Genomic DNA, 57,671 nt, shown 5'->3' with positions numbered 1-57,671 from the left:
GTGATGACACGAGCGAACCGTCCTCTCGTTGGATGGATACGGCCCGGCCCTGCTCCCGGCACCGAGTGCGGCAGACCCGGCAGGCCCGGCAGGCTCGGCAGACCCGGCGGGCCTCAAAGGCACCAAGCAGGTCTCAAGTAGGCCTCAAGTCGCCCTCGTAACACAAGAGATGACGGCACGAGAGGCCGCGCCTCCCCGAGCGCATCAGGGGACGGGCGGGCGCGTGGGCGCCGGGCAGGCAGGCTCGTACTCCTCGATCAGCCGGAGGGTGTCCCCCAGCCCCCGTACGAGCAGCGAGCCGACCGTCTCCCGGTCCAGCTCCCGCTTCGCGATCCATTCGAGGGTGACGCCCTCGACGTTGGAGAGCCAGCCGACCAGTGCCGTACGGGCCAGCGCGGGCATCTCCGTGCGGCCCCACGCGGCCTGCGCGATCGTGTCGAGCAACCGCTCGCGGACCTCGTCGCGAATGGCGAGGACCTGCGCGTCGAAGCCGACGCCGCCGGTGACGATGGCGCGGTAGGCCGCCTGGTGGTGCTCGGCGTAGCGCAGGTAGCCGTCGATGGTGCGCTGGACGCGTTCCACGGGCGGCAGGTCGTGGGTGCTGCCTGCGCGCTGGACCAGGCCGGCCACCGCGTCCTCGATGATCGCGAGGTAGTAGCCGCGCTTGTTCTTGAAGTAGTAGTAGATCAGGCCTTTCGCGACACCGGCCTGGCGGGCGATGTCGTCCACGGACAGGGCGTCGTACGAGGTGTCGGCGAACAGCTTCCTTCCGATGGCGATCAGTTCGGCGCGGCGCGCCTGCGAGCGCTCGGTGGCGCGGGCGGCCGGTGGGGCACCTGGTCCGCGCTGTTGACTATTATTCAAATTGGGCCCTAGTCTCCAACTGCCACGGGTTTTCCGCAGTATGGCAGAGGACGCCACCTGCGGCTTCGCCCCGTAGCCGCTCCACATCAGCACTTCCCTTGCGCGCTCGCACGTGTCCACGGCCGCGCTGAAGCGGCCGTTCCATCGCTGCCCCGGGGAGGAAGCAGTGAGCAAGAAGAAGCGGCCGTTGCCACAGGGACGGACCTCCTGGAAGAAGACCGCGGTGACGGCGATCCCCGCGGTACTCGCGGTCGGCGCCATGGCATCCGTAATGGCCGAAGGCGCGCTCGCCGCGTCGTTCGCCGTCTCGGGCACCAACTTCCAGGTCACCTCGGGGAAGCTGACCAGCCAGGGACTGGCCTCTTACGTGCACACCGACCGCGACGTGAGCGGCAAGGGCCACCCCGTCGCGCTGCTCGGCCTGGGCAAGGCCGTCCTGAGCGACATCTGCCAGGCGGCCGAGGTCAAAACGCCTCTGGGCACCGTGGTGTTCAAGCTGACCGCGGGCGGCGACGCCGGTCAGGTCACCGCCGACAACCTCGTCATCGACGGCGAGGATTTGGTGGGCGACGCGCGCTTCGGCACGGCGCAGATCGGGCGCGACGCCTCCACTCTCGACCAGGTGCCCGGCGTCCAAGGAGAGAAGGGCAAGTTCGGACTCCAGGCAGGGAACGTCGAGGTTGCCGGGGTCCGGTCGCACGCCTGGTCCGCCACCGGTGGCAACTTCCGCCTCAAAGGCCTTCGGCTGGACGTGAGCCTGGGCGGCAAGAAGTGCTTCTGACCACCAAAGAGCCGGCCGCCAGGCTGCCGTGGCCCAAGCAGCGCGCGGCGTTCCGCGCCTGGCGGCGGACCCGGCCGTTCTGGGCCGGGCTGCTGCTCGTACTGGGCGGCGCCGAACTCCTGCTCGTACCGCTGTCGCCGCTGACCGTACTGATCAGCCTGGGCCTGGGCGGGCTGGCCGCGATCGGCATCGGGCTCGCGCTGATCGTGGCCGGGCTGTTCCTGTGGCTGCGCCCGGCCGCGCACCACTACGTGAGCCTGCATGCACTGATCCTGTCCGTCCTGTCCTTCGCGGCAACCAACCTGGGCGGGTTCCTGGTGGGAATGGGACTGGGGATCGCGGGCAGTGCGATGGGATTCGGGTGGACGCCACTACGGGAGGAAGACGACGAGGACTCCGCGGACTCCGGTGAAGAGACCCACGCGAACCCCGGTGAAGAGACCTCCGAGGTTTCCGGCGAAGGGGGCTCCGAGGGCTCCGGTGGAGTTGACACGCGAGCCGACGGGGGCAGATCCGGCGGCGAGGGCGACGGCAGCCGGAGCAAGGCACTCGCCGTGGCGCTGCCGATCGTACTGATCACAGCCATCGGGGCGCCCGCCGAACCCGCCCACGCCGCCGGCGTTCCCGCACAGCCCACCCCGCCGACCGTGACCACCACCATGTTCGCGCCGAAGGGCTTCACGCTGGCCGGGGTCACCCAGGTACAGACGGTCAACGGCCCGGTCAAGGCGATGGTCCTCCGTATGAAGGCCGCCTCGCTCACGGACTATCGGCTCACCACCCGCGACGCCGGAGGGCCTCAACTCAGCCTCGGCGCACGCAACTTGGACCTCAGCGGGAACGTCACGCTCTACCTGACCAAGTTCAGTGGCTGCCTGGAAGGGCTGATCTGCCTGACCTTCACCCCCGACACGCTGCCGGTGCCGCCGGTCGTGCCGCCCTTCGTCTTCATGACCGACGTGGACGCCGAACAGGCCCTGGTCACCTCCGACCTGATCGTCGCGGACGGGCTGACGCTGGACGCCGGTGCGGGAACGGCAACGGGAACGGCATGATCGGGCTGCCGGCCGCGCTGTTCTGGGCGTACGCCATCGGATCGACGTTCGCGCTCTCCGCCGCCCGGCAACTGCAGTTCCTCGAACGCCGCGCCGCCGACCGGACCGGGCTGCCCAAGCTGCTCGCACCGCGCCTGGTCAGCCGTGCCGCGAACCCGTACCTGTGCCTGACCCTGCTGTACGCCGCTGTGCTGCTGGTACCGACGGGCCTGTTCCTGATGTGGCAGAACCCGTCCTGGTCGACGATGCACCTCGCCGGCGGACACCGCGGAGTCTGGGCCGGCTTCCCCCTGCTCTACGCGGGCGGCGCCGTGACCGCCACCCTCCTCGGCTTCCTGCTCGCCCAGGCACTGTGCCTGGTCGGCGCGGCCTACTGGGCGTACCTGAACTGTGTCTGCGGCTACTTCCTGCTCTTCGGAACCCTCATACACGGCTGGGACGGCCAGGGCTACCGCCGCTTCCTCACCACAGACAGCGCCGCGCTGCGTGCCTGGCCCGGGGACAGCCTGGTCAACAGCGTCCTGCGCTTCCTGACCTCAGGCACCTTCCTCGCACTCCTCGTCCTCGGTGCCGCCGTCATCGGGACCATGCTGCTGGCCGAGATCGGCTGGCTGGCGGAGGGCTGGCTGCTGCCCGGCGGCGCACAGGACTTGAAGGTCCCGCGCGTCCTCGCCGTCGCCATCGCGGGCGCGGGCCTCTACGGTCTGCCGCTGCTCGGCGCGCTCCTGGCGAGCACGCTGATCCGGTTCTTCGGCTTCCTCGTCGGCCTGGCGGTCTTCGCCCCCGTCGCAGGCGCGCTCCTGCTGCCGCGCCGCTCCCCCGTACGGTGGCTGTACGGGCTGGTGGGCCTGCCGAAGGGGCATTGGCGGGCGACGGCAGACCTGCTGCCGGAGGTACGGACGTCGCCACCGCCCTGACGCAACCGCGCCCCACTCCGCTTTCCCCCTCACCAGGACTGTGCTTCCCCCTCTCCGGGGCTTTACTGCCCTGCTCCCTACGAGCACCATCGGCGTACGGGACGGGGACGGAAGCAGCAACGGAGAGGTGCCGCGTGGTCAACCCTTGGCTGGCGATGGAGTCGGGAGCCGACCCGGTGGAACGCACCCGCACGGTGCGGCGCGCCCACGAGGAGTTCGTGGCCGGCGGGCCGGTGGCGCAACCGGTACGCCGGGTGGTGGCCGACTCCTGGCGCCGGTCGGCGTCCTGGCACGCGACGCTCGACGGGCCGGCGCCGATCGACCTCGACGAGCCGGAACTGCGCGCCTACCGCGACGCGCACCCGCTAGCCCGCGCCATGCCGGTCTTCAGGGAACTGCTGGGCTCCATCGCCCACGACGGCGCCCACGTCCTCGCCGTCTGCGACCCGCAGGGCCGGATGCTGTGGGTCGAAGGGCACGCCGGTGTACGCCGGCACGCGGAGCGTATGAACTTCGTCCCCGGCGCCCGCTGGGACGAACGGCACGCCGGTACGAACGCCCCCGGCACCGCGCTGGCCGCCGACCACGCCGTACAGATCTTCGCGACCGAGCACTACAACAAACACGTCCAGCAGTGGACCTGCGCGGCCGCTCCCCTGCACGACCCGCGGACGGGCCGGCTGCTGGGAGCCGTGGACATCACGGGCGGCGACCACCTCGCCAGTCCGCACAGCCTGGCCCTCGTCCAGGCCACCGCCCGCGCCGCCGAAGCCCACTTGGCCGCGTACGCCTCGTCCCCGGAGCCGCCGGACCCGGCCGCCCACCTGAACGCCCTGGGCCGGGACGAAGCACTGCTGGTCACGGACGGCCGCACGCTGCGGCTCGGGCGGCGGCACAGCGAGATCGCGTTACTGCTGGCCCGGCACCCGGAAGGCCTGACAGGCGACCGGCTCGCCACACTCCTGTACGGGGAGCGCGAGGTACGCCCCGTAACCCTGCGCGCCGAGATGTCCCGGCTGCGCCGGCTCACAGGACCGCTGCTCGACTCGCGTCCGTACCGTCTGACCAAGACCGTACGGACCGACCTGGACACCGTGGAATCCGCACTGTCGGCCGGCGACTTGGCCGCGGCGCTACGCGGCTACCGCGGCCCGCTCCTGCCCCTCTCCGAAGCTCCCGGCGTACAGCGCCTGCGGGCCGTCCTGGACGACCGCCTGCGACGGGCCGTCCTCACCCGGCGCGACCCGGACGCCCTGCGCCTGTGGGCCGCTACGCCGTGGGGTGATCACGACTTGCAGATCTGGGAGGCCTTGGAGGCCACCACACCCGCCGCGACCGCCCCCGGCGCATCCGCCACAACAACCCGCCTCCGCACGGCATACGGCCTCACCCCACCCCCTCTCTCCCCACACACCCCCTCCCCCACGCCCCCAGTCGCGCCCCCACCCCCACCCCCGCTCCTGTCCGCAACCTCCGTGCAACGTCCCCGCACCTAACCTGCGCACCGGCGCCCCGACGCGGGAGCGGAGGCGCGACCCGAGAACGATTGGGAGACCCCCATGGCCCGATACGCGAACCCCGGCGCCGCCGACGCCCTGATGTCCTTCCGGCCCCGCTACGACCACTGGATCGGCGGGGAATACGTACCGCCCGTCAAGGGCCAGTACTTCGAGAACCCCACCCCGGTCACCGGCCGGCCGTTCACCGAGATCGCCCGCGGCACGGCCGAGGACGTGGAACGCGCCCTCGACGCCGCCCACGCCGCCGCGCCCGCCTGGGGCCGCACCTCCCCCACCGAACGCGCCCAGATCCTCCACCGGATCGCCGATCGCATGGAGGACAACCTCCAGGCCCTCGCGGTCGCCGAGACCTGGGACAACGGCAAGCCCATCCGCGAGTCGACGGCCGCCGACCTCCCCCTCGCCATCGACCACTTCCGCTACTTCGCCGGCGCCATCCGCGCCCAGGAGGGCACTCTCTCCCAGCTCGACGACGACACCGTCGCGTACCACTTCCACGAGCCGCTCGGCGTCGTCGCCCAGATCATCCCCTGGAACTTCCCGCTCGTGATGGCCGCCTGGAAACTGGCCCCCGCCCTCGCCGCGGGCAACACCGCCGTCCTCAAACCCGCCGAACAGACCCCCGCCTCCATCCACTACTGGATGAGCCTGGTCGCCGACCTGCTGCCGCCCGGCGTCGTCAACATCGTCAACGGCTTCGGCGCGGAGGCCGGCAAGCCCCTCGCCTCCAGCCCGCGCGTCGCGAAGATCTCCTTCACCGGCGAGACCACGACCGGCCGCCTGATCATGCAGTACGCCTCGGAGAACCTGAAGCCGGTCACCCTCGAACTGGGCGGCAAGAGCCCCAACCTCTTCTTCGACGACGTCTCGGCCGCCGACGACGACTTCTACGACAAGGCCCTCGAAGGCTTCACCATGTTCGCCCTCAACCAGGGCGAAGTCTGTACCTGCCCGTCCCGCGCCCTCCTCCAGCAGGGCCACTACCAGGACTTCCTGGCCGCCGGCATCGCCCGCACCGAACAGATCGTCCAAGGCCACCCTCTGGACACCGACACCATGATCGGCGCCCAGGCCTCCAACGACCAGCTCGAAAAGATCCTCTCCTACCTCGACATCGGCCAGAAGGAAGGGGCCCGCATCCTCACCGGCGGCACCCGCGCCGAACTCGGCGGCGAACTGGAAGGCGGCTACTACGTACGCCCCACCGTCTTCGAAGGCACCAACGACATGCGCGTCTTCCAGGAGGAGATCTTCGGCCCGGTCGTCGCCGTCGCCCCCTTCACCGACTTCGACGACGCCATCACCATCGCCAACGACACCCTCTACGGCCTCGGCGCCGGCGTCTGGACCCGCGACACCAACACCGCCTACCGCGCCGGCCGCGCCATCCAGGCCGGCCGCGTCTGGACCAACTGCTACCACGCCTACCCGGCCCACGCCGCCTTCGGCGGCTACAAACAATCCGGCATCGGCCGCGAAACGCACAAGATGATGCTGGACCATTACCAGCAGACGAAGAACCTGCTGGTGTCGTATTCGCCGAAGAAGCTCGGACTCTTCTGAGCGCACGCCACAAGGCGCCTGAACTGGGCTTCGCCCGTCAGGCGCCTTCTCTCCCGCCCGCTCAGCGCGAGGGCCGGTCTGCTTCGTACCTCCCCCTTTCTTCCACCACTACCCACTCCTGACCAGTTGCTCCGGGCCAGTCACGGACCAAACCTTGCTGCTCCCCGCAGGAGCTCCTCCTCCGCTGACGCGGTCCCATTCCTGCTCGGACTGCTCGATGAGCCGGTTGGCCTGCTCCCGGACGCCATCCAGGAACTTGGCGTAGTGACGGAAGAGCACCTAAATACTCTGGCCCGCACGGCAAGCGCACTCGGCCGGGTCCACATTCGAATGCAGCCAGAACGAGACTCCGGCGTGCCGCAGGTTCAGGGGCGCTTGGCCAGGCCGGAGGCGTGCTACATCCGGATCAGGGCCAACTCGCGCGCCCGCGCCCAGGCCGTACCGTAGGCCGCGGCGTCCACGTAATCACCCGCCATGTTCCGGAACAGCCGCCCGTCCGGCACCACGCCCAAGTGTTCGGTGTGCGCTGTGAGCATGCGCACGAACTGCGGTGGAATGGGCACCGGCCGGGTCGCGGTGGCCGCGCGGCGCTTGAGCGAGTGCACCTCGCGCACCGCACCGTCGTCCGTCCGCTCCTTGCCCGAGGTGACGACGCCACCGGACAGGATCAGCAGTCCCCAGCCACTTCCGGGCAGATGGCACTGATCAAGCCGGAGGTGAATGACCTCGGCGGGCCGCATCGCCGCGTAGTACATGCACCCGAAGAACGCCTTTAGATGAAGTGCCGCGCCCGCCGCGCCCGCTCTGCTGAGCAACCGCCGCGAGCAGCCGGGCGACCTGGGCCGGATTGGGGACGGCAGCCGGGTCCACCTCCTCGCTGACCGCCGGAGCGTTCCGCCTCAGTCCGTTGAGGGGGTTCTCAGCCGAGAACCAGAAAGTCCGTCTGGGCGGCAAGCTGTCCAGCTATCTGTGGGCCACCGAGGATGACTTGGCCCTGTGCGGGCCCGAGCTGGCCCGAGTCGTCAAGGCGGCCCTGCGGACCCTGAGCGAGAGTGCCCCCGGCGCTGCATTCGCCAACGGCCGGCCCGTCGGCGCCCGTGCGGGGGCATGATGATGTCCGGCACCCTGACAACCACGCAGGCCGCCAAGCCCGGCAGCCCGTCGCCGCGCTTCACCGCACGCCCGGCCAAGGGCACCGACGAGACGAGCATGAAGGTGACATGCCCGCACTGCAGCAGTGACCTCTCCCGGCCCCGCCTCGGCCACCGCCTTCATAACGCCTGGCTGTGCACGTACTCCGAGGGCGAGGTGGCAGCGGCCGGCCTGAGCAAGTTGCACCCGCCGTGCCACGGAGATCGTGCGCAGCATGCTGAGCGGGCGGGCTCAGAACCGTACGGCGAGTCGATGGAGGGATCCGGGCCCTGACCGCGAAACAGCGGCCGAAACAGGAGGAGCGGGTCGACGTCGCCGTGGAACTGATCCTGCGCCCGGCCCGCACCGGGCTGAGCAGGGAAGCGAAATACCTCCGGCCGCGGCGTGCGGTGCTTCGGCGAGCGTATCGGCTCCTGAGATCGAGACTCGCCGACCGACACGCTCCTGGAGAGTGCCGCACCCGACGGCCACACCTTGGAGCAGCTGCGCGACGCGGCCGTGACCGAGGCGGACCGCGGCCTGGGTAACAGCGGTCGACTCGGCCTCGCCCGAACGGAACTCTTCGTCAAAGCTGCCTTCCCCTTGGCGATGGCCGAACAGATCGCCCTGCAGCGTCTTCGGCGGCGGACCGGTGCTGCGGGCCATGCTGTCCCGACGACACGGCATCCTCCAGGCGAACGGGATCGTCCGCGCCGGGCGAAGGGGCGAAGGGCTCCTAAATGTGAACCAGGCGGGGACACCGGTGCCGACGGTCGACAGTCAACCTCGCAGCGTCACCTACGCCGTGGTCCGCCACCCCTACGGCAATGGCCGGCCCCGTCCCGGAGACCGAAGTGAGCTTCAAGACTTCCTCCAGAAATTGGGCGATCCTGCGCGAAAAGTCGATGCCCTCCACAGGAGGGGTTCGACGATGGCGGAGGTACCGACGGAGCAAGGTGGGCCGATCCTCGTCATCCGCGACGGCTGGGACCAGGTGAGGGAAGTGCGCGATTCTCTCGACCGGATCAGTCGGAGAATCGCGGCCTGGGCGGACCGGTACGAGGAGCAGGCGGAGCAGTCGACCGAGTGCTGACACCTGGTCGCGTCAGTCCTCGGAAGCAAGCATCTTGAGCATCTTCTCCGCTCGCGCGTAGTAGACCGTGAGCACCTCCACACCGAGGGTGTCTTCCCGGATCTCCATGCACACGGCTCGCGCCTTCTCACCGTCGCACCGGGCGATCAGAGCCTCCGCCAAGTCGACGCGGAGGTCGAGGACTTCGGGGGACCTCAGGCCGTACTGCCGTCCGAAGTCGGGGAGGCGTTCGGTGAGCAGGTCGACCGCCTTGCCCGGATCCTCCGTGAGCAGGCGCCGGACCTCGTGATGGAGATCCTTGACGTCGCCCCGCGGACGGAACGTCTGTGGTGTGGAGGAGGGTTCGACGGCGAAGAGGATGCGGGGCTCCTCGGGAGCGAAGAGCGCGCGAAACGGCCGGGTCGGATCGCACGGCAGAAGCTCCACCGGAGCAGGGTCGCCCGGGGCAGGCAGATAGGCACGCAGGACACGGTTGACCTCGTCGGCAGTGGCCGGGCGATGCGCGGGATCCACCGCGAGCAGCTGATCGACCAGGTCCAATGCCTCATCGGGGAGTCCGACGGTGAGGGCGCCCAACGAAGGGTGGGTGCCTTGGCCCAGCCTCCGGCGTTCCCAGAGATCCTGCTCGTCGAGGAGGACGCTGCGGCCCGTGAGCATCTCGTACAGCAGGCAGCCGAGGTTGTAGAGATCCGACCGAGCGGTGATCTCCCCGCCCTGGAACTGCTCGGGAGACATGTAGAGCAGGCTGCCGGGGGTGCCACCCGTTCTCGTCAGTCGGGTGTCATCCACGGCTCCCGACACGCGAGCGATACCGAAGTCCAGCAGTTTCGTGTAACCCTCCTCGGAGATCATCACATTCGACGGTTTCACATCACGGTGCACGATGCCCTCGCGATGCGCCTCCGCGAGGACATTGCAGAGAGGCACGACGACGCTGGCGGCGACGGGAAGTTCAAGTACACCGCACTCGTCGATCAGTTCCTCCACGGACATACCGGAGACGAACTCCATCACGAGATAGAAGTTCCCGTCGTCCTCACCGCAGTCATGCACCGCCGGCACGCCGACGTGTGTGAACCGCGCGGTGACTCCGGCCTCCTGCAGGAAACGCCTGAGCATCTCGCTGCGATGCTCAGGTGTGGCGACCACGTCGGGAGTCAGGAACTTCACCGCCACCCGCCGACTGAGCAACTGGTCGTATGCCTGCCAGACCATCCCCATGCCCCCGGCCCCCAAAGGGCTGTCCAGTCGGTAGCGGGTGTTCAGGACTCGGCCCGCGCGGATCTCGAACCTGCCGGCACCGTTTGCCCACGCCATCTCATCTCCGTCTGTCGTCGATCGGGTCGACCAGCCCCGCCGCCAGTGCCTCGGCCAATTGGCGGGCGACACTGCGGCCCTGGTCGACGACTGCGGCCAGGGACTCCTCGAACCGGGCGATGTCCCGGAACGCCTGGCCGATCCTGTGCTGTTCCTCCCGTGACCGCACCGGGAGAAAGAGACGTCCTGTGTCTAGGCGGCTCCGGCGGCTGGTGGTGACCGCGGGGGCGCCGAAGCGTCCGGTGCCCTGCCCACCGGGCATCGTCATTGTCCCGGCCAGGAACCATGGGTCCAGGGAGGCCCGTTCGGGACGCAGGACGGTGACGCCCTGCCCGGCTACGGCGCCGTGCTCCCGCGGGTCGGCGGGACGCGCGCTCTCCGGTGCGGCGGCGAAGACCAGGACGTCCCCCTCGCGAAGCCGCTCGCTCTCGGCCGCGTAGGTGTGACCGCTCGGCCCGGCACGGGACAGCCCGTCGTCCAGTGTGAGCAGGGGCACCCGCACCGTCGTCCCGTCGGCCGTGTCCTGGGCTGTGGAACCCCGCCACGTCCGAAGAGCACCGGACCGGATGAGGTCATCCAGCGAGACACGGGGCGAGGCATCGCCCTCAGACGGACCGGTTGGCGGCATGGGCGTCTCCCGTACGGCGGGAAGCGCGTTCGGCAGTCCGTTCAGCAACCGTAGCCACCCAGCACGGTCCTCCTCCAAGCACGTCAGATCGACGGGGCCGCCTGACTCCCTGCGCACGTGCAGCGCCGGGGTGACGTCCGCGTCGTCGCCGAGAAGCACCGTAACCGGCACGCTGGCGGCGAAGTCGGCATCGAGTTCCTCTCCCGCGCGGAACCGGTGCCACACCGAAGCGACCGCCGCCCTTACGTTGTCCCAGTCCGTCGTGACGCCGGACTGCTCCGCGTCCGGGCCGACGAACAGATCCACGTCGATGAACAGCACATCCTCTGGCGGCGCCGCTGCCCGGGTGCGCTCGACGATCCAGAGGTGGGCACCCGGGGTCCTGGAGGATCCGGAGGGCAGAGCCACGACCGCCCGAAGGGTGCCGCGCCGCAGCAGCTCGGCCCGGATACGACGCCCCGAGGGCCTGGCGGCCACGCCCGCCGGCATGAGCAGGACAGCGCGGCCGCCGTCGTCGAGATGAGCCAGGGCGTGCTGAAGCCAAGCGAGTTCCGGCTCTCCCTTCGGCGGCAGGCCATGGGTCCATCGTGTGTCGTAACCGAGTTCGGCCCGGCCCCAGTCCCGCTGGCCAGAGGGAAGGTCGCACACAACGCCCTGAACACGCGAGGTGGCGTGGGCATCCCCCAGCAGGGAATCACCGGGCTTCACGGACACGACGTGTCCGTGAAGGCGCAGCCGGACGGCGGTGATCTCGGCGAGGTCGCGATCGAGGTCCTGACCGAGCAGGGCGGTTGTCCCGCTTTCCGCGGCCTGGAGGAGCAGACCGCCGGTGCCGCACGCCGGGTCGAGCACGGACACCGGCGCCTCGCCATCCGTCGAACCGACCAACGCGCACATCAACGCAGCTACCGGAGACGGTGTCACTTCGATCTGGCGTGCGTGGGCCTCCGCCCAGCGATGGAGCAATTGCTCGAACGCACCAGCGGCGCCCAGTTCGCTCCCCAGGTCCTCGATGTCGGCGCTCAGGGCGGCAGGCAGAGGAGGTGCACCGCCCTCCGCTCCTGCCTGGCGCCGGGTTGGCTCCTCGCCGAGCAGTCGGAACCCGGCCGACGCCAATATCGCGCCCGGACGGGCCGGGTCCCGCACCGCTTCCATCGCCCGCCACACCTCGTCGGCCGGCGTGATACGAACCGACCGACCGCGCCCTTCGAGCCAATTCACCACCTCCGAGAGCAAGAACTGGGGACTGCCCGCCGTACCGCCCACAGGAGTGGGAAACTCCGCGTATCTCCGGCGCCAGTTACTCACCGCCGCAGGACCGACCCCCGCGATCCGGGCGATCTCGGCTGCCGTGACCGTGGCTTCGCTCACCATCGTGCCCTCCTCACGCGAGTTCTCCGAAGAACCATAGCGTGCCACTCGTTAATAGACATCACCCGAATGAGTCCGTTGACAGGCTTCACACGAACATGCTCCCATGAGGGCATCCCATCAAGGCCGACGCCGCGGAGAACTCATGGCGACCTGGACCCCACCACCCGGAAGCACCTGGCCCACGTCCGAGAGACTGATCCGCGTGTTCGCGGGCTCCTCCTTACGCCAGGGCAGCGGCCGCTGCCCGTACAAGAAGGCCCTCAAGGCACGTACCGGATTCCGGATTCCACAGGGCCCACTGCCCGCGTACAAACCCGACCGGCGGGAGACGTTCAGCCTCGGGCCGACGGGGACCGCGCTCGACCTGATCGAGTACGGGGGTGTCCAGCCCGAGGAAGCCCTCCAGCAGGCCCTGGCGGCCACACATGAACGGCCGAAGGCCGACCCGGGGCTCGCCGCCTGGACCCGGTTCGCCGTCGATCGCTACTTGGAGGGCAGGCCGCCCGGGCTCCTACCCGTCGACTGCGCCTGGGTTGTCGTCACATCCCTGGGAAAGGCCGACACCCGCGGCGCCAAGCGCTACGAACAATGTGTCTGGGGTCGCCCTTACGTCTCCGCGGACGGGTGCATCCGCGAGTTGTGCGTGCCGGTCGCCCGATACGTGGCCTCAGCCGACCGTGCGAGACATGACATCGTCGACCCAACGGAACGCGCGGACCTGGCCGCGGCCGCCCATGTCGTCAGCCTCGGCGAGCCGTATCGGCTGCCTGCCCCTCACCGGTGGAGCCAGGGCGCCGAGCCCGCCCACGACGTCGGAGATGCCGCTCGGCGGCGTCCTGTAGAAGTAAGGATCACGGAAGTGAGCTGCCTCGACGGGCAGCGTTTCGAACTGCTCCGCGAAAGCCCCGAGGAAGTCGCGGAGCGCTACACCGCGTACGGCGCCCCAGAGCTGACCAAGGCCGTCACTGGCGGGGGGTTCCTTCCCGGCTTCGACTGCGAGGACTGCAAATACGCTCCCAGCTGCCCCGCGTTGAGCCGAATCGGCGGAATACTCGGCATCGAGGACCGGACGAAACCACGCCGCATTTGGTCGGTCACCAACGGGCGCTCCTACATGGGCCGTCCGGGGCACGACGAAGGCTGCCCGGCCCGCGAGCGCCTACGGCGTCTCCGCCTGCCGGACCCCGAGGGGCGCGCGCTCACCCCCCAAGTCATCCGGGGCCATGCGGTGCACGAGTGGATCCAGCGGCGTCATGAGACCGATCCCGGGACAGCGTGCCGGCCCGAGAACGCACCCGACGGGCGGTCGCCCTGGTCGGCCGGTCGCTGGACGGTACCGGAGGAGCAGGCAGAACTCGGTGCACGGATGATCGCCGCGCATGCCCGCCACTGCCCGTACAAGCTGTCCACGGTCCACGAAGTCATTCACGAGCGGACGCTCGTCCTGCACGACATCTCGGCCGATGTCCTCGTGCTCGCCAAGACGGACATGATCTACAGGGACGGGCCCTCCTGGGTCTACCGAGAGACGAAGACGGACGCACGGCGCAACCCGCCGCCCGAAGATGCCGACATCTTCCGCGCACGGCCCCAACTCGCGCTCGCCGTGCTGCTCAGCACCAGCCCCGTCCTCAACGACGACGCCTCCACCGCCCGTGTGGAGTTGGAGGTCCTGAGTCCGGCCGGCGCCCAGCTCACGATCATCGACCCGCTCGCCCCGGAGAATCGCAATGCCGCCCGCCGAGCCATTCACGAGCTGGCCACCGACTGGCACGCCGATGCCGACGCCCCCGCCCGCCCCGGCCGTCACTGCCGAAGCTGCGAAATGGCCGTCTGGTGCCGCCCGGCTCCGCCCGCGGACGCCGCAGCCGCCCCCACCTCCAGCGCGCCGAAAGGCTGAGATGCATCAGACTCAGGCCGTACGCCCCACACCGTGGGCGGAGTCGGAAGACATCCGCCTGCTTCGGGGCGTCGCCACCGCCATGGTTCGCCTCGCTGAGACCACCGGTACGGAGTCGCTGAGCCGCCCCTATCCCGAGGAGGCACAGCAAGCCCTAAACGACACCGTCCTGGCATGCCTCCTGCTCAAGGCCGATCCCCCCGAGAGCCTTCCCAAGCTGGTCGAGTGGGCGGCTCTCCGCCCCATCGACGGCTGGACGTTCACCCTGCCCGCCGACGCGATCCGACCGGGATCCCTGTTGCTCGACGACGCGACACGCCAGCCGACCCAGCTCTGCTACGAGTGGGCGGTCGACGCGGAGGAATCCACCGCGCTCTCGGAGCGGCCGTTCATGGGCACGGCGGCCACGCGCTGCCAGGAGGAGGAATACCCCGAGGCATATCAGGCCTTCCGCAGCCTGTTGATCCGACGCCCGGCCCTGACGTACCGCGATCTGGTCACCCTCCCCTCTGCGGACGACGGCCTTCTGGGGCCCCTCGGAGAACTGCTGCACGACATCTACCAGCCGGTTCCGGCGTCCTACCTCGACCGCAAGCGCAGGATCTACACGGCGTGCGGCCGCTGCCGCACCCTGCTGCATCCGACGACCACGGGCGGGATGTGGTGCGAACGCCGGACTTGTCAGGACCGGGACTCCGTCCGGCCAGGTCGCGAATTCCGGGCCGATGACGACGGAGGCGTCCACCTCCTGATCGGGCCGTTGCGCCAGTGGGTGGCGGCCCCCGGAATCCTGGAGGAACGGCTGGCCCGCAGGCTGGTCAAGTGCGGCGCGGACGTCGAGCTGTGGCCCGACTACGGCGCATACGGCATGCGCGTACGGCTGCCCGACGGGACCACGCTGGCGGTCGAGCACAAGGACTGGGCGAGCCCGGCCCTGCTGGGCCGCCGGGCCGCTCCACCGCTGTCCGGCCCTCCGTACGACCGGTGCGTCTGGGTGGTCCCGGCCGCCCGCCTGCGCGAACAGCCGACCTACCGCACGGTCTTCGAGCGCTACCGGCCGAGCCCGTCACCGGAACTCATCAGTGACAGAGAACTCGTCGACACCGTGCGCAAGGCTGCCGGGCCCAGGCTCTCCGGCGTCTACACCACAAGCGACGAACCGGCCGAGGGACTGTTCTGATGCGCGACCGCACATTCTGGGGCTCCCCACACGCCGACCGGGTCCGTTCCGCCTGGCCGGTGGACACGGGCCCGGCCCGTGCCCCTCGCCTCCTCCGCGTCGAGCTCGGCCTCTACCTGCTGGAACGGCTGTGCCCCGGCGAGCCGGCTATCGCGGCGTGGACCCTCCTGGGCGGCTACCCGTTCGCCCTCGCACAGGACAGGACCACGGAGCGCGAGCGGATGCTCAGGGTGGCCAGACACCTGCTGTGGCCGCTGCGGCGCCCCCGCACCTGGGAACGCGCTCTGCGGCAGTACGCCGCCTTCCCCGCCGAGGTACGCGGCTACCGGATCGTCGACATGCACGCGGCCGCCGTCCGGGAAGAGGTTTCGGTCCTGGCCGAACGCTGGCAATTGTACGAGCGAGCCCTCACCATTGCCCCTCGCTTCTACTCCCGGCCACGGCTGGCGATCGCCCGACCCGGGAAGTCGTACCGCTTTCCGCAGGGCAAGCTCATCACGTCCGTGCGCCTTCCCCGGCATCTGCCAGTAGCCACTGTTCGCCCCCAAGTCCTCGTTCCTCCCTCCAACGCGGGCAAGTCGATCGAGACGACCCTGGCCCGGCTGAAGGAGACCGCCGAGTGGATGGACCGGAAGCTGCGCGTCACGGACCCCCGCGTGTCCTGGGTCCAGCGCGTACGACGTATCGAGCTGGACGTGCTCGACTCCACACGATCTGCCTTCGGCTCGCTCGGTGAGAAGGACACGCTGTCCGTATCGGGCCTTTTCCATCTCGTGGGCATGGTTGGCGCCGGCAAAAGCACGCTGCGCGATGTACTCACCGTGGAGACCGTCCGGCAGCGGCGAAGGGTTACCGTCGTCGTGGGCGACGTCGCCGAACAACTGAGGTTGGTGGAGCTGTTCCGCCGCCTGGAACTGAAGGTCGCACCGGTATTGGGCGCGTCCACCCGGACTCGGAACGTTCAGCGCATGCACCGCAGGCTCACCGGCGCGGGCGCGGGTTCCCTGCTCAGCCACGAGGCCGAGCACTTCACCTATCTGAGCACCGCCTGCCCCCTCGACGCCCTGCGCGGCAGGGAAGCGTTGCAGCCACTCGAATTCACCGACTCCCCCTGCACCCGCCTCTATCCCGCGACTCCCCGGAGGGAGGGGCGGGCGCAGGAGGACATGCCACCGGACACCACCGAACACACCACCGCGGAGGCGCTCACCGCCGCTCCCCACCTCGATCCCGAGGACGCGGACAGTGGCCGGATGGGCACTGCGGAAGGCTGTCCGTTGTGGGGCGCCTGTCCTCGTCATCGTGGCGCCCGCGACCTGGTTGACGCCGACGTCTGGGTGGCCAACCCCGCGAGTCTCGTCTACGGGCTGACGCCCCGGCACCAGAACCGGGAGCGAGCCCGGTTCCTGGAGGTCGCCTGCGTCCGCAGCGATCTGATCATCGTGGACGAGGCCGACCGCGTACAGATGCAGCTGGACACGATGTTCGTCCCCTCGGCGACCTTGGTCGGACGCTCCCCGGATTCATGGCTGGACGAACTCCAGACCCACACCACCGATGAGTTCGCGCGGTACGGACGCCTTCAGCTGTCCGACGCGGACGTGGACCGCTGGTCCTCCTCCCTGACCGCCTCGATCGCCGCCACCAACAGGCTGTACTCGATGCTGATGCGTCATCCCAGCCTCCAACGATGGATCAGGGACGACTACTTCAGCTCATGGACACTGCAGCAGAAACTGCTCGACGAATGGTTCCGAAAGCCATCCTCCCCCGACGCTCCGGACCAGGACGACGAGCCCGACATCGACTTCGAGGAGGAGGCCCCTGACGAGACCGACCTCGACGAGGACCCGGACGACGATTCCGGTGCGGAATCCGAGGCCGTTGGGGAGCCTGAGGACCCGCTCGACGCCAGACGCGCCGTCGTCACGGAGGTGCTGGACGCCTTCCGCGACGACCCACTCGGCGGAGAGCGGACGGACGACCCCGAACTCACCGACCTGGTCGCCCTCGCCCGCGCGCTCCTCCACACCCTGGACGAGGAAACCACCCGCCTCCAAGCCGGCGCCACGCTCAGCCGACTGTCAGGGCTCGCTCCCGGATCCGACGCGGACATGCGCCGCAGGACCCTGTGTTTCGAATTCACCCTGTTGGTCTGCGTCCTGCAGCAGCGCCTCGATGTCCTCACGGAGCTGTGGCCGACAGTGGAGGCCGCGCTCAACCTGGAATCGACCGACAACCAGCTCGCCCGTCGGCCGCCGCTCGACTATGGCCCGCTCCTGCCCGAGTCCCCCATGGGCAACATCCTGGGATTCCAGCTTCTCACCGAGAACCTGGAGGCCACGAGAGACCCCGCCGGAGCCGAACTCCGGTTCTTTCGCTGCACCGGGGTGGGTCGCGCCCTGCTCACCGGGCTGCACCGGGTCACCGCGCTCGACGACGGCCCGACCGCTCACGTACTCCTCATGTCCGGTACCAGTTGGGCCGGTACGGCGGCGGGGGCGCATGTGCTGGCGCCGGTCAGGGCCATTCTGAAGATCTCGCCCAAGGAGCAGGCCGCACTGCTCCGGACCACTTTCCGCAAGGTCTTCGTCCCCGGACAGGACGGGAGGCCCCTCCACCTCTCCGGCACCCGCCCCGACCTGCGCCCCAAGGTCCTGGAGCTGATGCTCGAGGGACTTGCCCGACCTCGTGAAGGTCAGTTCGAGAGCACACTTGAGGAAGAACTGAGACTGATCACGAGCGCTCGTCGGAAGCGTTTGCTTCTTCTCGTGGGCTCCTACGACGAGGCGCGCCGGGCCTTCGAGGTCCTCGACGCCATCCCCCGCTGGAAGGACAGGGTATGCAGACTCGTCCCGGACGACGCCGAGTTGGAGGTGTCCTTCGGCGGCGCCGACCCGGGTGAGCCCCTCGCATCCAGCCAGTCCAGGACGCTGCGTCGTGGTGATGTCTCCGCCTTCGGAACCATGGACGCCCAGATCCTCATCGCCCCGCTCATGTCCGTGGAACGGGGCCACAACATTCTTAACGACGCCGGCCAGGCGGCCATCGGCTCGGTGTTCTTCCTCGCCCGCCCCCATCCCCGCCCGTACGACATCGGTATCGCGGTCCAGGGCATCAACAGCTGGGCGACACGCCTGGTGGCCGACGGCGGCTTCGACGAGCTGGTGGCCTCTGCTCCCGATCTCGACACCGCGGGGCGTTCGTTCCGCCGCGAGGCACGGATCCGATGGAAGCACCTGCTGACCCGGAGGATGGCCTGGCGAGAGCTGAACGACGAGGACAAGGTCGCCTTCACCTGGGATCGGCTCGTGGTGATGTGGCAGGTCATCGGACGTCTGGTACGTGGCGGGGTCCCGGCCCGTGTGGTCTTCGTGGACTCCCGGTTCGCCGAGCGGGAGGCTGCCGGTCGAGGACCCGACGACTTCCGCACCGGTCTGCTCGCCAGCCTGCTCCACGTCCTCGCCCCGTACTTCGACGAGGACGGTCCGCACCCGCCGGCCGACCGGCATCTGGTGAAGATGCTCTACGAGCCCCTCTACCAGGCACTGGAGAACATCCCTCCGTACCGGCCGGACGCTCCGCGCCGCACCACTCGAGGAGCCGCATGACCCGCTACGACGCCATCCGCCTCGCCCGCTTCGCCCCCGCCCCAGGGGCCGCATGGACCGTCGCCTATCACACGTTGTCCCTTCCGGAATTCCATCGCAAGCGTCTCCTCGATCTGTACAGGTTGGGACTCCGGAAACCGGACACCTGTCACGGCGTGCCGGTCGGACGCCTGAACGCACTCCTTCAGGCCCTGACCCCCGAAGTGGTATCGGTGGCGAAGTGGATCGACGTCGCCCGGGACGAGCCCTGGCTCTACGCCCGCACACCGGTTCCCGGTGACGTCCTGTCCGCGTTGCTCACCACCTGGGTACAGGATCTGCGGCCAGAGCCCGAGCATCGCCTTGAGGTACGAAAGGCGATGCGCGAGCTGCGCTTCGGCGAACTGCGGTGGGAGAAGCAGGACGTTTCCATGTTGTCCAGGGCCACGACGCCGAGCGGCACCGCCGCTCCGGAGGACCGGCTCTACCAACTGCTGCCCGACGCGATCGCCGATCTGGTGCTGGGATGCCCGGACCCGTTCACCTACCCAGGTGGCTCTCTCGCTTTCCGAGGGGTGGCCCGCCGCCCCTCCGACCGGGGCGCCGAACTGCTCTCCTGGCCTCCCGATCGTTACGACGACCAAGACGGACGGAGCTGGTGGTTCTCGGCGCTTCTGACCGTGACGCTGCAGACCGTACCCTTCTCTCCGGACCTCCAGATCCACGTACGCTCCGGGGTCCGACGATGGGCGACCCGTACCGGACGGAACGGCCTGTACCTCCCGCCTCGCCGAGCAGCGTCCGTATACCTGCTCGCGGACGCCCCGTGGATCGGCGACGGCCCCCGGTCCTCCGCCCGCTTCTCCGTGGGACGCCTCGCCTATGACCGCGAGCTCGGTGCCCGTGCCTGGGAGGCCGGTGGCCCGAGCGGCATGCTCACCCGGCTGCGGCTCCGCCGGCCGCTCCCGGAACCGGGCGAGCTCCTGCGTAGCCCGGGGGACTGGCTCGACCGGACGGGCCAGGTCGCCGCCGCTGTGGTGCACAGCACGGCGATGGGCTCTCACGGTGTGAAAGCCGGGCTCATGCCAGGCGATCGTGTACCGCTCATGGAGTGGTTCGAGCAGGCTCTGCCCGAAGGGCTGGTCCGGGCGCCCGACCAGGTGCGGGCGGACCGGCACCTGCGCTCGCGACGGGGCGCCCGGAAGAGTCAGGAGGAGCCGGAGGCCCGGGATGCGGATGAGACCGCGGCGCTGCGCCGAGAAGTGGCCGGTCCTCTCGAAGGCGAGCCACTGCGGCTGGAGTTCCTCTGGCTCACCCGACCCAACCGGGACGCCGGCGTGCGAGCCCTTCGCACCGTGCTCGGACTCCCGGAAGAGGTGGATCCCGCACTGCAGGACCAGGCAGGGGACCGAGGGGAGGAGACCCTCTCTTGGCGAACTCCGGAGCTGACGGTGGAGCTGCGCCTTACCTCCGTCGGTGAGCTCGCCGACGGTCTGTCGTTCCCCGCCGACGGCCACGTACGGACCGAGGTGCTGCGCACCGCTCTCGCGGCTCGTCGTGACCAGGTTGTGCGACGGCTGCCCGAGGCGCCGGCCAAGGGCCGAGTAACCCTGGCCCTCGTCGAGATCCACCACAAGGACGCGTACTCACCTCGCTCCGCCGACCCCAAGTTCGCCCTGCGCCTGGGGTTCAGGGACGCGGGACGGGTGACGCAGTTCGTGGTGAATCCCCGGCGGGCGACCTCCAGGTTCTCCGACGCCGACACGGCCCGGGCGAAGAAGTTCGAGGCCTGCTGGACGGACGGCCTGCGCCAACTGGGCCATCGCGCCGTGCCCGATCATCGTCTCGGTCCGGTCGTCCCGGACGACATGCAGTACGCGGCCCTGTGGCTGGTGAGACGGCGGCGCGACGGACCCACGCGGCAGGCGGACCTCGTGCCGATCACCGTACGCATCCGCCCCACCGCGCCCGCCGCCGAACGGATCACCGGCTGGGACCACCGCTCCGGCACCTGGGTTTCCTACCCCGAGCTTCTGATTCGTCTGGCGGGTTCAGCCGAATTGCCCACAGCGGAGGACGACGTGGAGCCTTCCGAGTGGGACGCGGACGCGCCGTCCGAGCCGGACGGCGCGGAGGACAATGACGGCTTCGATCCGGATACCGAACCGGGCAATCGTATCGAACAGCGCCGGACCGCTTTGGCATCCACGGTCCAGGAGATCCTCTTCGGTCTGCGCGATCGCCCCACGCTTCTGCTCCTCCACGCGCAGAACACCCGGCAGCTGTGGCCTTGGCTGCAGAACGGCCACATCCAGCCGGACATGATCCAACTCCACGGTCAGCAGGCGCAACGGATCGCGCTTCAAGGCCGCGATCTCCGTGTGGTCCGAGTGCGGGACCACACCGGCACCGAAACACCCCAGTGGTGGGGGCACAGAGAGCATGCCCAGGGCGACACCGATGGGGAGGACAAGAGCTTCGGCATCCCGACCGGCCTCTGGAAGCCGCCGGGCTGTGATGAGCGGCATCGGGTGTTCGGCAGCACGAGCGAGAAGGCGGGCCCCGGCACACAGGTGTCGGTCATGGCATCGCGCTGGGCCCTGCGTCCCTACACCCGAGGCGACAAGAGCGGCATCACGATCGACACGGGCAGGCTTGCCTGGAACCCCGCCCTTCTGGAGATCACCGTTGCCGCATGCCGTCCCGACGACGACCCCGAACTGTGGGCGGCGCTCACCCATCGGCTGCGTCAGTCCCCCGGACGCGATCCTCTGTTGGCTCTGCCCCTCCCCCTCCAATTGGCCCGCAAAGCCTCCGAGTACGTCCTCCCCACCGCCCAGGAACAGCCCTCGGAGCCGGACGAAGACGACGGAGCCGTACAACTCTCCTTCGAACTCGGAGCGATCACCCCATGAACGCCCTGGATCCGCGGAACACGCCCGACCTCCACGCCATGTGGGCCGATGCCCATGTCTCCTACTCCTCCCCGACGGGCCCGGGCTCGGCCTGCCCCAGCGATCCGCTGGCCGAACAGACGGCTGCCTGGCACGCACGCCTGACGGAGACCGCGCCGAACGGCGCTCTGCTGGTCCAGAACAGCATGTTCGACGCGCTGCGGAACGCCGACACCCTGCACCTGCTCCACGTCACCTGGTCCGTGGAACAGCTCGTGCGCCACGGCACACTCCGACCGTCCGGCGGCTGCCTGGTGGGAAGCGTCTATTGCGCTCCGCTGACGCCCACGACGAAGGGCCTGCGCATGCACAACCTAGCCGACTACATCCTCACCAAGGAGGCCCCGGCCGCCGTCGCTCGTTCCCCGCTCGTCGGCCGGACCGCGACTCCGCTGGTACTGGAGATCACGCTGCCTCGTCACACCTACCGCGGCCTCACCGGCATCGATTACCTCCGGCTGGGGACGATCCACCTCCGGAATCACCTGGATCGCGAGTTTCTCCTAAGCAGGGAGGAGCGAAATCGCCTGCGCGAAGCCGTGGTGTGCCGTGTGAAGAACTCGGCGGACTTCCTGGCCCTTGCGGCAGCCATCGCCTTCACATCGGAACCGACGGAGCACAAGGCCTTCCCCCGCCTCTTCTCCGAGACCATTTCCCGGCTGCCCGTTCTGGGCTACATCTACTTCGAAGCCCTTTCGGAGTACCTCATGCTGCACTCCCGCTCGGCCCAGACCCGACGGCTCGCGGAACGCGGGGAGTTCAACAACCGGCTCTCCAAGCAACTCGTGTTCAAGGGATTCCCCGGCACGACGGGACACTTCGATCTGGCCCGCTTCCGCCCCGACTTCAGCCGTCTCGAAGAGCTCCTCGCACGGATCGATCCGACGGTCGAGGCATCTCACGCCCGCGCGTACCTCACGGCCCGCATCAGCTACCTCACGGCGGCACGTCTTCTGGGGCCGGAAGCGATGGCCGCCGAACAGTGGCATCGCATCCGTTGGAACTTCGACCACGCGACCGAGTTCTTCGGCCCGTTGTTGGGCCACCTCATCCATCGAGAGCTACGCCGCTTCCAGAGGTATCCGGACTTCTACCGCTTCTACGATCAGGAGAAGGCATTCCAGGCCTGGAACTACTGGAATCAGATGGACATGGCACTGCCCTTCAATGGGACGTTTCCCAAGGGTGAGATCGGGGTCAATCCCGCCTGTCCGGACCTTCGTTATCGCGTGTGGAAGGCCGAACTCGGGGACGACCGTCTCCTTCATACGATCGAGGAGCTCCCCCTGCGGCTCACTCCCCGGCTCGTCGGCACCCAGCACATCCTCATGCGTGACGGACGTACGTCACGCAGGAGGATCGTGCCGACGGGACTCCGCTCGCTCATCGACAGCAGCGTATGACGGATCGGCGTAGTCCTCCCCTGGCGGACGAGGAAGCCCTCGTGGAGCCGCGGGCCCACGATGGGCGCTCTGCACTGCTTGAGCGACATTGACGGCACCGGCACCGGCACGCAGGAGCGCACGAGTGACGTCCGGCGCCGGCCGGACGCGGGCCGTTGTCTTCGGTGTCCACGAAGCCTGGTCGCGGCACCGCTACTTCTCCGAGCTGGCTCATCACAACCTGATCCACCGATGGCCACACGCTTCTGTGAGCCGGTGATCACGTCTCGGGTCCGGAGTCAGCCGTGCTGCTGCTCGGCGTCGACGAGGGGAAGCACATACTGTCCGGCCAGATACGCGAGGTGCAGTGGGAGCGGGCGGGCCAGCGGTGGATAGTCATCGTGGTAGCGGAGTTGGTGCACCAGCGTGGCCCATTCGGCGGGGCGGTCGGGGATGACGCCCTCGCGCCCCGAGTCCGCGAGGGCCTTCTCCGACAGACAGCCGAGCACGGTCACCTCCAGCTGCGCGGGGTTCCAGGCGGTCTTCCCAGGGGCTGTTGGGCACTCCTTTGTCGGCACCAGTTTCCTCAACCCCTTCGGTAGTTTCGCCACCGTATGCGGGGTCCCGGCCGTACTGGCGAAGACGCGATTCTCCGGCTCGGCCGACGCCCAGACTCCCTCGGAGAAGCCGATCTTCTCCGGACCGTCGTGGGCATACCACTCGGCCACTTCGAACCGGCCGTTCGCGTCTCGAACGAGCACCGCACGGAGGTCCTCCCCATGGACCCGGAGAGGCTGGTCGGGTTCGGCCCCGAATCCCAGCATGTCGCGTGCCAGGGCGCCGTTGCGCAACCGAGGCCAGCACTGGCGCAGGTTTCCGGCGCCGACCAGCAACAGCGTCGGTCGGCCTCGGAGCTGGAAGAGGAGCGTCCGGATCTGCCGCTCGGTCTCCTGCTGCCACTGGTGTTCTGCCCCCTCGTCCTGGTGCTCTTCCTGTGCCAGCGACAGCAACAACTGCGGATAGGGCACCCACTCGGCTCGCTCTGCTTTCCAGCCCTCGATGGTGCCGGGGCCGTTGTCCGGGCGTACGCGCACCGCGACAAGCCGACGTGCGGGGCATCGTGTGGGCCCCTTCTTGGTGTACCGCACCAGCCAGAGTGCGGCGTACTGGAGATCACCGGGGATGCCTGCTCCCACTCTGTGGGCAGGCGGGCTGATCGCTCCGAGTTGTCGGAAGGCGTCCAACCATGTCCAACGGGCACGATGCCCCAAGGTGTTCGCGGCGTGGTCGTCGGCCGGATTGACGAACTGACTGAGCCGCCCCTGCCGAGCCCAGGCGATACGCAGCGCGTGCTTGGGGTCGGAGTCCGGGGCGGTGGCGAAGGCGCCTTTACCGGGGATCTCGGCGACGACGAGGCTGACCTCGCTTCGCGGCGGGTCCATCCGCTCCGCCACGAACGCACAGCGGTCAGTGATGGCCTCCGCAAGTCGAACAGCCCTGCGGCGCCTGCGGTCGCCCGAGATCCGCAGGGCGTCGACAAGGGCACCGGCGGGCCGGGTCCGTAAATTGATCTCGATGCCCTCGGACCGCCACTGCCAAGAGTTCTCCGCCTGAGCCACCCCGCTTCCCGGGGCAAGCCCGATTAGCTTCGGCAGCTCTGTGAGCAACGCCGTCCTCGTCTCCGGTGCCTGCCACACGATCTCGACGTCCAGAGGCCGACCGTCCAGAGCACGGGCCAGAGCCGCCCGACGCAGGAGAGCCTTCCGCACCTCCCTGGTGTCCGGCCCGGAATTCTCTACCGAACGCGGCAGCAGGGACGGGGTGTTGCTCCGGGTGACCCGCGTGAGATCGCCGACCCGGCGCAGAACGGGCCGTAGCCCCTCCTCAACCCAGGCGTCCAACTCCGATCGCTCCCGCGGCATCAGTCCGGACCCGACCTCGTGCGTGCCGAACGTGGTGTGGTGGACGATGCCGGCGGCGACATCGTGCTGTCCGTTGATCCACTTCTCCGCGGAGGCGAGGAGTTCAGCGGGTTCCGGGTAGTGGCGCACGATGTCCAGCTCGGGCAGCGCCAACACGGGACTGTGGCGACGCCAGGTGATCTCCTTCCGCCGCCGGTCGTATACGAGGGTGTTGGCCGTCAGCCGGTAGCCTTGGTTCGGGCCATCCGGCCACGGAAGCGGGGCATCCAACAACACGGTCGCCCCGCTCAGCTCCCTGGCCCGCACGTCCGGTCGGGTCACCCACCGGCGCACCCCGGTGGACACGTGAACGCGAAAACTGGCAGCGAACGGCACCGTGTGGACGGTGATGTTCACGCGGGCCGAGTAGTACCAGGTCTGTTTCCGGTGTTCGTACCGCAGTGGCGGCCAGGAGACCAGTTCGGCCCCGTTCCCCGAGCTGACAACCCGGAAGTGGAGTGCGGCGCCACGGGCCCGGTAGGGGCGGGCGGCAAGGCGGAAGGCGATCGACTCCGGCAACAGGCTGTACAGCCGCTGGGTGGGTTCGGCCGTCCCGCCCGGGGACATCACGGTCTCCGTGAGATCGACCTTCTCCGTCTCCCACGTCGGGAGTCGCACCTCCGTGGCCGCGTTGTCGGCCAGCAGTTCCTCCTCCAGGTCGCAGCCATCGCTTTCGTCCTCGTCGTCCCTGTCGGACAGGCTAGTCGCCCATGTGCCGAGAACTGGCGCGAGGACCCTCCGTGGTACGGCCTCACGCGCGTACAACCAGGGCAGACGGCCATCGGTCCCGGCGTTGCGGCCGGTCGCGAGGACGCCAGGCGCCATGGCCCGCAGCAGCGAGTTGAGTCGGTTGACGGGGAGCCGGAGAGGCCGACCGGCATGTCCGTCGGCGAACTCGTAGCGTCGGACGAGCGCCGCCCGTAGATCCTCGCCGAGCCGTAGGACATGCAGTTGCTCGTGCCAGGGTCCCTGTGCGGGGTCCGGCTCGTACGCCACCGGGCGGATGGTCTGGTACATGAGGTGCCTCCTCAGTGACGGGGGAGAAGCTCTTCCCTTGGGGCGGCGGGCAGGTCGTCCTCGGCCAAGCAGCGGCCGAGCATGCGCCACAGCGGTTCATAGAGCGCACGGGCGATGAACCTTTCGTCGGCGGGCCCTCTGTCATCGGCGAAGTACGGGTTCAGCACGTCGAAAATGCTGTGCAGCAGGCTGGACTTCGGGTGTCCGGATGTGGTGGTCTCGCCGCGCGATGCGGGGCGAAGGCAGCGTCCACGAACACCACTCGAGCCGGCACTCCGCCGCGCACCAGTCGCCCGATCACCTGCCACATCAGCACCAGCATGTCCCAGGTGACCTGCTCCCGGTCGTCGCCGAGGCTGCTCCACGCCATGGAGCGCTGAAGCACTGTGTACCAACGGGATCGGGCCTGACGGCGGACTTCTTCCGCTCCTTCCTCGACGGTTCCGCCGCTGCGCACCCAGGAAGCGAACTCACCACTGTCCTGCGCACGCACGATCCAGTCGTTGATGGAGTGGACCGCCAGGGAGAGGTCGTCAGGATGCGGATTCGGACGGGCGAGGAAGTAGACCGCACCGATGGCCGCCTCGGCGTCGTCGTTTAGGATGTTGTGGCCGCGTTCGACGGCCAGCAGAGGCGCCACGAGGATGTCCGCCTCCAGATCCTTGAGATGCTCCACATCTCCACGGCGCAGAGAGCGGGCACGATGCGCGGACCGGGTCTGATCATCCTCGTTGATCTCCTCGTCGTCCGAGACGAGGCACAACACCTGGTTTCTCCAGCGGGAGTTCAGGTTGTGCAGGGTGTCGGCCACCACGCGTGCTTCCGCGTAGCTGCCCACCAGCAGCAGGATCTGGTCACGGCCCGCGGGAAGGGACAGGAACTCCCGCTCCAGTGGTCCGCCGTTCTCGATTTCCTCTGCTCCGGCACCGAGCCAGGTGGCGATACGGCGTAGTTTTTCCGGTCGATGTTCCGGATCGGTTCCGGAGAGGTGGATCCTCTCCTCTCCGTCGTCGATGAACTCGAAGCGCATCTTGCTCTCGGCGGCGAGGACTTCCATGGCCTCCCGTGGCGGCTCGATGATGACGCCGACCGGTTCGCGGAGGTGGTAGCGGCTGGACCTGCCCGCCCAGCTGCTGCCGGACATGAGGAGCAGGTGGGCGCCCGGCCGGTCATCCACGGAGGCCAGATGCGGCATGGCACGCAGCAACTCCCGGCCGATACCGCTGCAGCGGAAGAAGGTCAGTTCTCCGCTGCGAACACCCCCGTCGTCCCTGCCGTGCACCAGGAACTGGAAGCCGAGCACATTGCCCATCGGCGCCTCGGGCACCATTGGTGCGTAGTCCATCGGCCGTCGGTACATCTCGTTGTAGCCGAGGCTGAGCGCCGCCTCGACCCGCGGCCACATGGCGTTGATCATCGCGAGTCGCGGTTCGAGAGCACACAGCAACAGCGTGAACTCGAAACGTACGGCAAGTTCCGCCTGCCACTGCTCAGGGATCCGGGGAGGAGGCGGATCCTGCCGGACCCGTTTCCCTCGCAGTCGCTTTCGCCTCAGCTCCTCCTTCTTCTCCTCCCATTCGACCAGGGACTTCTCGTACGTCTTCCGCTTCTCCGTCAGAAAATTCTTGTCGAGACGGAAGAGGTCCTTCATGACACTCATCAGGCCGCGTCGGGTGTTCTCTGGATTTCCCGTGTGCAGAAGTTCGTTGAGCAGGCTGGTCAAGTGGGTGAAGTCCTGGTCGGTATGCCGGGACCGGTCCCCGAATGGGTTGTCCCGGAACGCGTCGAGGAGGTTCCCCAGAGCCTCCCGCGGACCGCTGTCCGCGGGGAGCGGGTATCGCTCGTCGAGCAGACCGAGTTGCAGCGTCCAGGCGCTGAAGTATCCGGTCCGGATCCAACGGCGCAGATCGTGGTCGCCGACGAGCATGGCGTACAGACGGTCCGTCGCCATCCCCGCTGTGTTGAGGGCCGCGGAGAAGTTTTCCACATCCCGGTCGGAGAGCGGGGTGCGACCGCTCGCCGCAAGTTCGCGGAGTTTGTGCCGAGCCAGTACATCGATGAAGCCCTTCTCCTCGCCACCGGCAAGGAGAACAGCGGGAGCGAAGGTCCGGTCCAGTTGCATCTGCACCCGATCGGCTTCGTCCACGATCACGAGATCACTGCGGCGGCACGCGAGTTCCAGGTAGCGAATGCGCTCACCGTTCTGAGGACGCGGTGGGCAGGCATCGATCAGACCGGCCGTTGTCGTCACCCAGATGTCGGCGTCGACCAAGGCCCGCGAGCCGTGATGCCGGGGGCAGACCGACCAGTACGGACAGCTTCTGCGTTCCCTCTGCCATTCCGATGCCGAGCCACTGTCGGTCCGGCGCCACGGGTCGGCCGCGGGGCGGAGCCGGGTGCATGGGGCCTCACCGAAAGCCAGCGTCTCACCGGCGAGATGACCGCGCCGCCTGACGTTCAGCACGCAGGAGGTTCCGAGGTACGCGAACGCCGGGTCGTCGTGGGCCAGCAGCCGCTGCTCGCGGCGGCCGGCCAGCCTGCGATGCAGCCGCTGGGCGTGCCGCTCGCGCCCCGCGAAGCCAAGGACGGGCGCGGCAGCACCCTCGGTGTAGAGGTTGTACAGCTCGACGAGCTTCAGCACCTCCGCGACATCGGAGACCACGACGGTGGTGCGTCTTCCGTGCTGTGCGAGGTGAACGGCGATGATGTCGCGCAGCGTGCTCTTGCCCGCGCCAACGATTCCCAGCAGGTGCTGAATGCCGTCCACCGTGAACTCATGGGCCTTGCGGAAATCTCCCCCCTGCTTGATGGACATCTCAAAGCTCTGGAGCCGGTCCAGCCACTCGGGCGCATGCCCGCGGCCGATCCGCGCGAACAAGGCATCCATTTCCCCGGCGGTACGTTTCAGATCTTCCAAACGGAAGATCAGCGGTTCGCCCCCGCCCGCCGGGGCCGAGTCGATGTCATGGGCCACCAAGGGGGTGGGCGGCATCGGCGGCAGGTCGACCACGGCCATGGAACGGCTGACGGAAAAGGCGTGCGGACCGGGTCCGGCGACCGGGAGGCGCTGTCCGGCCAGCGGAGGAGCGACCCGCAGCAAACCGTCGTAGACCTGCCAGCGGTCGTCAGCCACTCCGATCTCACGCTGCACTGCGGGGAGTTCGAGGTCCGGTACGTCGTAGCCACGCAAGGCCGGGGTGAACCGCTGATAACGCTCCAACGCCTCGCGCCACGCCCGACCCCTGCGCAGGGTCCACAGCGAGTACCGAGCGACCCGGAGCGTCTTCTCGACGTCCGAGGGCAACCGGAACCCGTACGCCTCCGCGAACGCGTACCCGCTGAACAACACCCACGCATGTCCTGCTGGGGTGTTCGGCATCAGCCTCTGCTGGAGGTACAGACCGAGTTCGGCTTGGCAGAGCGCTTCCAGCGCGGGCTTGCGCACGGATGGGCCGGTGAATGTCTGAAGTGCGCGGAGCACATCGTGCAAGGGCGGAGTCAGGCTACGCATGGTCTCCCTCTGCTTCCTCCGTCGAGTCGGGGGCTTCTTTCCCCTCGTGCACGCCGAAGGCCGACTGGGCGACGGCGTGGTGGGCCAGGTCTCGGGGCCCGGAGAGCAGCACCCTGTCCCGGAGCTCGTCAGGCAGGGCTGCGGTGAAGGTCCCGCGGTAGTCATGGAAATCGGCGAACCGCTGAGCCACGACCACCAGCATCAGATCCGGAAGCGATGTCTCCCGCTCGATACACCGAGCGGCCAGGAGCGCGGGCTGCACCCGGTCGTACACCTGAATATGACGGGAACCGGTCCTCGTTCCCTGCAGCCGGTATGTGCCGAGTCCGTCGCCCAGAGCCTCATAGCCGATTCCCGCACGGTCGAGTCGGTCCAGAGCTGTCTCTTCGACTCGGCGCGGCAAAGCGAGGAACGCCCTCAACTCTCGCCGGAGCAACCAGCTCCGGTCCGGATCTCGGATCAGCCCGAGGCGCTCACCGTGCGGGCACACCTCCCCTTCGCACCAGGTGTCCGGTCCGGCGACGGGAACCCCCTGATCGGGAACCTTCCGGTCGCGGAGCAACGCGGGGAGCCCACAGGCAAGGCAGTTCAGGAAGGTGCCGCCGGCGAGCAGGGATTCGGGCAGCGGTCGATAGAAGTCCTTGACGCGGCTCCAGACGGCCTTGCTCCATCCTCCTGCGAACCGGTCTTGTTGTTGCACGACGGGGTGACATGCGAGAAACCGCCGACATCGCTGGTACTGCTCGGTGGAGCCGCACCGCGCCGCGAGACCTGCGAGGAATGCGCGTGCCTCCCTCTCCACGCCGCCCTCCGGCATGTGGGAGGTCAGTTCGAGACAGGTGCGGGTCGGTGCCAGCCCGACCGGGTGGACCAGCGTCGCGTCCGGTGTGACGAGGGACGCCGGCACATGGAAGAGCGAATCACCCGCGGAGCGCCAACGGCACCACTCCCACAGTTCCGGAAGGCTTCTCGGCGGTGCCTCCCCCAGTTGGAGGCAGTGCAGTACGGTGCGATCCAGCGCACGCTGCGCGGCGGACGGGTAGGGCAGAGTGAACGAGCGGAGGCCCTCGTGTTCGGCCAGGGCCGCGATGACGCTGGCGAGTTCGCAGAAGAGCACGGAATTGGGGTGGGACTCGGCCCCCGGAATGTCGCTGTTCGTGGGTCCCTCGGTGTCGGAAGCCGTCTTCCGTGACCTCATGCGGCCGCCTCGTTGGCGAGGGAGACAGAACACCATCGCGCCACTTCACAGCGTGCGCAGGCTCGCCCGGGGGTCGCGGTGTACCAATCGTCGGTGTGCCAGTCGGTCACCAGTCCCCGGATGATTCGCTCCGCCTCGGTACGGCGAACAAGGGCGAAGGGATCAATGATCTCCAGATCCGCGCCGCCCGGGCGCAGCACCTCCAACTCGACGCGGGCACGTGCCGTGCCGCCACCGAGGTCACCTCGCGCGGTGAGCAGGACCGCCAGGGCCAACTGGGGATAGGTCGCCAACAGGGAACGACTCGAACGCCGGTTGGCGGCCGATGTCTTGGTTTCTCGCCACACCCACGAGTCCCCGTCCCGGTAGAGTAGGTCGGGTGCCGCGATCACCATCACGTCGGCGGTCGTGTCGTGCCGGACCACACGCGGCTCGGTCCGTACGTCCGTAGCGTCCTGCACACATCGCAGCGGACAGACCGTGGCGTGATGGCGCAGCAGCCTCGCACCGAGGACGCGTTCGTCCTCCGGGAGATCAAACCCGTCGGGCACCCAGTGCTCGGGGACATCGCCCGTGCACGGCCTCAGTGGACCGTGGCTGTGGCGCTGCGCGAGGTAGGCGTGCAAGGCCCGGCCCCGCTCAGCCGTGGGGTCTCGCTCGACGGCATCCTCGGTGGGCAGGTGCAGCCGACGGAGGTGGTCGCGTGCCGGGCAGGCCCGGTAGTTCCGGCCGTTGGTGACGGACCAGGTACGCCGCGTCCGCCCGTGTGTCTCGACGCCCAGCAGTCCGGGTGACTTCCGCAGAGCCGGGCAGACGGACGCGTAAGGGCACTCCGCGCAGGAGGCGCCCGGGCGGTACTCCTGGCTGTCCAGTATGTCGGCCAGCGCGCTGGAGCCGTGCTCACGGTAGCGGGCGAGCGCCTCTGTCCTCGTACCGTCGAAAAGCAGACGCACCTGGCCGTCGAGGAGCGCGAATTCGATGATCCGTACACGCTCTGGAGGCGGCCCCGGAGTGCCCTCGGCCAGCACCAGAGCTGCTGCGGCGACGAAGCCGTCGGGCGGTGCCTGTCGGTTCAATCGGTTCACGGGGAGTCGGAGTTCACGCACTCTTCCTTCCGCGGATCGCAGGCAGCGGCCCCATACGGTGAGGCGATACTCCTGTGCGGCCCGGGAGCCCCGGCCAAGCGGTCGGTGCCGGTAGATCCAGGGCGGCATGATCTCGACGAGCGGCTGGTCCGGGTCTGCGGGAAAGGCGTTGTCGTACGTCGTCAGCGCGTGTTCCGTCCACTGCCGCAATCCGTCGTGCAACGGTGCCGCAGGTCGCTTCTCGCCGTCGAGTCCGCGGTCCAGGCGGGCATCACAGGCCGCCATGAAGGGCCCGAGCGCGAAGTGCTCCAACGGTTCGCGGGAGCGGGTGGCGGGCTGACTCGGGCGGTAGCTCCGCGCCTTGAGCGCATCAGCGGCGGGACAACGGAATTCTCCTCCTTTGAACTTGCCGACCGACACCGTGATGGTGTCGGAGACACGATGCACCCCGTCGGGAGGCAACCATGAATCGACCATTTCGCTCCTTTGCATGCGAGAGCACAACCGAGAATGGAGGGTGATGATGGAGAAAATCGAGGAAATCGGCGACGTCGAGGAACGCTACGAAGTCCTGCATCAGGTCGGCGACGGCGGTCAGGCTGATCTTCATCTCGGCCGCGAGCGCGCGACCAACCGAAAAGTAGCCCTCAAGATTCAGAAGCCCTGGGGTCACGAATCGATGATGTATTTCACGGAGATTGGAAAGGCGCTGGAGAAGGAAGGCTCCCGCACTCGACTTCTCGCCGGAATTCCACAGGTCCCCGACCTGATCGCCACCGGCCACTACCGCAACCGTCGTTGTCTCGTCCTGGAGTTCGTCGAAGGGAGACTACTCCACGATGTCCTGACCTCGGCACGACCGGTCCGGGATACGAGCACCGTGGCCTCGGTCATCGGCCAACTCTGTGAGATCCTTCACGCCGTGCACAGGAAAAGGCTGGTGCACTGCGACCTGAAGCCCGAGAATGTCATGGTGGAACCCAACGGGAGAATTCGCCTGCTCGACATGGGATTCGCCATCAGGATGCGCACACCGACCGAGTGGTCCCGTGGCACGATCGGCTACATGCCACCCGAGCAATTCGACAGGAATCCTTTCGGGTTGACCAGGGAGGCCGACATCTTCGCCCTGGGCTGCATGCTGCTGGAGATGACGGTCATGCGACTTCCCTACGCCGGCTCCGAGGGACGACCCGCTCTCGGCTGTTCTGTTCCCGTACTGCCTCCGGACCGCCTGGCCGCGCTCCCGGTCGAGTTCGCTCCGCTCGCCCTGCACATGGTGGAGCGCAAGGCGGCACACCGTCCGGCCCATGTGCGGGAGGTCTTCGCGGCGCTCCGCCCGTACGTGCCCGCGCCGGGCTCACGCCGACCGCTGAAGCCCCTCCGCCCAGATCCCACGGAGCACTACCGCACCCACCCTCCGACGCTGTGATCCTGCGGGGTCGCCTTCACCGCAGCCCCTCCAGGCGGTCCCGTACCTCCCGCACACCATGGCCGCCCATCCGCTCGCGCAGCACGAGGACCCGCTCCAGCGCCTGCACCGCCTCGCGCGAGCAGCCGGCCGCCACCAGGGCATCGGCGTAGAGCCACAGGAGCTTGCTCTCGTCGTGCCAATGCTCCAGCTCGCGGAAGATCTCAGATGCCTGCCGGTACAGGCTCAGCGCCTCGGCCCGCTCGGACCGGGAGAGATGGATCTCGGCGAGGGTGTACAGCACATCCGCCTTACCCCTCAGATCCACCGTCTCGACCAGGTGGAGAGCGTCCGCGCACACACGGAGCGCCTCGTCATACTCCCCTCGGTCGTAGTGGAGGGTGCCGAGGCCGTTCAGCGCCGCCGCCTCACCACTACGGTCGCGCAGCACCCGGTACAGCTCCAGAGCCTGTCTGTGGTGTTCCTCCGCCGTTTCCCCGTGCCCCTGCTTGCGGAGGGTGAGCGCGAGCGTGTGAAGGGAACGAGCAAGGCTCAGCCGGCCGCTCTCACTGTTGTCCTGCCCGCTCAGCAGTACGGCCCGCCGCAGTTGTGCCGCGGCCATCTCGAACTGTCCCAGCCGCCAGTGGGTGCCAGCCAGCATCCGGTAGACCATGGCGCAGTCCACGGGAGCGGCGACGGCCTCGGCCGCCTCCCTCGCAAGCTCCAGGCTTCGCTGCGCTTCGCCCAGGCGGTGGCGGCACCACTGATAGGTCACCAGCGCCATGGGCAACAGCCATGTGTAGCGCTCCAGTCCCTTCTGGTAGGCCAGTTGAATGCCGAGCTGGACGGTGTCGTACTCGCTGTCCAGCAGGGCCATGGCCTGTTCGAGGCCTTCGGGCTCGCACACACTCACTGCGTCGGGGTCTCCGACAGGGAGCGTCCGATGGCGGTCGAGCAGCCTGTCGCAGGCTCTGACGTTCTGCAACTGGTGTTCAAGGACCTGCCGTACGGTGGCCTCCTCGAAGCCCCGCCGCGGACCGTCGACTCCTGGATCGACCTCGTGGCGCGCGAAGGCTCGCACCAGGTCGTGCAGGCTGTAGCGGTCCGACCGGAACTCCACCAGACTGGCCGCCACGAGTTCCTCCGCGGCCCGGTCGGCACGGATCGGTTCACCTGCCAAGCCAAGGTCCATGACGGCGTTCCAGCAGATACTCGGGCCGGGATGAACAGCCAACTGCCAGAGAAGACGGCGGGCCGCACCGGACAGCGCACGCTCGGAACAGGCCAGCGCCATCCGCACGGACAGCTCCTCCTCCTCCGGCAGATGTAGGACATCCAGCTTGTCCCTCTCCTGCCTGAGGTCCCGTACGAGGGCGCTGATGCCCTGGATTGAGCGATGCTCCAACCGCCGGGCAACCACCGTGAGTGCCAGCGGATGACGATCACACAACTCGACGAGTTCGCTGATGAGTTTGCCATGGCCTCCGCGTTCCGGCGCGCGAAGTCGCTCCTGAAGAATCGCGGCGGCAGCTTCGTCGTCCAGTGAGCCCACCGTGCAGAAGTGCGCGTCATGTCCGGCGCCCAGCTCCCCGAGCGTCTTGCGGCTCGTGACGATCACCGCGCTGGTGCCGGTCCCGGGCAACAGCGGACGCACCTGCGCGGCGTTCACCGCGTCGTCGAGCATGATGAGCACCGACCTACGAGCCAGCGCCGAACGCAGAGCCGTACTCTTGCCGTCCACTCCCGTCGCGCGAGTGCGAGGTGACAGGTCTGCCAGGAATCTGTCCAGAACATGCTCGGGGTCGGCGGGCCGCACATCGGCGCCCGCGAAGCCCTGGAGGTTGGCGTAGAGAACCCCGTCCGGGAATCTGTCGCGCAGCAGTGCCGCGAGCCGGTAGGCCACCGTGCTCTTTCCGATGCCGGCGAGTCCTCTGAGCACGATCAACGCCGATCTTCCCGCTGTCTGTCGCTCCTGCACGACCTCCTCGAGGTCACGCATCAGCTCATCTCGCCCGAAGGGTCTGTGCTTGCATGCGGGCAACTGGTCCGGGACAGGGCGAAGAGCCGTCCCGCGTGCCCGACGGGGAGTACCGCGTAACTCGTCGATGACGTCCTGCAGATCGGAGTCCGGGGCAGGGGACCCGTGGCGCTTTGTCCACCGCTTGATCAGCCTTTCCCGTGCCACATGCCCCAGCTCCCGGCCATGGGTGACCAGATAGAACCGAAAAATCCAATCCTGTTCCGGCATATGTTCAAACAATTTCTCCGTTTCCGTACGCAGCCATTTCTCCTCACCGGCCCACCAAGCCGCCTCCAACTGGGAGCGAAGGGCGTCCATCCGCTCCTCTCGTAACTCGGCCTTCCGTGTCCCGAACGTTCCGTCCGGCAGCCCGCGCAACGGTTCGTCATCGCACCATTCCGCCAAGGCGTCGCACAATTGATCGAACTCTTCCGGCCCTTGAAGATGGGCAGCCTTCCGCACCCCTTCACGGAAGCGGAACAGATCGACGCTTCCCTCCGGGATAACAATCGCACAGACGCCCGAATTAATGCGTGGGACAGCCTCCTCCCCCAACTCCTTCCTCAGATCCGACATGACCCGATACACACGGTCACGCGAATACTTCGCACCGGGCCAGAGGGTCTCGGAGACTTCCTCAGCGGTACACCGGAACCCCGGTGATGTCACCAACAATCCGAACAGCGCAGCCGCCTTCTCAACGCCGGAAAGTCCCTCACCACTTGATCCTCTGACACTGACCAAGCCGAGCACGCGCCCCTCCACAGTCTTTCCCCTTCCGCGCACCACACGTAGTCACCGCGTCCCGAACGGCACTCCTGAATCTGTGCGCACCCAGAGCCTCTTCTACACGCTCACGCCCTTTCGCGAGTTCAGATCCGGCTCAGCTTCTCCTCAGATTCGGCGCCACGGCACTCTGCCTCGGCCAGGCACGATGGCGTCAGCCACTCGCCGCGCAAGGCGATGCCGGCCCAATCACCGGTCGAAAGGATTCCGCTCCATGAGCAACCGTCAGCACGGCCGTCGGGGAAGCCGCCTCAGGCGGTCCGGCGGCTTCCCGCCCCACCCGCGGCGAACCGCCCCCAAGGCGCAGCTGCAGAGCGCCGCGACACCGCCGCCCGCGGCGTCGGCCACTTCGCCGTCGAAGACGGGCTGAGGCGCCCCATCGCCTCAGAAGCCGCGGTGCCCGCCTCCGGGCGGGCACCCTCGGCCAGTCGGCCGCTCCCCCACATCCGCAGCCCCACCTCCATCCACCCGGTACGAATCCGCAGCCGCGATATGACCTCCCGACAGGCGGCACGGCAAGACAGGACACATGCGTAAAACTGAGGCGCGTGGGACTCATTCCCGTTTTGTCGGTTCCCAGCAGCCGTCGAGCATCTGCGGCGACCACATTTCCATTCATCAGCATCCGGGCCCCCGGTTCCCGGAGCCGAGAGAGGACAGTGCATGGCGTACCCGACATCCCGCGGTGCCTTCGCCGCGGTCATACACCACTTCGAGAATCCTCACGTCAAGGAAGAAGTACTATTGACTGTCGACACAGAGAGGAACGACGAGCCGATTCGGTTGTCCCCTCCCGAGGCCCGCGAGGCACTGTACGGTCCGGACGCCGACCCGAAGCTCGCCACCGCAGTCTGGAAGGCGACGCTCCGAGCGGCCTGCGCCGAAGCCACACCGCACGGCCCATGGCAGCTCCTGGCAATCTGGTTGGCCCTGCCGCGTTTGACCGGCACGGCCTACCGCATCTGCGGTCGGCTACGCGTCGACCGGTCCGACGTAGAGTCCGAGATGGTCCTCGCCCTGCTGGAAGAGCTGCGAACTGTGGGCCCCGAATCACCGCTCTCGGCCCAGACTCTGATCAGGGCGGCATGCAGCGGCGGGTGGCGCTTCGCGCGCGCGGCACTACGAGAACCTCCTTCCACGCACTTGGAGAACATCGCGGAGGGCGACCACCGCGCGCTGACGGGCGGGACCGCCGAAAGCCCAGCGCGGCAGGCAGACTTCGAGCTTGAGGTCACCCGCCCCGAAGTGGCAGCCGGACTGAACGCGTCGCTGCGCTTCCGAGTATCCACAGCGCAGTTGGAGGAGGAGGTACTCAGAAGCCTGACCGATCATCTCGGGTCGCACAAAGTCGTCAGTCGGACCAAGCACTCCGGGCGGAGGCGCCGCACCGGCACTATGTCATTGCGGCGCCGTGCGAGGCGACGGTGAAGCCCCCGGGGACCGGTCCGCTCAGCTTCACCGAGATGTTCGAACTGCCAGTCGCAGTGGATCTGCGGACAGCCGCACGAGCACTGGGTATCTGCTCCGGAACCGCATACCGGCTGATCTATGAAGGCACCTTCCCCTGCTCCATCATGCGCGTCGGCCGCCAATACCGGGTTCCGACCACCGAGTTGATGCGCGTCCTGGGGATTGAGGAGCGGCCTCTGTACACCGTCGAACTCGAAACGGGTCCAGACTCCCCTCAGGGCCCCCTGAATCCATAGAGGCGACTCGGGCAGCCGCCCCTACGCGGCATGTGCGGGCGCCCGAGTCTTCGCCTCGGGCGCCCGCACATGCCGCAATCCGCCACGACCGCTCGCTCCCCCCTCCCCCCGGCACGACCGAACGCTCCCGTCATTCTCCCTCTCCCCCGTGCCTCAGGCGCACGACGAAGTCCCGGATGACGACGGGTGCGGGCGCCCTTTCGGACAGGACTTCCACCAGATCAGGGCGCATTACGACGGCACAGCCGGTCGTCCGCGGCGAGGCGAGGTGATAGGAACTCCTCTCGTACTCGGTACGCCAGCAGATGAGCCGGAGGGCCGGCCCGCGCTCGTCCTCCAGGATCAAGGGGGCCCCGGGCCACAGGCACAGCGCGGCAGGGAGCCACCGGCCCGGTGTCAGCACAAGGTCGGGCAGCCCCAAACCGTGAGCAGCATCCCCGGCGGCGGCCATATCGCGGTCGACACCGAGCAGCGGGAAGCCGTCCTGTGGAAATCCCCGAGGAAGCTCCCCCGGTCCCTCGGCCCATTCCACGAGATCACCCCCCGAGAACGGCGGGACATCCGGGATCCCATGGTCCCCGCGTGCCGATACTTCCGGACCCGAAAACCTCAGGCTGACCGAATCGGTCGTCCGTCTGCGCGACGACAGGAACCTGTTTCTCTCCACGGAGGCGAGGACGTACCAGTCGGTGAGCGGCCGGCCTGTCAGAACGTCCGCTTCCGTCAAGGACCGTACGGAGACGGTCTCCGCAGAAGCGCCAGCCAACGAATCGACCGGATCGTCCTGAGCGGGCGGAGCGGGCGGGAACAGAAGGCCGGGGCGCGGCCAGCGCGCCGCTTCGAAGGCCAGCGAAACGACCGGGCTATCCGTGAGTGCGGTGGCCAGGCAGTCCTCCCAGGCACGTGGATCAACTACTCCCAGACCTGCCGAGAGCCGGTGGACTCGACTGCCCGCCGCCGTTCGCTGGATCGCTTCTTCGACCGCTTCCTCAGTGGCGATGTAGGCGTCCGGCGGCCGTTGTTCGTCGGCGCTCCGGTAGGCGCGGAGCTGAGTCCTGGTCCTGCCCTTCGTACGCTCACTGCTGAGCCTGCGATCGACGTCGGCCAGGACCGCCCTTATCAGCCCCGGCTGCAGCTGCTCGGCTTCGTTCAGTCGTACGCCGGCCAGCTCTCCCACGAGCCCTTCCAACATCCCCTCCTCCCGGCCGCCTTCCCGCCCGGAACTCGTCCACAGGCTGTTCGGGGGCCTCAACACGTAAGGATCCGAAGGCCCCATGGGGACGTTCTCCTCATCGACGAGCAGTCGGCGGGCAAGGGCCCGGACGGTGAGCAGCGGTCCTGCGGCCAGTGCCACAAGGGCGTGCCGGCAGTGCTCCGCAACGAACCGGCCGGCCGGTCCCTGCTCTTCGATCAGACACAGCAGCCACGTCAGGGTTGCCGGACCGGTGGCGTGATCCAGCGCCAGAGCCATGGCAGGGGCCGCTGTCTCCGGGCGCAGTGAGAGGAGAGTCCATGCGGCGATCATCGACCGCCGCTTCGCCTCACGTCCCGCGTGGGCCATCCCCGCCAGTGCCGCAGTCGCGAAGGCGCAGTCCAGATTCCCCAGTACGGCCGCACCGCTGTCCTGACCAGGGGCGTGGTAGGGGTGATCGGGGTCGTCGCTGTCGTGGACCCGGGGTGCCCTGCTCTCGATGACCGCCGCCGCTTCGTCCCACAAGGCGAACCCGAGATCGAGGGAATGCTGATCGGGCAGGCTGATGGCCTGGTGGACGAAGGCGAAGATCAGCGCCTGTGTGACGTCGTGGGTGCCGTACCGGCCGGTACTCACGATGGCTTCCGCCTCTTCGGCCACGATGCGCAAGGTGAGGGCCTGATCGATCCGCGCGGCTCGGCTCAGGGCGTCCAGAGATGTTTCCCCGCCGAAGTTCAGCCACCCGCCCTGCCCGCGAGTCCGCACCCAGGTCAGCGCGTACGCTTCGGCGGCCAAACCGTCCTGGCCGTGCCGTTCGAGTCCCTCCGCGAGCTGGCCCAGGAGAAGAGGGCCGTCGCGGAAGTCGAACGGTCCGGAGATGGCCCGCAGGACTTGTGCGGCCTCATCGGCACGTCCTGCGGCAGCGAGAGCAAGCAGCCGGTAACCAACGAGGTTCGTCATATGGTCGAGGGCCTGCTGCGGAGTGCCTGCTCCGTAGGGCCGCAAGCGCCAGTCCCTCAGTGCCCGGATCAGACCGACAGGACCAGGGAGTACGGGTGGCAGGACCATACCGGCCAGCAGGTCACCGGCCGAGGGTGGCTGCGCCGGCCTCGGCGAGCCGCTCCACCGCCCGGATTCCCCTGCGACCGATGGTTCGGGAAGGGGCTCGATACTCGGGGCACCAGCGCGCTCGGCCACGGTGTTGAGCGCCGCGAGCCGTCGCTCGTCCGACACATTGGTCTCGTCACCGTTGGAGGACTCATAGTGCGCCTGCCGCTCGTCCGCCCGGCTCAGGGATCAGCGGAGCAGTTGCGATACATCGTCCGGCATCGCAGGGCCGAACGTCCGGACGAGTCGGTCCAGTACCTCCGCGTCCCCTTCCAGGAGTGGACTGTCCAGCGTGAGGCGAAGCGCCGTCGTTACGACCGACCGGATCCGCATCGTCCTTCCATCTGGCCCAGAGGTCTTCCCGCGCGCCGTGAAGGAGGTCGTTGGGGCCATTGCAGTCTCCGAGGAGCCCGGTGGCGGCGAGCCGGGCGAGCGCCACCGGATCCGCTCCGGCCAGTGTCCTCCACCACTCGGGTCGTGCGGCGCGGGTCTCCTTTCCGTCGGTGTGAAGGGTCAGGCGTCCGCACAGCGGCTGGAGCTGCGCCACTCGCGCCCTGCCTCGGGCCGGGTCGGCGGCCACGAGAGCGGGCAGTGGGTCCAGGACTTCGTAGACGGTGATGTCCTTGTGCCAGCCATAGGCCACCAGGAAGCGGCATGCCTCCAGCCAGCGTGCCTCCGCCCCGGCGTAATCATTTGCGGCGAGGGCGAGGCGCGCGTGGGTAAGAAGGTATGCGGCCAGGTCGCTGTAGTAGCGTCCGCCGGCATGCTGCTCGAACTCGCCCCGGATGGCTTCGTCCACACTGGCCCGCCGTGTGGGCGTCGCGTGTTCGACGGCGACCGAGAGCAGCACATCGGTAGGCAGCGGACCTCCCAGCTCACCGCGCAAGGTCGTGCTGATCTTCTGGCTGACGTGGGTGAGCGCCTCCCACGCCTGCGGCCAGTCGTCGTCGGACACGAGTACGACCGCCCGGCGCACCGTCCCCTCGACGAGTGGGTGAATCGCATAGAGGTCGCACGCACGAGGATTGCCGACGAAGGGCCGGAGGTCTTCGGTCAGAAGCCCAAGAGCTTTCACCGCCAGGCCGGACCGCCGGCCCGCACTGGTGGATTCGGCGCGGACGAGGGCGATCGCAAACCGCAGCCAACAGGGGTACCAGCCGGGCCCCTGAACGAGCGCCTCCGCCGCATCGAGTCCCAGGGGGTCGGCCTCTGCCACGACCGCCAGCGCGTCAAGCCAGTGGGCGACGGCCTCGGGCCTCCACCGAACGCGTTCCTCCTGCACGGCGCGGGTGAGGGAGAGCAGCACGTCACGCCGGTGTGGACAAGCCTCCACCTCCGGGTCGCCTGCAAGACCGGCCGCAACGACCCCCAGCGCCAGCAGCCGGTGCAAAGTTCCCGGCAGATGCCCCACGCCGACGGCCTTACGGGCCCAGTCGACTGCGCTGCCCGGTTGTCCGGTCGGCGCACCGGCGGCGATCTGCTCTGCGAGCGAGAGGCACACCGGGCCGCCCGCGGCGAGACGCGGTAGCAGATCGGTGACGGCATCCAATCCTACAGTGTCCAGCAGCGCCTTCACCGCGGCGTCGACTGTGGCCTGATCACCCTGCTCATCGAGCCACTGGGCGATGCGGTCCGCCGGCACCGGTGCACCGAGTCCGTCTTGCTCCCCTGTCCCCCCGCATGCTGCGGAAAGGCGCAGTCGGCCGCGCAGCCGGGCCAGGTTGACGGCCAGGTCTGATTCCGCCCCGTACGAGGTGTTGTCGGATTCGGCCTCATGCTCGAATGCCGTCATGTACTCATGCCAAGGCGCCACGGCACCTGCCGCGTCGAGAACCGCGCACATCTGCAGGCCCGCCCGGGCGGGCATCACGGTCCGGCCGTCGTGCAGCAGCCGGTCCGCCATGGTCTGTGCTCCGAGCAACGCGATCGGCACGTCGGCGAAGTCCACCAGCACCGAGTCGAAGCGCTCGTACTCGTACGTCTCAGCAGCCCGGGCGAGCTCGACGCAGCGCACAACAAGCGGCCAGTTTCCCGATCTGGCCGCGCAGCGCAGCCCGGTGGCGAGGTTGTCCCTGATCGCCGACGCTGGGAACGCGGCTGCGACGGCGCGGGCGACGAAGTCCCGTCCGATATGACCGAGTACCTCTGTGTCGCGCCCCGCCTCGGCAAGAATCCGCAGGAGCCGACGAAAAGCCCTCGGGTCCTCGAAGAGCCCCTTCTCGGATAGCCATGTGGCGATCAGCACCAGCGTCGCCTCAAGGGCATCGGGGTGGTCGTCGTACCCCAGGCGCAGGTAACGGGCAAACGACTCGTGGTACACACGGAGCTCGCCCTGAGCGGTCCGCTCGGAGAGCACCGGGGCCAAGACCTTCAGTGCACCGTCGATCCGGTGCCGCCGGTCCGGGATAATTCGTCCGAGTTCCTCGCGGGTGACCGGCATGCCGAGCAGGGCGATGATGTCCGCGACGACATCGGCTTCGGCGCCGAGGGTCTCGTAGAGGTGGGCGTAGTAGTCCTCCAGTGACTCGCGGTATGGGGGAAGAGCTCGCACGGTTGCCGCAGCTGCCGTGACCGTCTCCGGGCGGAGGGCGACCTCACGACACAGGTATGTCGTGTACAGGGCGTTCCCGCCCGAGCGTTCCTGCAGCGCGTCGAGGAAGTCCGTGATGTCCCGTCCGTCGGTGAGCAGTGCGTCGGTGGCGCCGCTTCCCCTCGACGGGACGAGCCCGAGCCGCTCGGCCATGCCACGGAGTTCTTCCGGTGCGAGCGGCGGTACGGCGACGGTGGCCGCCCCTGCCCGCACGAGGGGGGCAAGATGGGTCCCAGGCTGACTGAGGACGATGAGCACGCTGGCGGGCGGGAGCAGAAGCGAGCTGAATACTTCAGCAAGGGACAGGGACGGATCCGCCCTTCTGGTCCTCCCGCCACGTACGCGGGTGACGTGATCCAGCCCATCCACGACAAGCGCCACTCTTCGGGCGGAATCCTTGCGCAGGGCAGTCGCCACTGCGTTCGTCAGCGCCTCCTCGTCGGCAGCGAAGCGCGGGCGCTGGTCGTGGACGAGGCCCGGATCCGCCTCAGCCAACCGGCCAAGCAGGCTTCCGAAGACCGATTCGGTCATCACCCGGGTCAGTTGTTCACCGTCGGCGTCACCCAAATAACAGTAATGTTCGGCGACCAGCCATCCGTCGTGAGCGAGCCGTTCGACCAGTTGCTGGCACGCCCAGGAGTTCCCCTGTCCCGGCGGGCCGGTCACCAGCAGAACACCCCCGTCAGCCGCGGCGGCCCCGGCAGACTCCACCAGGGGACCAACCGCACCAGGCCGCGCCACTTCCAGGGTCCGGTCCACAGGATGCGCACGTGTGACAGCACCGAAGTCCTGGCGTAGCTGGGCCCGACGCAGCAGCTCCTGGGACGTGACCTCGATACCTCGCTGACGGGCGGCTCGGACCGTGCGGATCAGCGCCTCGGCCACGTCCACTGCCGAGCGGCCTTCGTTGGGGTGGACCCCCGCACCGAGTTCGCTGCGCACGCGGTGGAGGAGGAGCTGCTCGGCCGGACCCGGGCGTTGGGGTCCATCGTCATCGGTGGCGCTGAGAGCTCCACCACCAGGTGTTCGCAAAGCCACTCCAGGTCCTCCCTGGCTACGGCTGTGTCGCCTTCGGTCAGGAACCCGAATACATTCCCCGCCTTGCGCCTGCCCTGCGCCGGCAGCTCAACCCCCTGCCACAGGGCCTCGGCGTCGAACCGTAAGAGTGTGGTGTTCACGCCCGCCAGAAACGACGCGTCGGACGCCCGTGCAGGCACCATGACCTTGCTCAGGACGGCATCGTCCGGTGGTGCATCCCGCATCACGATGCGCAGCCGAATCGTACGGGCGGAGGCCCCCGGCCCGTCGCGGTCGGCGACGGCTGCCGCCACAAGGCGGTCCAGCCTCAGTCCACGACCGTCCACTGTGAACGTGGTGTAGGGGAGGGGGTGATCGTCGTTGTCCGAATGCTTGAACTGGGTCCGCTCACGGCATCCATCGGCTCCAATGACCGTGAGGTCGTCGAATCGGTCGTCCTCCACCAGTTTCTCGTCGACGTGCACAGCGGCGATCCCGCCCAGCGGCAGATCCACCACTCGACACGCCTCTAGCAGATCCTGGTACTCGTAGCCGCGATGCGCGGCAGTCAGATCACCCATGGCGGGAGCATTGTCTCCGATCGGGCATCTGCAGGAAGGAGAAGAGACAAAGGTAGAAAGAGGACCTCCACAGGCGAGACAGCAGGTCAGGATCCCGCCGAAGCCTGGGCGTGTGCTGGCCGTTCTTCACCTACCGCGAAGGATCACTTCCGCGTAGATCCCGGCCGTGACGCACACCGCCGTGCGATGTCGGCGAGAACCCCAATGGGACCTCTCCGGTCATTCCCGCTTCATACAGAAACGGCCCCCTCAACGCGGCTCCGGCCGAAGCAGCGCGTCTTGGGGCCGTATAGGGGCTCCTGCCCTTCAAGTGCGGGAAGACGTCGGTTATTCAGCGATGTCAACGCCGTAGCCGCGAGCCAGCTCAGCCAGACCGTGGTCGTAGCCCTGCCCGACGGCGCGTAGCCGCCAGCCCTCTCCCCGGCGGTAGACCTCGGCGAGGATCATGGTGCGCTCAGTAGTGGCGGCGTCCAGGGTGGCCCGGGCGGTCGGAGCCGCGGCGATCCCGCAGGTGGCGGTAATGCTGCCGTGCGGCGCCCTTGGCCTGGCCGGCTGCACACCGCCCAATAGCCGCAGATACGCAGGCTCATCCACGAGCGGAGCGCCCTCGTCCGCGGCGCGCTTCAGCTTGGCAGGTCCGGCAACGGGGTCGCCGGTGACGAAGACGCTGGTCTGGCCACTGACCGACGTCATCGTGTTCAGCCCGGCCGCCACCGACCGGGCGACCAGTTCCTCACGGGAGACCGGGGTGTCCCCGGTCATGGCGACCTTCATGCCCTGCGTCAAGGCCCGCCCGGCGCGAAACGGCCCGGATTGCGGTACACGCAGGGCGCCTTGGGGACATACGGCTTGTAGTCCTGGTGGGGCGGGCGATCCAGGAAGCGGCAGGGCCAAACCCTCATCCTGCGCGTCGTGGGCCCTCTCCTGGCGCACCCGTAGTGCTCGGCGAGAGTGCCGAGTTTGAGATCGAGCGTCGCGGGTCCGACCAGGCGATCGAGGGCAAGCGTGCCGAAGACGGAGACACCCGGGCCCAGGACCGCTTGCGCCAGCGCTTGCGACAGATGCTCGAAGTCCCTGGGGCTTAGCGCGCTGAAGTTGTGATCCACTCCACCATGATGACGCTGCCTGCGTCACAGCGGGCCTCAACGACAACTTCGTCCCCACCGGGCGCTGCACCCTCCGGTTACGGCACGGCCAGGACCTCCACCGCGTCACATCCCGGCGAGTCCGAGTTGGCGAGCCATGGCCGTGCCATCCGATTAGTTCCTGGGCCTTCGCGCGGCACGCGCGACGGGCCGCTTGCCAGGAAGCAGCATCCGCACAGAGCCTCGCGCACCCTCGGAGCCCCGTCGATACTTGCCACCCTGACAGGGCCTGACCAGCCCAAGATGTTGCCTGACGCTCCATCAGGACGAGCGTCACGAGGGCCATTTCAGTGTCAAGACATCGCCCGTAACGCCCACACCGCACATAATGCGCACACACAAAACCGCAGGTCAGGCCCCCTTAGCCACCGGCTCCAGAATCGCCACGCACTCCACATGATGAGTATCCGGAAACACGTAGAGACAATGCCGACGCCCCCAACCGGCAAACTGGCGCCGATTGGGCTCACCGCGGCTCGCCCCTGCCGCGCCGAGCAGAGCAGAGCAGAGTATCCACCAAAGGCCGGTTACCAAAACCGGCGATTCCTCGGACTATTGGTAGTCCACCGCGCCCCCCCGCTTACCCACCGCCCGGAAGCAACCAAACCCGAAAGGCACTGCCGGCAGGAAAGCCCAGCCAGACCGGCGAAACACAACACGGCCCGTTCAGCCCCGAGCACATCCGCGCCACCTGGAGTGGAACCGCAAGCGCCGAGGACGCCGCCCAGGCGTTCGGCTTGTCGATGTCGAAGAGCTACGACCTTGTTCGCCGCGGGGAATTCCCCTGCCGCGTGCTGCCGATAGGCCACACCGCCCGCGTCGTCACCGCCTCGCTCCTCCGGGTACTCGAGAGCGGCGAGCTATAGCACAACAGAACTTCCAACGCAACCCCCAATTCGTCTTGACCAACTGCACGAAGACGCCCCGCCGGAGCAAGCCGGCGAGGCGTCTTCGTATCAGAACTCCGTCCACACAGGCCCCCCAACGGAGCGAGCCGACGGAGGACCCCACACGACACGAGCGATCACATAGATGTCACCAACCCCATGGATACACTCGCACCACAAGGCCCTGACCTGGACTTATGCGCTCACCCTGAACCACATGGACGCCCCTGGCCAGCTTCTACGACATGTGCCAGGTGGTACCAGTGGCCATGTATGGGGACGATGCCACACAGTGTGGGTGCCGAGTCACCCAGATGCACCCGCGCCGGCTCCGTGCGTTCACCCTTTATGCCTTCAGGTATCGCCGGGTAGCTGAAGTGCGGGACCATCCTCCCGGTGCCCTGTCGATTGATGGCCGTAGCTCTGAAAGATCCTCTCATCGGGACGCAGGCGGATCCGGGTGCGCCGCCGCTCGGTGTCGAAGGATAGGTTGCCGTGGCTGCTTCGTGACAGGCGCCAGGCGTGCCAACTGGTCCGCGGTGAGAGTAACCAGCGCAGGAAGGCAGTGCTCATCGGAGGCGTCTTCTCTCCCGCCTGCCCCAGTGGACGGAGGCGTTCACGCGTCGCCTCCCCGCTCATTCATGGATGACTGCAGGTCGAGGATGGCCTCTGCCTTGGCAGCGTGCTCGGGGCGTTTGGCGTGACGCATGCTGGCGGCTAGGACCTCGTAGAGCATGCGTTTTTGCGGCGGGTCCGGGAAGCTGTAAAGGAATTCTCTGATCAGATCTAGAGCCGCGTATTCGACGGCGCGTTCCCGTTCGGGCCGGTACTGCTGGAAGGCGTCCGCAACCTTCGTAATGGTCGATGTGTCGGGGAGCCCGCCCCAGGTATCGGGTTGGCGCTCGATCCACCGGACGAGTACCGCGGCAGGGTCGGCGAGTTCTTGAGCGAAAGCTTCGGTCTTCTGGCGGCGCAGCGTATCGGTGACGGACTGACTCCGCAGCGCCGTGAGCAGGGCTGCGACAGCGGCCTGGTCGTCGGGGGGCAGGTCGAGGCGCGCCTCGGCACGGAACTCGACGGGCGGGTCGGTAGGCAGAGAGCGGTGACGGGCGAAGTGGCGCCTGCAGACGTCGCGAGCGGAAGCGAGGTCGGCGGGGTCACATCGGGCGGAGACTTCCCGGGCAGCTTCGCGCAGCACAGTCCGGGTGGCGGTGCCGAGTCCCTCCGAGCTCTGCGGGTACGGGGGCGCGGTGAGGACGGTAACGGTGATCTGGGCAGTGAATCCGATACCGGTTACCAAGCTGGGAAGCCGTGCTTCGAATCGGGACAGGTCGCGCCGCAGCACCCTTCGCTCACGGCGGCGTGACCATCGGGTGGAGGCCACGAATTACGGCTCCTGAGGCTGGGAGTCAGTGAGCGCCGACGGGGAGGGCGCAAGAATCGGCAGTTGAAGGTCCTTGCGCAGGGCGATGACGGGCTCGTCGTACTGCACCCCGGCCTCACCAAAGACGAGCGCTGCGACGGGACTGGTGTACATGTGGCTCACTGACGACCTGACGCAAGATGTCGGTGACCAGGTCGTACGGCACCAGCTCCTCGGCACGGGCATGTGCCCAGGCGATCACGAGATCTCGGCACTGGGTAGCGACACGGGAATCGGCGAGCGCCGCTCTCCAGCCGCGCATCAGCGCCGTCTTGACCTCCGGTTTTTGCCCAGCGGCTTCCAACAGCACCTGCAGTACGTACGGATCATCTTGTGGATCGAGCAATGAGAGGAAAGCACGGTGCCCGGCCAAGTGGCCATGCTCAGTGGCCCATTTGGTGATCATGTCCCAGACGCGGGGAAGCTGTCCGGGCCGAGTGGCGATGGCCCGCAACGCTTCTTCCGCCAGCCCCACCGCGATGTCCGGGGTGGCGCGGTCGAGGATGTGACGCAGGCGAGCCAGGGCCTGTCGGGGGAAGTGGTCGGCGAATTGACTCTGGCAGACCATCGCGATGACCTTCGCCACCGGCTCCGCGTCATCCTGGGCCCATTTGAGAAGCCGGGCTCGCACCTCGGCTCCCAGGGAGTCCGCCTCGGCCGCTTCGATGAGCACCACGGCGATCAGTTGCAGATGCTCAGCGTTGGTGTTGCCGTTGTCAATCCAGGCGCGAATCTGGTCGATGACCCTGATGTCGTTCTCGGCAATGGCCAGTTCGACCAGCAGGTCGCTGATGGCAGCGATACGGGTGGCTCCGGGCTGGTTCGGGGCGGTGATGGTGTCGAGCCACTTCAGCAGTGGCAGGTGGATGTCCGGCCGCTGCCACCACAGGTAGTTCAGGACGGCCTGGGCATAACCGGGCCGGCGGTCGAGCGTGGCGTGGCGCCCTGTGACCTTGACTTTGACACCGGACAGTCGGGTGGTCAGGTCTGGGCCGCTGAGGATGGCTTCGACGTCGGTCTCGGGGGGCTTGTTCAGTAGGGCGCGGGCGGCGTCCTGGGTGCGCAGAACCGTGTCGCCACTGAGAAATAAGGCGGCGATGAGCAGCGCCCGGTCGGCAGGTTTGCCTTCGGTGTTCTTGAAGACTTCCGTGACCTCGGTACGCCACTGCTGGAAGGTCGCGAGCGCTGTCTTTAACCCGTCGTCCGAGTCGTCGGCCCGAGCAAGCAGGGTGGCCAACCGGGCCGCCTCGGCGGGAGTGGTCTCCTCCTCCGTCAGCAGATGCGCTGCTCCACCGACCAAGGCCGCGCCGGTGCCGCTCGCCGCAGTGTTGAGCCGGCGGAGCCGCTCCGGCTTATGGTGGAGGTATTCGAGATGTGCTGTCGCGACTCGGTGAGGCGAGGGCCTGTTTTCAACCCGAACCACAACCTGGGCCAGGGATGCGGACAGTTCCTCCGGCCATCCATGCTCATCGGCGATAATGACCAGGTATGATCCGACGCGCCGCAACGCCTCCGCATGGGTCACCAATGCCGCGGCAACCTTGCCGGGCTGTGCCCAGTTACTGATCTCCGCTGCGACATCCAGAAGGTACCCGGTACCCGGCTACTGACCTTTTCGCTTCGGGGTGACGATGACCGTTGAGTTGCCCGACGTGCTGTCGGCAGAGACATTGGAGTCCGAGCAACCGTTTGAAGTATGAGCTTGATCCCTTTTCGCCCCGGTCGCTGGTCAGTGACGCGGGAGCAGGCCAGTGTGGGCGGGATGAAATCACGCACCACGTCCGGCGGGGAGCCGCCGGACCCTGTGGCTGAGTCAGTCGCTGTCTATAGCGACCATGCCGACGACTACGCGGCCGTGCACGCTCCGAAGATGGCGGATCGTGTCGAGCGGTTTGCGGGCTCCCTGCCTGCGCCTTCGTTGATCCTTGACGCCGGCTGTGGTCCGGGCCGCGACCTGGAGAGGTTCCGGACGTACGGGCATGTGGTGCGCGGTGTCGACCTCAACCCTGTGGTCGTGGCGATGGCCAGCGCGCACGCGCCCACCTCCCAGTGCGATCTGCGTGAGGTCGGGACGCGGTTCCCGGCCGGAACGTTCGATGGCGTCTGGGCCTCCGCTTCACTCGTCCACCTCGATGCGGCGGACGCGGTGAACGTGCTGGGGCAGTTCGGCGGGCTGTTGCGGCCCGGGGGCAAGCTGTATGTGTGCCTCAAAGCCACTGGCCGCACGGGCTGGCTCGACGAACCTGACGGCCGACGATGGTACACGGTCTGGGACCCCGACGAGTTCGCCGCCGCTGTGGCCGGTGCGGGCTTCGAGGTGGACTCGGTGGACCGGGGCCCGTATGTCGAGATCTGGGCCACCCACAGCGGCGGCTGACCTCCAACGCACCGCCCCCATCACGCCGCCCATCGCCACGGGGCCATGCCCCCGGCGATGGGCGGCGTATGCAAGGGGCATGCGCTATCCGGATGGAGGCGGCCTGACCGCCCAGCAGCGGGCCCGGCATGAGCAAGTACGCTTCGAGGCTGCCGAGTTATTCGCGCAGGGAGTCAAGCCGCCGCAGGTCGCGCGGCGGCTGCGGGTCTCCCGGAGGTCCTCCTATGCCTGGCAGGCTTGCTGGCGGGAGGGCGGTGTGGAGGCCCTGCGGTCCACGGGGCCGTCCGGGCGGCCTTCGCGGATGAAGCCGGCCTGGCGGACCTGGCTGGCCTCCGCGCTGGGGCAGGGGCCTGCCCGGCACGGCTGGGCGGAGGATCAGCGGTGGACGCTGGCCCGGGTGGCCACCGTGATCGCCCGGCGCTTCCATGTCCGCTTCAGCATCGCCCAGACCTGGCGGATCTTGCACCAGATGGGCTTCACCGTGCAGGTTCCCGTGCGCCGGGCCGCCGAACGTGACAAGGAAGCGGTCGCGACCTGGCTCAAGGAGACATGGCCGCAGATAGAGGAAGCGGTGCGGGAGCGGGACGCATGGCTGTGCTTCGCCGACGAGGCGGGCCAGGTGCTGCGGCCGCCCAAGGCCCGGACCTGGTCCCGGCGCGGCCACCCGCCCCTGGTCACGGTCCGCGCCGCTGGGTCGGGCCGAATCTCGCTGGCCGGGTTGGTCTGCCGCCGGCCCGGCCACCGCACCAGGCTGATCTTCCGCATGCTGGTCCACCACGGACGCAAGGGCGAGCGGAAGGGGTTTCGGGAACAGGACTTCGCCCGTCTGCTGGACGCCGCGCACCAGCAGCTCAGAGGAGATCTCGTGTTGCTCTGGGACAACTACACCCACCACGTCGACGCCACGATGCGCGAGCTGATCGACCAACGTGCTTGGCTGACCGTCTACCGCTTCCCCTCGTACACCCCCGACCTCAACCCGGCCGAGGGCATCTGGGCTCAACTGAAGTCGAGCCTGGGCAATCTGGCCCCGTGCAGCATCGACGACCTCGCCGACCTGGCCCGCACACGCCTCAAACGGATGCAGTACCGGCCCGGACTGCTTGACGGCTTCATTGCCGAGACCGGACTCATCACGGCATCGCCATAACGTCACCCCGAAGCGAAAAGGTCAGTAGTCAGGCAGCAAGGACGTGTCCGGGTATCCGGGCTTTTCCCAGTCGGGCTGGATCTCTGTCAGTGTCAGCGGCGTTCGGCTGTCGGTCTGCTCAGCTTGGGAGACTTCCCACAGAGCTCGGATGCCGGAAGTGCGCTTGCCGAAGCCGACAGGACCAGAGATCACCGCGAGGGCAGGGCCGGCAGAGACCAAAAGGCTGCGCTTCTGCCGCGGTCGGTACGTTCCGCTCGCCGGGCCCTGTGCTCACCCACGCCCGGCGAACCACATCAAGGTCGGCCTCGGAGATGTCGGCTACGAGCAGGGGCTGCTTTCCAGTCATGTTGACATCGCCGCCGGCGACGATGATTCGCGACCGATCGTTTCCACTCACGTCGACGTTCATCCCCGAAGTCACTACGAAGCGCGGGACGCCCCGCAGGCGCTCCGGAGTCGGGGGAGTCGAGGACGCGGCCGAGGGAGTGGCTTCCTCGCTCGCTTCTCCCCTTCCGTGGCCCGGTTGATGTAACTGCCCGCGCTGGCATCGCGTCCCGCGATGAGTACCTGGCTGTTGGTGTTGCCGCGAACGTTCGCCTGCAAGCCGGCCCCTGCATCGGTCCGATCCGACTGGTCTGCCAACGCCTGAAGATCCGAGGCCGCCTCGGGGTTTTTCTGCAAGAACGCGGCCAGCGGGATCGCCAACTCCTGTTCCAGCTTCTCAGCAACGTCCCGACGCTCAGACTCCGCGCTGCCGGTGAGCCGCTGCCGGGCGGCGTCCAGCAGACGCAGCTCCTGCTCAGCCGTCGCTCCGCCACCCCGCCTGAAGCACCGTGCCATCGCGCTGCGAACGTTCTCCCAGCCTTGCTTGGTCGTATCGGCCACCAGTGCGGCGGCCGCACCGATAGCCACCTGCATGAGGTCCAGTTCATCTCCCATGATCATCCCCCTGTGTTCGGTAACGACTTCGGCATATGCGCCAACACAGCGGGGGGCCTCGGGAGGCACGGCAATCGAAAACCCTTACCTTGACTGGAAATCGCCGACTCGGCACAGCAATTATTCAGCCACTGAGAAATGACGGACGATCCCATTCCTGAACACGCACACGGAGCGTCCTCGGCCCATTTGAGCGGAGGTTCGCTTCCGGTGGGCGTGTACCAGCCATGACCACGCCTCGAGCTGATGCTTAGAGAGTGGCGAGTTTCAGTCAGGCACACCGAGAGACGGGTAGCTACTCTCAGGCTTGGAACACTCCCGCCGAGGTGGCCACATCCGAGCCAGGGCCCGGCAGACTCCCCGCCCGAAACCCTCCGACCCCCTCCTCAGCCTTGGCGGCGACAGCCCACCCACGGCTGAATGATCCCACGAGTCAGTGCCGAGCTGTGGCAGCCTCCAAGATCAGAGGATCTCAGCAGCAAGGAAGTAAGCCGCCCCTCTCATGAGCGGTAAATGGCGCCTCCCCGCAACTACGCCTCCCTTGCGGCCCTTCGTTGCCGCCGCCACATACCAGGTACTCACATGTGATCAGCACCGTGGCGCCGGCGGCCGCATCCTGCCTTACGATGAGTTCCGCTCGCAGTAATTTTCCGTCTACTTCACTTAGCAGGCAATGTTCATGGACTTCGACCACGAGCCCTTCCGCCCTACCTCCTCACAGCACTTGTTGTGCGGTGGCATACCCACCGACTTCGACGCCCCGGTATACGCGGAAGGTGCAGATCTACACCCGGACGATGTGACACGAGGACTACTTCGACGCTACCCGGAACCACCTAAGGGACTGAGCAGGGTCGAAGCCCTAGCAAAGAACGGCCTCCGTCCGCACAACTTGCTCCAACCCGACGCCTATGTTCTTGGGCCCGCAACGAAAGCGGTCATACGCGGGCACGTCGGTCCCGATTGGACGGACATCGTTTACCCGCCAGCACCTCTGTACCGCTCGGACCGCACCGTCGCGCTCACGGCTTCGCCAACCGCTCAAGAGATGGAAAGTGATCGTCAAAGGGCAGTCGAGTGGGCACAAGAAGCGCTCCACGACCCAAGCACTGTCATCCTCGCCGTCAATGCCATTGGATCGCCGGCACCGACCGCAGAACCGCTCACACGGGCAACTCCCTATGAAGTGGCTATCACCTCAGCCACGGGTCGAAAGAGGTGGCATCGCCTCATCAACCCGCAGTGGGAGGCGAAGTACCTTCAGCAAATCAACTTGAACGGAGCCACGCCATCTGCTCTGGAAGCAGCCCCCACGTTCGGCGAGGTGCGAGATTCCCTATTGAGCAGAATTGCCGGAAAAAGAGTCGTCACCTACGGACGCAGCATGCAATACGCCGCGCTCTACACCGCGCTGGAGTACGCATGGCTCGGGGACAACCTACCGGAAGGCAGCATGTTCCCCGATACGGCAACTACGCTTAAGAAGCTAGCCCGCAGCCGCTGGCAATGTGCACGCCTGCGCCACGCAGAGTTCCAGAACGAGTGGGAACCGGCCAACGGGCACTACGCACTCCCGCCTCTCTTCCGAGCCGGGAACGCCTTGCAACATTGCCGGGCGCTCAGCGAACTCATGCAGCAAATCGCCGTGCCGGCACTGCGCTATGCCCAGCTCAACGCCACGGCCGAACAAGCTGTGCGCGACGGGAAGAGTCACCTTCCGCGCCCGCTGTCCGGAGTACGCCTGAGCCGCATCAGCGCATCGCGCCAGGCAGTCCTCCAGCGAAGCGGCGGCGCCTGCGAGAATCCGAACTGCCCAGACCCCCGCTACACCTCGGCCCGCGGTAGGAACGGCACCTACCTCCTCGAGGTCGATCACATCGACGACCACGCTAAGCACGGCGAAGACCTACCCCGCTCCATGATCGCTCTCTGCCCGAACTGCCACGCCCTCAAAACGCGAGGCACCGTGACCGAAGAGTTCCGCGAGACGCTACGCGCCACGGCCCTGACCAACCACCACCGTCTGATGGCCGACGCCCAGCAGCGGTGATCCGGACCATTCACGGGCCAGCCCTCCCCCGACGGCAACCCCCGCCACCATTACCGCAGGTCAGCGGCACCCTGAGGCGTGTACCACCAGCAGACGAAGAACCTGCTGGTGTCGTATTCGCCGAAGAAGCTGGGGTTCTTCTGAGCGCCTGATGTGGGGCGCGCCAGGAGGCGCTGCCCTTCGGCTCTCCTTCCGGGGCCGCGCGGGGCGCAGGAAGGAGCCAGCGGGAGTCTCCTCGTCAGGCCACTCGCATCGGATTCGGCCGTGCCGGTTGGTACTCCCTGCCGACCGCGGCGGCTGTGTCATCAGTCGAGCCAGTCCAGAGGGATCAGGGCGGTGCGGTTGACTTCGACATCAAGGCGCCAGTCTCCGTATTGGAGTCCATCAGCGACAAGCACGAGCTGGTACGCGAGTACGCCGCCATCGAGGACGCATTCGAGCCCTTCGAGGAGCTCGTCGAGAAGACCGTGAGGGATGTCGATCGACTCGGAGGCCGCGGGGCCGGTCAGGCGATCATGGGTTGGTGGCGCGTTGCATGCGTGCGGCGGTCTGGTGGAGGTAGGCGGTCACGTCGGGGTCGGCGTCGAGGGTGTAGTCGGCGTCGAGGGCGGCGAGGGTCTGGGCGATGCCGGGGAGGTGGTTGCTGGAGCAGTCGACGGTGCAGGTGGCCTCGGAGCGGGGGCGGATCCGGGTGGCCAGGGCCCATGTGCGGCGGCGGACGGTTTCGGCGGGAGCGTGCACAGTGGCGATAGCGCGGTAGCGGGTCGGGGCGGTGGCGATCTTGTCGGCGACGTAGGCGGCCGGGTCGTCGCCGGGGACGGGGCGGGGGGTGAAGCGGTGGCGGGTAGGGGCTGGGTTGGTGATGCGGTCGAGGCGGTAGATACGCCAGTCGTCCTTGTCGGTGTCGTGGGCGAGGAGGTACCACAGGCCGCCGGAGGCGATGAGGTGGTGGGGTTCGACGCGGCGGGCGGCGGTGCCGCCGTGGCGGGTGGTGTAGTCGAAGGTGACGCTCTCATGGTCGCGGCAGGCGGCGGCCAGGCTGCCCAGCAGCTCGGGATCGGCGCGCGGGCCGCGGGTTTCCCAGCCGATGGTGGCTGTCGTCTGCTGCACGGCCGCGACCTGGGTGCGCAGTCGGGCAGGCAGGACCTGTTCGAGTTTGGCCAGGGCACGCAGTGCGGTTTCCTCCATGCCGGTGAGGTGGCCGGCGGCGGTGCGCAGGGCGACGGCGGTGGCGATGGCTTCGTCGTCGTCGAGGATCAGCGGGGGCATGGCGGCGCCGGAGGCGAGGCGGTAGCCGCCGGCGTGGCCGGTGGTGCCTTCGACGGGGTAGCCGAGGTCGCGCAGGCGGTCGATGTCGCGGCGGATGGTGCGGCCGGTGACGCCGAGGCGTTCGGCGAGTTCGGTGCCGGACCATTCGCGGCGGGTCTGCAGCAGGGACAGCAGGCGGAGCATCCGGGCGGGCAGGTCGGTCGTCATGCCTTCCAGGTTGCCTCTCTTTACGGACGTGAGATGTCCTAAAGGGGTTCTAGCTTGGACGGCATGTCCGAGAACAAACATCCCCGAAACGCCCTGAACACGGTCGATCCGCGCAGGTGGGCCGCGCTGGCCGTGGTCCTGATCGCCTCGTTCATGGACGCGGTCGACGTCACCGTCGTCCACATGGCCATTCCGCACATCCAGCAGGACATCGGCGCCTCGTCGGCGCAGGTGCAGTGGATCACCGGCGGGTACGCGCTGGCGTTCGCGCTCGGGCTGATCACCGGTGGCCGCCTGGGCGACCTGTTCGGCCGCAAGCGCGTCTTCCTGCTCGGCGTCGTCGGCTTCACCGTCACCTCGTTGGTCTGCGGCGTCGCCGGCAACGCGGAGATGCTGCTGGCCGGGCGCGTCGCGCAGGGCGCGATGGCGGCCCTCATGGTGCCGCAGGTGCTCTCGATCATCCACGTCACGTTCCCTGAGCGGGAGCGCGGCAAGGTCTTCGGCATCTACGGCGCGGTGATGGCGCTCGGCACGATCGCCGGTCCGCTGGTCAGCGCGCTGCTCGTGCAAGGTGACCTGTTCGGGCTCGGCTGGCGGCCGATCTTCCTGGTCAACCTGCCGCTGGGCATTGCGGGGCTGATCGCCGGCGCCCTGGTGATCAGCGAGTCGAAGGCCGAGCGCGCCGCCCGCCTCGACCTGGTCGGAGTGGCGCTGGCGACCGCCGGGCTGCTGGCGCTGGTGCTGCCACTGACCCAGGGCCGTGAGCTGGGCTGGCCCGCCTGGACCTACGTATCGATGGCCGCGTCCGTGCCGGTGCTGGCGCTCTTCGTCGCCTGGGAGCGGCGCCTGCTGCGGCGAGGTGGCTCACCGCTGGTGGTGCTGTCGCTGTTCGCCCGGCGCAGTTTCGCCGGCGGGCAGGGCGTGCAGCTGATGTTCGGCCTGGCCTCGGGGGTGTTCTTTCTGGCCTGGACCCTCTACCTCCAGCTGGGGCTGGGCTTCTCGCCGCTGAAGGCCGGACTGTCGGGGCTGCCGCTGTCGGCGGCGATGATGGCCGGGGCCGGGATGTCCATGCAGGTCCTGGTGCCCCGCTTCGGCCGCGTGGTCCTGCAGGCCGGCGCCCTGCTGGCGGCGGCAGGCATGGTGCTGTTCGCCTGCCTGGCCCAGCACTACGGCAGCGACATCGCGATGTGGCAGGCCATCGTTCCGCTGGTGCCAATGGGCCTGGGCATGGGCCTGATCATCGCTCCGCTGACCGACCTGATCCTCTCCGAGGTCCCCCACGAGCACGCCGGCTCCGCGTCCGGGCTGACCAATACCACCGTCCAACTCGGCCAGGCCGTCGGCGTCGCCCTGTCCTCGGTGATCTTCTTCGCCCGCCTGGGACACGGCGACCCCGCCACCCAGGCCGCGAAGATGCCGCACGCCTTCACCGGCTCCCTGTGGTACGTGGCAGCCGCATTCGTTGCCGCGTTCGCCCTGCTGGCCACCCTGCCCCGCACCGCCGGCACCAAGAAGCCGGCTGCCGGCCCGGTCAGACCGTCAGAGCAGCAGGACACCCCGGTTCCGGTGACCTGACCCGCCACAGGGACTCGCGCGGGGTCACTCTTCCGGCCCTCTACAGGGGCCCGCCCCTGGGGGAGGGCCAGGCTCGACACGAAAGAACCGACCCGCCACACATGCCACGTCGCGGTCGCACGAAAGGAACTTCCCAATCGTGTTGTCAAGCCGCTCCCGTGACGGGAGGTGAAGCATGAAAGCGCTCTCCGTCACGGATCATCGCCCACAGGACGTTG

39 protein-coding genes (1 of these 39 running past the window's edge) are annotated in these 57,671 nt (G+C 68.0%); 19 read left to right on the top strand and 20 right to left on the bottom strand.

All coding sequences use genetic code 11. The features are described 5' to 3' along the window. Positions 1 to 10, bottom strand: the 5' portion of a protein-coding gene (locus tag ACH4K4_RS30195; RefSeq protein ID WP_398171661.1) for a hypothetical protein. 1,877 nt of this gene lie to the left of the window's left edge; the window shows 10 of its 1,887 coding nt (coding positions 1–10); its start codon is at positions 8 to 10; the stop codon falls past the left edge of the window. Positions 11 to 204: 194 nt separating this feature from the next. After that, the gene (locus ACH4K4_RS30190) at positions 205 to 864 is read right to left on the bottom strand and encodes a TetR/AcrR family transcriptional regulator (protein ID WP_398171660.1); all 660 of its coding nucleotides are present in this window, start codon (positions 862 to 864) and stop codon (positions 205 to 207) included. 166 nt (positions 865 to 1,030) lie between these two features. Here ACH4K4_RS30190 and ACH4K4_RS30185 point away from each other — a divergent pair, with 166 nt between their 5' ends. From ACH4K4_RS30185 to adh, 5 genes are all read left to right on the top strand, one after another. Next, complete coding sequence (locus tag ACH4K4_RS30185) at positions 1,031 to 1,645, top strand: DUF6230 family protein (protein WP_398171659.1); 615 nt, start codon at positions 1,031 to 1,033, stop codon at positions 1,643 to 1,645. Then, entirely contained in the window at positions 1,636 to 2,700 is a 1,065-nt protein-coding gene (locus tag ACH4K4_RS30180; RefSeq protein WP_398171658.1) for a DUF6114 domain-containing protein, read from the top strand. The genes ACH4K4_RS30185 and ACH4K4_RS30180 overlap by 10 nt, the downstream gene beginning before the upstream one ends. Next, the gene (locus ACH4K4_RS30175) at positions 2,697 to 3,617 is read left to right on the top strand and encodes a hypothetical protein (RefSeq protein ID WP_398171657.1); all 921 of its coding nucleotides are present in this window, start codon (positions 2,697 to 2,699) and stop codon (positions 3,615 to 3,617) included. Before ACH4K4_RS30180 ends, ACH4K4_RS30175 begins: the two co-directional genes overlap by 4 nt. Before the next feature lie 134 nt (positions 3,618 to 3,751). Beyond that, complete coding sequence (locus tag ACH4K4_RS30170) at positions 3,752 to 5,113, top strand: GAF domain-containing protein (protein WP_398171656.1); 1,362 nt, start codon at positions 3,752 to 3,754, stop codon at positions 5,111 to 5,113. 63 nt (positions 5,114 to 5,176) lie between these two features. Further along, the gene (adh, locus tag ACH4K4_RS30165; protein WP_398171655.1) at positions 5,177 to 6,700 is read left to right on the top strand and encodes an aldehyde dehydrogenase; all 1,524 of its coding nucleotides are present in this window, start codon (positions 5,177 to 5,179) and stop codon (positions 6,698 to 6,700) included. Positions 6,701 to 7,095: 395 nt separating this feature from the next. On the opposite strand, the gene ACH4K4_RS30160 is transcribed toward adh, so the two are convergent. Beyond that, a complete protein-coding gene (locus tag ACH4K4_RS30160; protein WP_398171654.1) occupies positions 7,096 to 7,455 on the bottom strand; it encodes a hypothetical protein in 360 nt (119 codons plus the stop codon). A gap of 152 nt (positions 7,456 to 7,607) precedes the next feature. Between ACH4K4_RS30160 and ACH4K4_RS30155 the strand changes: the two genes are divergently transcribed. Together ACH4K4_RS30155 and ACH4K4_RS30150 are read left to right on the top strand one after the other, a co-directional pair. Further along, a complete protein-coding gene (locus ACH4K4_RS30155) occupies positions 7,608 to 7,811 on the top strand; it encodes a hypothetical protein (RefSeq protein WP_398171653.1) in 204 nt (67 codons plus the stop codon). A gap of 951 nt (positions 7,812 to 8,762) precedes the next feature. After that, on the top strand, positions 8,763 to 8,924 hold the full coding sequence (locus ACH4K4_RS30150) for a hypothetical protein (RefSeq protein ID WP_398171652.1): 162 nt from the start codon (positions 8,763 to 8,765) through the stop codon (positions 8,922 to 8,924). Positions 8,925 to 8,936: 12 nt separating this feature from the next. On the opposite strand, the gene ACH4K4_RS30145 is transcribed toward ACH4K4_RS30150, so the two are convergent. Together ACH4K4_RS30145 and ACH4K4_RS30140 are read right to left on the bottom strand one after the other, a co-directional pair. After that, the gene (locus tag ACH4K4_RS30145) at positions 8,937 to 10,241 is read right to left on the bottom strand and encodes a serine/threonine-protein kinase (RefSeq protein WP_398171651.1); all 1,305 of its coding nucleotides are present in this window, start codon (positions 10,239 to 10,241) and stop codon (positions 8,937 to 8,939) included. Between the two features lies 1 nt (position 10,242). Further along, positions 10,243 to 12,243 (bottom strand): N-6 DNA methylase, encoded by a 2,001-nt coding sequence (locus ACH4K4_RS30140; RefSeq protein WP_398171650.1) that lies wholly within the window; start codon positions 12,241 to 12,243, stop codon positions 10,243 to 10,245. A 142-nt stretch (positions 12,244 to 12,385) separates the two neighbouring features. Here ACH4K4_RS30140 and ACH4K4_RS30135 point away from each other — a divergent pair, with 142 nt between their 5' ends. The 5 genes from ACH4K4_RS30135 to ACH4K4_RS30115 are packed head-to-tail and all read left to right on the top strand — an operon-like array spanning position 12,386 to position 23,270. Continuing rightward, positions 12,386 to 14,143 carry a PD-(D/E)XK nuclease family protein gene (locus tag ACH4K4_RS30135; protein ID WP_398171649.1) on the top strand — a complete coding sequence of 586 codons (1,758 nt, stop codon included), beginning with the start codon at positions 12,386 to 12,388 and terminating at the stop codon, positions 14,141 to 14,143. Between the two features lies 1 nt (position 14,144). After that, positions 14,145 to 15,323, top strand: a complete 1,179-nt coding sequence (locus ACH4K4_RS30130; RefSeq protein WP_398171648.1) for a hypothetical protein — start codon at positions 14,145 to 14,147, stop codon at positions 15,321 to 15,323. Continuing rightward, positions 15,323 to 18,934, top strand: a complete 3,612-nt coding sequence (locus ACH4K4_RS30125) for a signal recognition particle (RefSeq protein ID WP_398171647.1) — start codon at positions 15,323 to 15,325, stop codon at positions 18,932 to 18,934. Before ACH4K4_RS30130 ends, ACH4K4_RS30125 begins: the two co-directional genes overlap by 1 nt. Continuing rightward, complete coding sequence (locus ACH4K4_RS30120) at positions 18,931 to 21,828, top strand: pPIWI_RE module domain-containing protein (protein ID WP_398171646.1); 2,898 nt, start codon at positions 18,931 to 18,933, stop codon at positions 21,826 to 21,828. Before ACH4K4_RS30125 ends, ACH4K4_RS30120 begins: the two co-directional genes overlap by 4 nt. Beyond that, positions 21,825 to 23,270, top strand: coding sequence for a hypothetical protein (locus ACH4K4_RS30115; RefSeq protein ID WP_398171645.1), 1,446 nt, complete (start codon positions 21,825 to 21,827; stop codon positions 23,268 to 23,270). The genes ACH4K4_RS30120 and ACH4K4_RS30115 overlap by 4 nt, the downstream gene beginning before the upstream one ends. A 278-nt stretch (positions 23,271 to 23,548) precedes the next feature. On the opposite strand, the gene ACH4K4_RS30110 is transcribed toward ACH4K4_RS30115, so the two are convergent. The 5 genes from ACH4K4_RS30110 to ACH4K4_RS30090 all read right to left on the bottom strand — a co-directional run bounded on the left by ACH4K4_RS30110 (position 23,549) and on the right by ACH4K4_RS30090 (position 32,498). Then, a complete protein-coding gene (locus ACH4K4_RS30110; protein WP_398171644.1) occupies positions 23,549 to 26,227 on the bottom strand; it encodes a pPIWI_RE module domain-containing protein in 2,679 nt (892 codons plus the stop codon). Between the two features lie 11 nt (positions 26,228 to 26,238). Next, positions 26,239 to 26,394: a hypothetical protein gene (locus ACH4K4_RS30105; protein WP_398171643.1), complete on the bottom strand. Its 156-nt coding sequence runs from the start codon at positions 26,392 to 26,394 to the stop codon at positions 26,239 to 26,241. Beyond that, positions 26,388 to 29,672 (bottom strand): hypothetical protein, encoded by a 3,285-nt coding sequence (locus ACH4K4_RS30100; RefSeq protein ID WP_398171642.1) that lies wholly within the window; start codon positions 29,670 to 29,672, stop codon positions 26,388 to 26,390. The genes ACH4K4_RS30105 and ACH4K4_RS30100 overlap by 7 nt, the downstream gene beginning before the upstream one ends. Positions 29,673 to 29,730: 58 nt before the next feature. Continuing rightward, positions 29,731 to 30,855 (bottom strand): hypothetical protein, encoded by a 1,125-nt coding sequence (locus ACH4K4_RS30095; RefSeq protein WP_398171641.1) that lies wholly within the window; start codon positions 30,853 to 30,855, stop codon positions 29,731 to 29,733. A gap of 77 nt (positions 30,856 to 30,932) precedes the next feature. Continuing rightward, complete coding sequence (locus ACH4K4_RS30090) at positions 30,933 to 32,498, bottom strand: PD-(D/E)XK nuclease family protein (RefSeq protein ID WP_398171640.1); 1,566 nt, start codon at positions 32,496 to 32,498, stop codon at positions 30,933 to 30,935. A gap of 43 nt (positions 32,499 to 32,541) precedes the next feature. Here ACH4K4_RS30090 and ACH4K4_RS30085 point away from each other — a divergent pair, with 43 nt between their 5' ends. Then, positions 32,542 to 33,453: a serine/threonine protein kinase gene (locus ACH4K4_RS30085; RefSeq protein WP_398171639.1), complete on the top strand. Its 912-nt coding sequence runs from the start codon at positions 32,542 to 32,544 to the stop codon at positions 33,451 to 33,453. Between the two features lie 16 nt (positions 33,454 to 33,469). Here the strand turns inward: ACH4K4_RS30085 and ACH4K4_RS30080 are convergent, their stop codons facing one another. Then, on the bottom strand, positions 33,470 to 36,028 hold the full coding sequence (locus tag ACH4K4_RS30080; protein ID WP_398171638.1) for a tetratricopeptide repeat protein: 2,559 nt from the start codon (positions 36,026 to 36,028) through the stop codon (positions 33,470 to 33,472). A gap of 873 nt (positions 36,029 to 36,901) precedes the next feature. Here ACH4K4_RS30080 and ACH4K4_RS30075 point away from each other — a divergent pair. Further along, the gene (locus ACH4K4_RS30075; RefSeq protein WP_398171637.1) at positions 36,902 to 37,666 is read left to right on the top strand and encodes a hypothetical protein; all 765 of its coding nucleotides are present in this window, start codon (positions 36,902 to 36,904) and stop codon (positions 37,664 to 37,666) included. A gap of 35 nt (positions 37,667 to 37,701) precedes the next feature. Beyond that, complete coding sequence (locus ACH4K4_RS30070) at positions 37,702 to 37,944, top strand: helix-turn-helix domain-containing protein (protein ID WP_398171636.1); 243 nt, start codon at positions 37,702 to 37,704, stop codon at positions 37,942 to 37,944. 130 nt (positions 37,945 to 38,074) lie between these two features. Here ACH4K4_RS30070 and ACH4K4_RS30065 read toward each other — a convergent pair whose 3' ends face one another. The 7 genes from ACH4K4_RS30065 to ACH4K4_RS30035 all read right to left on the bottom strand — a co-directional run bounded on the left by ACH4K4_RS30065 (position 38,075) and on the right by ACH4K4_RS30035 (position 49,411). Then, entirely contained in the window at positions 38,075 to 40,096 is a 2,022-nt protein-coding gene (locus ACH4K4_RS30065) for a hypothetical protein (protein ID WP_398171635.1), read from the bottom strand. Between the two features lie 298 nt (positions 40,097 to 40,394). Then, on the bottom strand, positions 40,395 to 43,775 hold the full coding sequence (locus ACH4K4_RS30060) for a hypothetical protein (protein WP_398171634.1): 3,381 nt from the start codon (positions 43,773 to 43,775) through the stop codon (positions 40,395 to 40,397). After that, the gene (locus ACH4K4_RS30055; RefSeq protein WP_398171633.1) at positions 43,703 to 44,431 is read right to left on the bottom strand and encodes a hypothetical protein; all 729 of its coding nucleotides are present in this window, start codon (positions 44,429 to 44,431) and stop codon (positions 43,703 to 43,705) included. Before ACH4K4_RS30055 ends, ACH4K4_RS30060 begins: the two co-directional genes overlap by 73 nt. Before the next feature lie 327 nt (positions 44,432 to 44,758). Further along, positions 44,759 to 45,193, bottom strand: coding sequence for a TerD family protein (locus ACH4K4_RS30050; RefSeq protein WP_398171632.1), 435 nt, complete (start codon positions 45,191 to 45,193; stop codon positions 44,759 to 44,761). A 20-nt stretch (positions 45,194 to 45,213) separates the two neighbouring features. Then, complete coding sequence (locus ACH4K4_RS30045; protein WP_398171631.1) at positions 45,214 to 45,537, bottom strand: hypothetical protein; 324 nt, start codon at positions 45,535 to 45,537, stop codon at positions 45,214 to 45,216. Positions 45,538 to 47,079: 1,542 nt separating this feature from the next. Next, complete coding sequence (locus ACH4K4_RS30040; RefSeq protein ID WP_398171630.1) at positions 47,080 to 47,847, bottom strand: hypothetical protein; 768 nt, start codon at positions 47,845 to 47,847, stop codon at positions 47,080 to 47,082. A 115-nt stretch (positions 47,848 to 47,962) separates the two neighbouring features. Then, positions 47,963 to 49,411 (bottom strand): hypothetical protein, encoded by a 1,449-nt coding sequence (locus ACH4K4_RS30035; RefSeq protein WP_398171629.1) that lies wholly within the window; start codon positions 49,409 to 49,411, stop codon positions 47,963 to 47,965. 345 nt (positions 49,412 to 49,756) lie between these two features. Between ACH4K4_RS30035 and ACH4K4_RS30030 the strand changes: the two genes are divergently transcribed. Together ACH4K4_RS30030 and ACH4K4_RS30025 are read left to right on the top strand one after the other, a co-directional pair. Then, a complete protein-coding gene (locus ACH4K4_RS30030; protein ID WP_398171628.1) occupies positions 49,757 to 50,263 on the top strand; it encodes a class I SAM-dependent methyltransferase in 507 nt (168 codons plus the stop codon). A gap of 79 nt (positions 50,264 to 50,342) precedes the next feature. Next, on the top strand, positions 50,343 to 51,413 hold the full coding sequence (locus tag ACH4K4_RS30025) for an IS630 family transposase (RefSeq protein WP_398171627.1): 1,071 nt from the start codon (positions 50,343 to 50,345) through the stop codon (positions 51,411 to 51,413). 420 nt (positions 51,414 to 51,833) lie between these two features. Here the strand turns inward: ACH4K4_RS30025 and ACH4K4_RS30020 are convergent, their stop codons facing one another. After that, positions 51,834 to 52,352, bottom strand: a complete 519-nt coding sequence (locus ACH4K4_RS30020; protein ID WP_398171626.1) for a hypothetical protein — start codon at positions 52,350 to 52,352, stop codon at positions 51,834 to 51,836. 1,048 nt (positions 52,353 to 53,400) lie between these two features. On the opposite strand from ACH4K4_RS30020, the gene ACH4K4_RS30015 reads away from it, so the two are divergent. Next, a complete protein-coding gene (locus ACH4K4_RS30015; RefSeq protein WP_398171625.1) occupies positions 53,401 to 54,402 on the top strand; it encodes an HNH endonuclease in 1,002 nt (333 codons plus the stop codon). A 513-nt stretch (positions 54,403 to 54,915) separates the two neighbouring features. Here the strand turns inward: ACH4K4_RS30015 and ACH4K4_RS30010 are convergent. Further along, entirely contained in the window at positions 54,916 to 55,878 is a 963-nt protein-coding gene (locus ACH4K4_RS30010) for a helix-turn-helix transcriptional regulator (protein ID WP_398171624.1), read from the bottom strand. Between the two features lie 63 nt (positions 55,879 to 55,941). Here ACH4K4_RS30010 and ACH4K4_RS30005 point away from each other — a divergent pair, with 63 nt between their 5' ends. Beyond that, positions 55,942 to 57,453: an MFS transporter gene (locus ACH4K4_RS30005; protein ID WP_398171623.1), complete on the top strand. Its 1,512-nt coding sequence runs from the start codon at positions 55,942 to 55,944 to the stop codon at positions 57,451 to 57,453. Positions 57,454 to 57,671 lie beyond the last annotated feature (218 nt).

Source organism: Streptomyces sp. NPDC017529 (assembly GCF_044329785.1).
In the GTDB taxonomy this organism is placed as follows: domain Bacteria; phylum Actinomycetota; class Actinomycetes; order Streptomycetales; family Streptomycetaceae; genus Streptomyces.
The sequence above is the reverse complement of the archived record's forward strand: the minus strand, read 5'-3'. Positions and strand labels throughout refer to the sequence as shown.

Excerpts from the sequence above, each read along its gene's own strand:
- ACH4K4_RS30175 (WP_398171657.1), top strand. The coding sequence starts at position 2,697 with ATGATCGGGCTGCCGGCCGCGCTGTTCTGGGCGTACGCCATCGGATCG.
- adh (WP_398171655.1), top strand. The coding sequence starts at position 5,177 with ATGGCCCGATACGCGAACCCCGGCGCCGCCGACGCCCTGATGTCCTTC.
- ACH4K4_RS30160 (WP_398171654.1), bottom strand. The coding sequence starts at position 7,455 with ATGTACTACGCGGCGATGCGGCCCGCCGAGGTCATTCACCTCCGGCTT.
- ACH4K4_RS30150 (WP_398171652.1), top strand. The coding sequence starts at position 8,763 with ATGGCGGAGGTACCGACGGAGCAAGGTGGGCCGATCCTCGTCATCCGC.
- ACH4K4_RS30145 (WP_398171651.1), bottom strand. The coding sequence starts at position 10,241 with ATGGCGTGGGCAAACGGTGCCGGCAGGTTCGAGATCCGCGCGGGCCGA.
- ACH4K4_RS30140 (WP_398171650.1), bottom strand. The coding sequence starts at position 12,243 with ATGGTGAGCGAAGCCACGGTCACGGCAGCCGAGATCGCCCGGATCGCG.
- ACH4K4_RS30135 (WP_398171649.1), top strand. The coding sequence starts at position 12,386 with ATGGCGACCTGGACCCCACCACCCGGAAGCACCTGGCCCACGTCCGAG.
- ACH4K4_RS30130 (WP_398171648.1), top strand. The coding sequence starts at position 14,145 with ATGCATCAGACTCAGGCCGTACGCCCCACACCGTGGGCGGAGTCGGAA.
- ACH4K4_RS30125 (WP_398171647.1), top strand. The coding sequence starts at position 15,323 with ATGCGCGACCGCACATTCTGGGGCTCCCCACACGCCGACCGGGTCCGT.
- ACH4K4_RS30120 (WP_398171646.1), top strand. The coding sequence starts at position 18,931 with ATGACCCGCTACGACGCCATCCGCCTCGCCCGCTTCGCCCCCGCCCCA.
- ACH4K4_RS30115 (WP_398171645.1), top strand. The coding sequence starts at position 21,825 with ATGAACGCCCTGGATCCGCGGAACACGCCCGACCTCCACGCCATGTGG.
- ACH4K4_RS30110 (WP_398171644.1), bottom strand. The coding sequence starts at position 26,227 with ATGTACCAGACCATCCGCCCGGTGGCGTACGAGCCGGACCCCGCACAG.
- ACH4K4_RS30090 (WP_398171640.1), bottom strand. The coding sequence starts at position 32,498 with ATGGTCGATTCATGGTTGCCTCCCGACGGGGTGCATCGTGTCTCCGAC.
- ACH4K4_RS30085 (WP_398171639.1), top strand. The coding sequence starts at position 32,542 with ATGATGGAGAAAATCGAGGAAATCGGCGACGTCGAGGAACGCTACGAA.
- ACH4K4_RS30080 (WP_398171638.1), bottom strand. The coding sequence starts at position 36,028 with ATGTCGGATCTGAGGAAGGAGTTGGGGGAGGAGGCTGTCCCACGCATT.
- ACH4K4_RS30075 (WP_398171637.1), top strand. The coding sequence starts at position 36,902 with ATGGCGTACCCGACATCCCGCGGTGCCTTCGCCGCGGTCATACACCAC.
- ACH4K4_RS30070 (WP_398171636.1), top strand. The coding sequence starts at position 37,702 with ATGTTCGAACTGCCAGTCGCAGTGGATCTGCGGACAGCCGCACGAGCA.
- ACH4K4_RS30065 (WP_398171635.1), bottom strand. The coding sequence starts at position 40,096 with ATGACGAACCTCGTTGGTTACCGGCTGCTTGCTCTCGCTGCCGCAGGA.
- ACH4K4_RS30055 (WP_398171633.1), bottom strand. The coding sequence starts at position 44,431 with ATGGGTGATCTGACTGCCGCGCATCGCGGCTACGAGTACCAGGATCTG.
- ACH4K4_RS30050 (WP_398171632.1), bottom strand. The coding sequence starts at position 45,193 with ATGACCGGGGACACCCCGGTCTCCCGTGAGGAACTGGTCGCCCGGTCG.
- ACH4K4_RS30030 (WP_398171628.1), top strand. The coding sequence starts at position 49,757 with ATGGCGGATCGTGTCGAGCGGTTTGCGGGCTCCCTGCCTGCGCCTTCG.
- ACH4K4_RS30025 (WP_398171627.1), top strand. The coding sequence starts at position 50,343 with ATGCGCTATCCGGATGGAGGCGGCCTGACCGCCCAGCAGCGGGCCCGG.
- ACH4K4_RS30020 (WP_398171626.1), bottom strand. The coding sequence starts at position 52,352 with ATGGGAGATGAACTGGACCTCATGCAGGTGGCTATCGGTGCGGCCGCC.
- ACH4K4_RS30015 (WP_398171625.1), top strand. The coding sequence starts at position 53,401 with ATGGAAAGTGATCGTCAAAGGGCAGTCGAGTGGGCACAAGAAGCGCTC.
- ACH4K4_RS30010 (WP_398171624.1), bottom strand. The coding sequence starts at position 55,878 with ATGACGACCGACCTGCCCGCCCGGATGCTCCGCCTGCTGTCCCTGCTG.
- ACH4K4_RS30005 (WP_398171623.1), top strand. The coding sequence starts at position 55,942 with ATGTCCGAGAACAAACATCCCCGAAACGCCCTGAACACGGTCGATCCG.